47 protein-coding genes, 3 tRNA genes and 1 pseudogene are annotated in these 57671 nt (G+C 57.7%); 27 read left to right on the plus strand and 24 right to left on the minus strand.

Annotated elements, in window-relative coordinates; all coding sequences use genetic code 11:
* Positions 1-7: 7 nt before the first annotated feature.
* Together KHU33_RS03530 and KHU33_RS03535 are read left to right on the plus strand one after the other, a co-directional pair.
* On the plus strand, positions 8-994 hold the full coding sequence (locus KHU33_RS03530; protein ID WP_211461195.1) for a FecCD family ABC transporter permease: 987 nt from the start codon (positions 8-10) through the stop codon (positions 992-994).
* A gap of 10 nt (positions 995-1004) precedes the next feature.
* Positions 1005-1784: an ABC transporter ATP-binding protein gene (locus KHU33_RS03535; protein WP_211461135.1), complete on the plus strand. Its 780-nt coding sequence runs from the start codon at positions 1005-1007 to the stop codon at positions 1782-1784.
* Here KHU33_RS03535 and KHU33_RS03540 read toward each other — a convergent pair.
* From KHU33_RS03540 to KHU33_RS03555, 4 genes are all read right to left on the minus strand, one after another.
* On the minus strand, positions 1781-2701 hold the full coding sequence (locus tag KHU33_RS03540; protein WP_329956017.1) for a cobalamin-binding protein: 921 nt from the start codon (positions 2699-2701) through the stop codon (positions 1781-1783). The two genes, KHU33_RS03535 and KHU33_RS03540, sit on opposite strands and share 4 nt — an antisense overlap.
* Before the next feature lie 14 nt (positions 2702-2715).
* Entirely contained in the window at positions 2716-3555 is an 840-nt protein-coding gene (gene panC, locus KHU33_RS03545; RefSeq protein WP_211461136.1) for a pantoate--beta-alanine ligase, read from the minus strand.
* Positions 3556-3626: 71 nt separating this feature from the next.
* Complete coding sequence (locus tag KHU33_RS03550; RefSeq protein WP_211461137.1) at positions 3627-4490, minus strand: segregation and condensation protein A; 864 nt, start codon at positions 4488-4490, stop codon at positions 3627-3629.
* A gap of 21 nt (positions 4491-4511) precedes the next feature.
* Complete coding sequence (locus tag KHU33_RS03555; RefSeq protein WP_211461138.1) at positions 4512-4721, minus strand: DUF3460 family protein; 210 nt, start codon at positions 4719-4721, stop codon at positions 4512-4514.
* 245 nt (positions 4722-4966) lie between these two features.
* On the opposite strand from KHU33_RS03555, the gene bamE reads away from it, so the two are divergent.
* Positions 4967-5380: an outer membrane protein assembly factor BamE domain-containing protein gene (gene bamE, locus KHU33_RS03560; protein ID WP_329956018.1), complete on the plus strand. Its 414-nt coding sequence runs from the start codon at positions 4967-4969 to the stop codon at positions 5378-5380.
* 2 nt (positions 5381-5382) lie between these two features.
* Here the strand turns inward: bamE and KHU33_RS03565 are convergent, their stop codons facing one another.
* Positions 5383-5862 carry a GNAT family N-acetyltransferase gene (locus KHU33_RS03565; protein ID WP_211461140.1) on the minus strand — a complete coding sequence of 160 codons (480 nt, stop codon included), beginning with the start codon at positions 5860-5862 and terminating at the stop codon, positions 5383-5385.
* A gap of 11 nt (positions 5863-5873) precedes the next feature.
* On the minus strand, positions 5874-7982 hold the full coding sequence (metG, locus tag KHU33_RS03570) for a methionine--tRNA ligase (RefSeq protein WP_211461141.1): 2109 nt from the start codon (positions 7980-7982) through the stop codon (positions 5874-5876).
* Positions 7983-8228: 246 nt separating this feature from the next.
* On the opposite strand from metG, the gene apbC reads away from it, so the two are divergent.
* Positions 8229-9317: an iron-sulfur cluster carrier protein ApbC gene (apbC, locus tag KHU33_RS03575; RefSeq protein WP_211461142.1), complete on the plus strand. Its 1089-nt coding sequence runs from the start codon at positions 8229-8231 to the stop codon at positions 9315-9317.
* A 35-nt stretch (positions 9318-9352) separates the two neighbouring features.
* Here the strand turns inward: apbC and KHU33_RS03580 are convergent, their stop codons facing one another.
* The gene (locus KHU33_RS03580; protein WP_211461143.1) at positions 9353-9724 is read right to left on the minus strand and encodes a cupin domain-containing protein; all 372 of its coding nucleotides are present in this window, start codon (positions 9722-9724) and stop codon (positions 9353-9355) included.
* A 107-nt stretch (positions 9725-9831) separates the two neighbouring features.
* On the opposite strand from KHU33_RS03580, the gene KHU33_RS03585 reads away from it, so the two are divergent.
* The 5 genes from KHU33_RS03585 (at position 9832) to KHU33_RS03605 (ending at position 12458) form a co-directional block, all read left to right on the plus strand.
* Positions 9832-10239: a DUF4399 domain-containing protein gene (locus KHU33_RS03585; RefSeq protein ID WP_211461144.1), complete on the plus strand. Its 408-nt coding sequence runs from the start codon at positions 9832-9834 to the stop codon at positions 10237-10239.
* Positions 10240-10349: 110 nt separating this feature from the next.
* The gene (gene gltX, locus KHU33_RS03590) at positions 10350-11792 is read left to right on the plus strand and encodes a glutamate--tRNA ligase (protein WP_211461145.1); all 1443 of its coding nucleotides are present in this window, start codon (positions 10350-10352) and stop codon (positions 11790-11792) included.
* A gap of 233 nt (positions 11793-12025) precedes the next feature.
* A tRNA-Ala gene (locus KHU33_RS03595) sits at positions 12026-12101 on the plus strand.
* Between the two features lie 52 nt (positions 12102-12153).
* Positions 12154-12229: transfer RNA gene (locus KHU33_RS03600), tRNA-Glu, on the plus strand.
* Between the two features lie 153 nt (positions 12230-12382).
* A tRNA-Glu gene (locus KHU33_RS03605) sits at positions 12383-12458 on the plus strand.
* 197 nt (positions 12459-12655) lie between these two features.
* Here the strand turns inward: KHU33_RS03605 and KHU33_RS03610 are convergent.
* The 8 genes and pseudogenes from KHU33_RS03610 to KHU33_RS03645 form a co-directional block, all read right to left on the minus strand.
* On the minus strand, positions 12656-14104 hold the full coding sequence (locus tag KHU33_RS03610; protein WP_211461146.1) for a TolC family protein: 1449 nt from the start codon (positions 14102-14104) through the stop codon (positions 12656-12658).
* Positions 14101-16257: a peptidase domain-containing ABC transporter gene (locus KHU33_RS03615; RefSeq protein WP_211461197.1), complete on the minus strand. Its 2157-nt coding sequence runs from the start codon at positions 16255-16257 to the stop codon at positions 14101-14103. Before KHU33_RS03615 ends, KHU33_RS03610 begins: the two co-directional genes overlap by 4 nt.
* Positions 16254-17522: an HlyD family secretion protein gene (locus tag KHU33_RS03620; RefSeq protein WP_407928242.1), complete on the minus strand. Its 1269-nt coding sequence runs from the start codon at positions 17520-17522 to the stop codon at positions 16254-16256. Before KHU33_RS03620 ends, KHU33_RS03615 begins: the two co-directional genes overlap by 4 nt.
* Before the next feature lie 528 nt (positions 17523-18050).
* Positions 18051-18353 carry a hypothetical protein gene (locus KHU33_RS03625; protein WP_211461148.1) on the minus strand — a complete coding sequence of 101 codons (303 nt, stop codon included), beginning with the start codon at positions 18351-18353 and terminating at the stop codon, positions 18051-18053.
* Positions 18354-18489: 136 nt separating this feature from the next.
* Positions 18490-19011 carry a glycine zipper 2TM domain-containing protein gene (locus KHU33_RS03630; RefSeq protein WP_211461149.1) on the minus strand — a complete coding sequence of 174 codons (522 nt, stop codon included), beginning with the start codon at positions 19009-19011 and terminating at the stop codon, positions 18490-18492.
* 180 nt (positions 19012-19191) lie between these two features.
* A pseudogene (locus KHU33_RS26290) lies at positions 19192-19401 on the minus strand (LysR family transcriptional regulator); the annotation flags it as partial.
* A 524-nt stretch (positions 19402-19925) separates the two neighbouring features.
* Positions 19926-20513 carry an MchS3 family protein gene (gene mchS3 / locus KHU33_RS03640; RefSeq protein WP_211461150.1) on the minus strand — a complete coding sequence of 196 codons (588 nt, stop codon included), beginning with the start codon at positions 20511-20513 and terminating at the stop codon, positions 19926-19928.
* A 211-nt stretch (positions 20514-20724) separates the two neighbouring features.
* Complete coding sequence (locus KHU33_RS03645) at positions 20725-21633, minus strand: LysR family transcriptional regulator (protein WP_211461151.1); 909 nt, start codon at positions 21631-21633, stop codon at positions 20725-20727.
* A 253-nt stretch (positions 21634-21886) separates the two neighbouring features.
* Here KHU33_RS03645 and gcl point away from each other — a divergent pair, with 253 nt between their 5' ends.
* The 5 genes from gcl to pyk all read left to right on the plus strand — a co-directional run bounded on the left by gcl (position 21887) and on the right by pyk (position 28401).
* Complete coding sequence (gene gcl, locus KHU33_RS03650; RefSeq protein ID WP_211461152.1) at positions 21887-23662, plus strand: glyoxylate carboligase; 1776 nt, start codon at positions 21887-21889, stop codon at positions 23660-23662.
* A gap of 18 nt (positions 23663-23680) precedes the next feature.
* A complete protein-coding gene (gene hyi / locus KHU33_RS03655; RefSeq protein ID WP_211461153.1) occupies positions 23681-24460 on the plus strand; it encodes a hydroxypyruvate isomerase in 780 nt (259 codons plus the stop codon).
* A 36-nt stretch (positions 24461-24496) separates the two neighbouring features.
* The gene (locus KHU33_RS03660; RefSeq protein ID WP_211461154.1) at positions 24497-25384 is read left to right on the plus strand and encodes a 2-hydroxy-3-oxopropionate reductase; all 888 of its coding nucleotides are present in this window, start codon (positions 24497-24499) and stop codon (positions 25382-25384) included.
* 176 nt (positions 25385-25560) lie between these two features.
* A complete protein-coding gene (locus KHU33_RS03665) occupies positions 25561-26856 on the plus strand; it encodes a glycerate kinase type-2 family protein (protein ID WP_211461155.1) in 1296 nt (431 codons plus the stop codon).
* A gap of 123 nt (positions 26857-26979) precedes the next feature.
* On the plus strand, positions 26980-28401 hold the full coding sequence (pyk, locus tag KHU33_RS03670; RefSeq protein ID WP_211461156.1) for a pyruvate kinase: 1422 nt from the start codon (positions 26980-26982) through the stop codon (positions 28399-28401).
* A gap of 115 nt (positions 28402-28516) precedes the next feature.
* Here the strand turns inward: pyk and KHU33_RS03675 are convergent, their stop codons facing one another.
* The 4 genes from KHU33_RS03675 to KHU33_RS03690 form a co-directional block, all read right to left on the minus strand.
* On the minus strand, positions 28517-29878 hold the full coding sequence (locus tag KHU33_RS03675; RefSeq protein ID WP_211461157.1) for an 8-oxoguanine deaminase: 1362 nt from the start codon (positions 29876-29878) through the stop codon (positions 28517-28519).
* 24 nt (positions 29879-29902) lie between these two features.
* Complete coding sequence (locus KHU33_RS03680; protein ID WP_211461158.1) at positions 29903-31663, minus strand: allantoate amidohydrolase; 1761 nt, start codon at positions 31661-31663, stop codon at positions 29903-29905.
* Between the two features lie 102 nt (positions 31664-31765).
* Positions 31766-33163: a nucleobase:cation symporter-2 family protein gene (locus KHU33_RS03685; RefSeq protein ID WP_211461159.1), complete on the minus strand. Its 1398-nt coding sequence runs from the start codon at positions 33161-33163 to the stop codon at positions 31766-31768.
* Between the two features lie 261 nt (positions 33164-33424).
* Positions 33425-34363: a LysR substrate-binding domain-containing protein gene (locus tag KHU33_RS03690; protein WP_211461160.1), complete on the minus strand. Its 939-nt coding sequence runs from the start codon at positions 34361-34363 to the stop codon at positions 33425-33427.
* Between the two features lie 405 nt (positions 34364-34768).
* Between KHU33_RS03690 and KHU33_RS03695 the strand changes: the two genes are divergently transcribed.
* The gene (locus KHU33_RS03695) at positions 34769-36034 is read left to right on the plus strand and encodes a urate hydroxylase PuuD (RefSeq protein WP_211461161.1); all 1266 of its coding nucleotides are present in this window, start codon (positions 34769-34771) and stop codon (positions 36032-36034) included.
* Between the two features lie 115 nt (positions 36035-36149).
* A complete protein-coding gene (locus KHU33_RS03700; protein ID WP_211461162.1) occupies positions 36150-37778 on the plus strand; it encodes an HAL/PAL/TAL family ammonia-lyase in 1629 nt (542 codons plus the stop codon).
* Between the two features lie 72 nt (positions 37779-37850).
* Here KHU33_RS03700 and KHU33_RS03705 read toward each other — a convergent pair whose 3' ends face one another.
* The 4 genes from KHU33_RS03705 to puuE form a co-directional block, all read right to left on the minus strand.
* A complete protein-coding gene (locus KHU33_RS03705) occupies positions 37851-38033 on the minus strand; it encodes a 4-oxalocrotonate tautomerase (RefSeq protein WP_211461163.1) in 183 nt (60 codons plus the stop codon).
* Between the two features lie 20 nt (positions 38034-38053).
* Positions 38054-38815: a class II aldolase/adducin family protein gene (locus KHU33_RS03710; protein WP_211461164.1), complete on the minus strand. Its 762-nt coding sequence runs from the start codon at positions 38813-38815 to the stop codon at positions 38054-38056.
* Positions 38816-38923: 108 nt separating this feature from the next.
* Positions 38924-39724 (minus strand): outer envelope protein, encoded by an 801-nt coding sequence (locus tag KHU33_RS03715; RefSeq protein WP_211461199.1) that lies wholly within the window; start codon positions 39722-39724, stop codon positions 38924-38926.
* A gap of 173 nt (positions 39725-39897) precedes the next feature.
* A complete protein-coding gene (gene puuE, locus KHU33_RS03720) occupies positions 39898-40857 on the minus strand; it encodes an allantoinase PuuE (RefSeq protein WP_211461165.1) in 960 nt (319 codons plus the stop codon).
* A 146-nt stretch (positions 40858-41003) separates the two neighbouring features.
* Here puuE and uraH point away from each other — a divergent pair, with 146 nt between their 5' ends.
* The 9 genes from uraH to typA all read left to right on the plus strand — a co-directional run bounded on the left by uraH (position 41004) and on the right by typA (position 53711).
* On the plus strand, positions 41004-41357 hold the full coding sequence (gene uraH / locus KHU33_RS03725) for a hydroxyisourate hydrolase (protein WP_211461166.1): 354 nt from the start codon (positions 41004-41006) through the stop codon (positions 41355-41357).
* Between the two features lie 402 nt (positions 41358-41759).
* Positions 41760-42725 (plus strand): SMC-Scp complex subunit ScpB, encoded by a 966-nt coding sequence (gene scpB, locus KHU33_RS03730; RefSeq protein ID WP_211461167.1) that lies wholly within the window; start codon positions 41760-41762, stop codon positions 42723-42725.
* A complete protein-coding gene (gene rluB, locus KHU33_RS03735; protein WP_211461168.1) occupies positions 42712-44718 on the plus strand; it encodes a 23S rRNA pseudouridine(2605) synthase RluB in 2007 nt (668 codons plus the stop codon). Before scpB ends, rluB begins: the two co-directional genes overlap by 14 nt.
* 415 nt (positions 44719-45133) lie before the next feature.
* Positions 45134-45619 carry a ribosome maturation factor RimP gene (rimP, locus tag KHU33_RS03740; RefSeq protein WP_211461200.1) on the plus strand — a complete coding sequence of 162 codons (486 nt, stop codon included), beginning with the start codon at positions 45134-45136 and terminating at the stop codon, positions 45617-45619.
* Positions 45616-47175, plus strand: a complete 1560-nt coding sequence (gene nusA / locus KHU33_RS03745; RefSeq protein ID WP_211461169.1) for a transcription termination factor NusA — start codon at positions 45616-45618, stop codon at positions 47173-47175. Before rimP ends, nusA begins: the two co-directional genes overlap by 4 nt.
* A gap of 59 nt (positions 47176-47234) precedes the next feature.
* On the plus strand, positions 47235-50093 hold the full coding sequence (infB, locus tag KHU33_RS03750) for a translation initiation factor IF-2 (RefSeq protein ID WP_211461170.1): 2859 nt from the start codon (positions 47235-47237) through the stop codon (positions 50091-50093).
* A 161-nt stretch (positions 50094-50254) separates the two neighbouring features.
* Positions 50255-50644 carry a 30S ribosome-binding factor RbfA gene (rbfA, locus tag KHU33_RS03755; protein ID WP_211461171.1) on the plus strand — a complete coding sequence of 130 codons (390 nt, stop codon included), beginning with the start codon at positions 50255-50257 and terminating at the stop codon, positions 50642-50644.
* A 91-nt stretch (positions 50645-50735) separates the two neighbouring features.
* Positions 50736-51704: a tRNA pseudouridine(55) synthase TruB gene (gene truB / locus KHU33_RS03760; RefSeq protein ID WP_211461172.1), complete on the plus strand. Its 969-nt coding sequence runs from the start codon at positions 50736-50738 to the stop codon at positions 51702-51704.
* 171 nt (positions 51705-51875) lie between these two features.
* Positions 51876-53711: a translational GTPase TypA gene (gene typA, locus KHU33_RS03765; protein WP_211461173.1), complete on the plus strand. Its 1836-nt coding sequence runs from the start codon at positions 51876-51878 to the stop codon at positions 53709-53711.
* Positions 53712-53836: 125 nt separating this feature from the next.
* On the opposite strand, the gene KHU33_RS03770 is transcribed toward typA, so the two are convergent.
* Positions 53837-55189, minus strand: coding sequence for an aspartate aminotransferase family protein (locus KHU33_RS03770; RefSeq protein WP_211461174.1), 1353 nt, complete (start codon positions 55187-55189; stop codon positions 53837-53839).
* 87 nt (positions 55190-55276) lie between these two features.
* On the opposite strand from KHU33_RS03770, the gene KHU33_RS26295 reads away from it, so the two are divergent.
* Positions 55277-55516 (plus strand): aldo/keto reductase, encoded by a 240-nt coding sequence (locus KHU33_RS26295; RefSeq protein WP_329956019.1) that lies wholly within the window; start codon positions 55277-55279, stop codon positions 55514-55516.
* Positions 55517-55649: 133 nt separating this feature from the next.
* On the plus strand, positions 55650-56747 hold the full coding sequence (locus tag KHU33_RS03780) for a M35 family metallo-endopeptidase (RefSeq protein ID WP_211461176.1): 1098 nt from the start codon (positions 55650-55652) through the stop codon (positions 56745-56747).
* The last annotated feature ends 924 nt before the right edge of the window (positions 56748-57671 follow it).

The following is a 57671-nucleotide window of genomic DNA, read 5'->3' on the forward strand; positions in this document are numbered from 1 at the left end:
CAAACCATTGACTGGCATCACCACTTTACGCCGCGCCATCGCCATCCTGTGCTGCCTGGCAGTATTCGCAGCATTGGCGCTGGCGCTCGCGGTTTCTTGTGGCAGCAGTGGCTGCGGGCTGGCGGCCGATCAAATCTATTTGTCTTTGCGTTTGCCGCGTGCGCTGACGGCGTTCGTGGTTGGCGGTTTGCTGGCTCTGGCCGGGGCGTTGATGCAGGTCTTGCTGCGCAATCCCCTGGCCGATCCTTATGTGCTGGGTTTGTCAGGCGGTTCCGCCGCTGGCGCTTTATCGGCCTTGCTGGTGGCTAGTCACTTTGGAAGCATGGGTGACGTTGCTGCGGCGTTGGGCGCGGCGCTGGGGGCGGGGCTGGCGGTCGCGTTGCTGTTCGGCCTGGCGCGCCAGGCTTTGCGCCGTCTGCCCGATGTCGGCCAGCATAGCGGCCATCGCTTGATTCTGACCGGCGTGATGATCGCAGCCGGTTTTGGTGCGATCGTGACCCTGGTGCTGACGCTGGCGCCCGACGGCCAATTGCGCGGCATGCTGTTCTGGCTGATGGGCGATCTGGAAGACGGGCGTTTGTTGATGCCGGCGGCAGTGCTGCTGGTGTTGATTTTGGGTTGGAGCGGATTGAATGCGCGGCAGCTGAATCTGCTGGCGCGTGGCGAGGGTTTTGCGCAACTGCTGGGAGTGCCGGTATTGCGCTTGCGTTTGCTGACTCTATGTGCGGCTTCGTTGGCGACTGCAGCAGCTGTCACCGTGGCTGGCACGATCGGTTTTATCGGCCTGGTGGTGCCGCATGCGATCCGTCTGCTGGTCGGCAACGATCAGCGCATCCTGTTGCCTGCCAGCGTGCTGACCGGCGGCGCTACGCTGGCGCTGGCGGACCTGGCGGCGCGTACCGCAGTCGCGCCGACGCAATTGCCGGTAGGGGTGATCACCGCCCTGGTCGGGGTGCCGGTATTCCTGTGGCTGCTCTCGCGCAGCAAGGCATGAGGAGAGTGCCATGAGCGAATCCACAATTCCTTTGCTGTGCACCGAACAACTGAGCGTAAGCATTGGCCATAAAGTCTTGTGCCGCGGGCTGGACTGGCAAGTTGCGCCGGGCCAGTTCTGGTGCGTGCTGGGCCGTAACGGCATCGGTAAAACCACTCTATTGCATACATTGGCCGGGCTGAAGCGGCCGGCCGGCGGCCGCGTGCTGATCCAGGGGCGCGATATACAAACCACTTCGGCGCAGCAGCTGGCGCGTCTGCGCGGCTTGCTGGCGCAGCAACAGGCCGATGCATTTTCCAGCAGCGTGCTGGCGGCGGTGGTCGCCGGCCGTCATCCCTATCAGTTCGGTTTCGGCTGGGACATGGAAGATGATCGGGCGCTGGCGATGCAGGCGCTGGAGCAGGTCAGGATGGCCGCTTTCAGCAGCCACGATGTGATGCGCTTGTCAGGCGGCGAGCGGCAACGGGTGGGTTTGGCAACCTTGTTGACGCAAGACCCGCTGTTGTTCATGCTGGACGAGCCGACCGCGCATCAGGACGCCGCGGCGCAAATCGTGGTGATGGAATTGTTGCGCCGCCTGTCGCCGCAAAAAGCGGTGATCGCCGCTTGTCACGACATCAATCTGGTGGCGCGTTACGCCAGCCATGTGCTGTTGCTGGGAGATGGCCGGGCATGGCAAGGCGGTAGCGACAGCGTGTTGCAGCCGGAAATCTTGCAGGCCGCATTTGCTTGTTCGTTTGAAGTGGTGGAAAACGGCTCGCGGCGTTTGTTTATGCCGGTTGCGTCTTAAGGTTTGCGCCGGCTGCGCGCCAGATCCAGTTTCTGGCATAACTCGGCAGCGCCATCCAGTATGCGCGGCCCGGGGCGGCTCATCCAGTTCGGGGTTAAGGCAAACAGATTATTGGCGGCTACCGCGGCGAGTTGGGGAAAGCGCCGCCAGCCGGTGTTGGATGCAGCGCCGCCATCGGCGGCAAAAATCACTTCCGGATTGGCTTGCAACACCGCTTCGGTGCTGACCGTCGGCGCCAGTTGCGGCAGTTTGCCGAATACATTTTCACCGCCGCATAAAGTAATCACGCTCGACACCATATGGCTGTCGTTCAGCGTCATCAACGGTTTTTGCCAGATCTGATAGAACACCCGCACCGTGGGGCGTTGTCGATAAGTTGCGTCAAGTTGCGCCAGGCGAGTCTTGAAAGAGGCGGCCGCCGCAGCGCCACTCTGTTCGGTGCCGGCCAGTTGCGACAACCGTAGCAACGACGAGGCGATGGTTTCCAGCTGGCGCGGTTCGCTTTCGAATACAGGAATGCCTATAGCGCGCAGCCTGGCGATCTGGCTGGCTACATTGCCGCTGCCCCAGGCCACCACCAGATCCGGTTTGAGAGCGACAATCCGTTCGATATCCAGCGCACTGCTGCTGCCCATCGACGGTATTTGTCTGGCGGACGGCGGGTAGTCGCTATAGTCGCTGACACCGATTACATAAGGACCGGCGCCAGCGGCAAACAGCAGTTCGGTAGCGTGTGGCGCCAGGCTGACGATGCGATGCGCGGGGCGGGGCAGTACGACCGCATGTTGCGCATCATCTTGCACGGTGATGACTTGAGCGTTGATCGCAGCGGCGAGCGACAGCGTCAGGGCCGCTGCGGCGGCTCTGGCCACTATCAGCCAGATGCGTAGTTGCCTGTTGCGGATCAGCCGCTGCACGGTCGGAGCCAGCTTCAGATTTCCAGGTTATCGATTAGGCGCGTGCCGCCCAGCTTGGCGGCAGCCAGCACCACCAGCTTTTCGCCTTGCGCCAGATCGCCGGCGGCAGGTGCTTGCAGATCGCTGCGTCTGCGGATCGAGATGTAATCCGGTTGCCAGCCGCGGCCGGTGAGTTGCGCCATCGCCTGCTTTTCCAGTTCGAAGATATCGAGGTGGCCGGCGCGTACTTCTTCGGCCACCTGATTGAGCGTCTTGAACAGATTCGGCGCTTCCGCGCGCTCGTCGGCGGACAAATACATATTGCGCGAAGACAGCGCCAGACCATCGTCGGCGCGCCAGGTTTCGGCGGCGATGATTTCAGTCGGCAAGGCGAATTGCTTGGACATATTGCGCACGATCATCAATTGCTGGTAATCCTTCTTGCCGAACACCGCAACTCGTGGCTGGACGCAAGAAAACAACTTGAGTACGACAGTGGTGACGCCGGTAAAGAAGCCCGGGCGGAACTCGCCTTCCAGCGTGTTGCCAAGGCCATCGGGCGGGCGCACGCGGAATTCCTGGGGCTCCGGATACAAGTCTTTTTCGGTAGGCGCGAACAAGACGTAGACACCTTCCTTTTCCAGCTTGGCGACGTCAGCGGCAAAGGTGCGCGGATATTTGTCGAAATCCTCATTGGGGCCGAACTGCAGGCGATTGACGAAGATCGAGGCGACCACAGGGTCGCCATGTCTCTTCGCCAGCCGCATCAGCGACAGATGGCCTTCATGCAGATTGCCCATGGTCGGCACGAAGGCGGTACGCAGTTGGCCGCGCAGCTGGTCGCGTAGCTCTTCAATCGAGGAAATGATTTTCATGTCTAAATCGGAGGTAAGTTATTTTTATATCGGGATGCGGCGTTTCGCTGATGCAGAAACAAAGCTGACGATCATGCCGGCGCGTAAGTCGGCGAGTAGGCCAGCCGCACGTAGATCGGCGCGAACGGCTCGGCCTGGGTGATTTCAATCAGGGTTTCCTTGGCCAGCTCCAGCATCGCGATGAAATTCACCACCAGCACCGGCACACCGCGAGCCGGATCGAACAATTCGGCGAACTCGACAAAGCGCGACGATTGCAGACGCCGCAAAATCCCGGTCATGTGCTCGCGAACCGACAGCTCTTCGCGGCTGATGGTGTGGTGCGCGGTCAGCCTGGCGCGCTTGATGACGTCGGCCCAGGCCGCCTGCAGATCGTCCAGGTTGACTTCCGGCCAGCGCGTGACAATGCTTTGTTCGATGTAGATCTGGGTGCGGACATAATCGCGCCCAAGCTGCGGCAGGGCGTCGATCTCGCGCGCCGCCAGTTTCATCTGCTCGTATTCCAGCAGGCGCCGCACCAGTTCCGCGCGCGGATCTTCAGCTTCTTCGCTATCGGTTTTGCGGACCGGCAGCAGCATGCGCGATTTGATCTCGATCAGCATCGCCGCCATCAGCAGATATTCCGCCGCCAGCTCCAGATTGGTGATGCGGATCTGGTCGACGTATTCCAGATATTGCAAGGTGACTTGCGCCATCGGAATGTCGAGGATATTGAAATTCTGTTTGCGGATCAGGTACAGCAACAGATCGAGCGGGCCTTCGAATGCTTCCAGGAAGACTTCCAGCGCATCCGGCGGAATGTAGAGATCGGTCGGCATGCGGAACAGCGGCTCGCCGTACAGGCGCGCAAAAGCCACGCCGTCGATCACATTCGGTGTCGAATCGGGTTGGCCCTCCAGCGTCAGTTCAACGGCATCCGACAAATTCTGGCTCATCTGATCGATCCGCGGAGGAACTTAGTGGTTGTTCTGGTACACGTAGGGTTGTTGCTGAACGCGCGATTCCTGGGTGCGCAACTGGCTGTCCAGGTCGATCGGCGTTTTATCCCACAGCAGGGCGCGGCCGGCGAGTTGCTGCTCTTCCAGTTTTGGATTGTTTTGCTTGAGTTCTTCAACGAACTTTGTGATGTCCGATTGGTAGCCAGTGATTTGCTTGGAGAATTTCATGGTTGCTTTGATAATCCGATGGGAATAGGCGCTATTTTATGCTATTTCCCGGCCGCCCGACCGCTTTGTCGTTGGCCCCGATGTCCATCAGACAATTGAGGGGCGATATACTTGGACCATCGTCAGACAAAGGAAATGGCATGAAACCATGGGTACGCAGCATTTTGATATTGATTGCCCCGCTGATAACCTCGCTTTTTATCGCGGCTTGTGATCAGAACGGCAATTTCACACAGGAGCCTGGATTGGAAAAACTTAGCCGCGGGGTGTCGTCGGAAGCCGATGTGCGCAACGCCATGGGCCAGCCGGATACGGTCTGGGAAGCGGAAAGCGGCGAGCGTTCGCTGGAATATCCGAAAGGGCCGGCCGGTGCGCGTACCTGGATTTTCTATATCGGCAAGGATGGCAAGCTGAGCGATTACAAGCAAGTCCTGACCGAAGAGAATTTCGCCAGGATCAAAGTCGGCATGAATAAGGAAGAGGTGCGCAGGATGCTGGGCAGGCCGGGCAGCGTGATGCAGTTTGCACGCAAGAACGAAGAAGTGTGGGATTGGCGCTACGTTCCCAGTGACGCCAGCCAGGCTTTCTTCAATGTGCACATGGATATCGCCAGCGGACTGGTGACCGGCACTTCAAGATCGGATATTGGCGGGCACTAACACTAGCGTTTCAACCAGCGCCGCATCACTATCGGCGGCTCTTCCAGCGGATTGGCGCGGGTGTATTCAAGTTCCGGCGCCAGTTCGAATTCAAACACAGCATACAAGTCGACCACCCTGGTCTGATCGGCGCGTACTGCCAACCGCAATTCGTTGACGTCGGCGCTGCGGGCGCGATGGATTACCGCTTCCATCAAATGCTGCGACAGACCTTGGCCGCGATACGCCGGCAACACACCCATGCGCAGAATTTCCCAGACCTCGGTTTCGGTGTCTGACGGCAGCCAGCGCACCGAACCGATAGGCTGCTCATCCAGCGACAACACGAAGCCGCCGCCGCGTTGCAGATCCTGCAGCACCCGTTCTGTGTTTTCGCGATGACCGCTGGAGCTGGCGGCGACCCGCTCGGCCCAGCAGGCGCGCGTCAGGTCGGCGATCAGTACGGCATCGCCGGCGCTGGCTTCGCGGACTTGCAGACTCATCCTGTGCAGCCTTAGCTGACGCGCATGCCGGGTTCAGCGCCTGGCCACGGGTTGAGTACGTAGATGCCAGGATTGGTCTTGCCGTCGGCGGCCGAGGCGGCCAGGACCATGCCTTCCGAGATGCCAAATTTCATCTTGCGCGGCGCCAGGTTGGCTACCATCACCGTCAGCTTGCCGATCAACTCTTCCGGCTGGTAGGAAGATTTGATGCCGGAAAACACATTGCGCAAGCGGCCTTCGCCGACATCCAGGGTCAGCCGCAATAGTTTGTCGGAACCGTCGACATGCTCGCAATTGACGATTTTGGCGATACGCAAATCGACCTTTACGAAATCGTCGATCTTGATTTCGGCGGCCAGCGGTTCGATGGCGCCGGCGCTGCGGTCTTCTGCGTTTGCAACTTCGGTCGCCGCTGTCGTCGTCACTGTTGCTGCCGGTGCGTCGAACAAGGCATCCAGCATCTTCGGCTCGACCCGCGTCATCAGATGCGAGTAGGCGTTGATGCGATGACCGTCGGCCAGCGGCCGGGCGACGTCGGCCCATACCAGCGGCTGGATCTGCAGGAAACTTTCGACTTGGGCTACCAGCGCCGGCAACACCGGTTTCAGATAGATGGTCAAGATCCGGAACGCTTCCAGCAAGCGGCTGCAGACTTCATGCAGAGCCGCTTCCTTGCCTGGATCCTTGGCCAGTTCCCACGGCTTGTTGGCGTCGACATAAGCGTTGATGACATCGGCCTGTTCCATCACCGCACGCAACGCCTTGCCGTATTCGCGGCCGTCGTACAGCGCCTGGATATCACCGGCAACCGCACGCAGCTTGGCCAGGAACGGATCGCTCTCGGTGGCCCAGGCGGTGCTGAGCTTGCCGTCGAATTTCTTGGCGATGAAACCGGCGGCGCGGCTGGCGATGTTGATGTACTTGCCGATCAAGTCGGAGTTGACGCGGGCGACAAAATCTTCCGGATTGAAATCGATATCTTCTACCTTGGCGCTCAGCTTGGCCGCGATGTAATAGCGCATCCATTCCGGATTCATGCCGAGTTCCAGGTAGCGCAGCGGCGAAATGCCGGTGCCGCGCGATTTCGACATTTTTTCGCCGGAGACGGTCAGGAAGCCATGCACGAACACATTATTCGGCACCTTTTGACCGGAGAAATGCAGCATGGCCGGCCAGAACAGGGTGTGGAAATAAGTGATGTCCTTGCCGATGAAGTGATATTGCTCGGTCTTCGGATCGGCCATGAAGGCGTCGTAGTCGCGCCCGATTTTGCCGAAATAGTTTTTCAGCGAAGCCAGGTAGCCGACCGGGGCGTCCAGCCAGACATAGAAGTATTTGCCCGGCTCATCGGGAATCTCGATGCCGAAATAAGGCGCATCGCGGCTGATATCCCAATCGCCCATGCCGCCGTCGCTTTCCAGCCATTCCTTGGCCTTGTTGGCGACTTCCGATTGCAGCCGCGGCTTGCCGTCGGCATTGCCCAAGGCCCAGCCGCGCAGGAATTCCACGCATTGCGGATCGGACAGCTTGAAGAAAAAGTGTTCCGACGATTTCATCACCGGCGTCGCGCCGGTCAGCGTCGAGTAGGGATTTTTCAGGTCGGTAGGCGCATATACCGAGCTGCAGACTTCGCAGGAATCGCCGTACTGGTCCTTGGCGCCGCATTTCGGGCATTCGCCCTTGATGTAGCGGTCCGGCAGGAACATGTTCTTGACCGGGTCGAAGAATTGCTCGACGGTCCTGGTCGAAATGAAGCCGGCCGCTTTCAGCTTGCGATAGATATCGCGCGACAGCTCGTGGTTTTCCGGGCCGTCGGTCGAATGCCAGTTATCGAAGGCGATATGAAAGCCGTCCAGGTATTGCTTGCGGCCGGCGGCGATCTGCGCCACGAATTCCTGTGGCGTGATGCCGGCTTTTTCGGCGGCGATCATGATCGGCGCGCCGTGGGCGTCGTCGGCGCCGACGAAATTGACTTCATGGCCCTGCATTCGCTGGAACCGCACCCAGATGTCGGCCTGGATATATTCCATGATGTGGCCGATGTGAAACGCTGCGTTGGCGTAGGGCAGGGCGGTAGTGACGAATAATTGGCGGGGAGTTGAAGTCAAAGTGATGCTCATTTGGCAATGGTTAGCGCTGCTGGTTGGAATAAAAGAATGATTTTAGCAGTGCCGGGGCTGTCCTTGCTCTAATCCTTGCTCCAGCCCCGTTTTAGTCCGCAGCGATAGATGTATATAAGAGTCGCAATCAAGAGGCAGGTAAGAGGCAAGTTGAAATCCGTCTGTATCGCAGCATCAGCGAAAAGACGACGATTTGGTTTAGACTTGGCGCATCTTATTAATTAAAGACATGCATAGAGGAAAAGAATGAGCGTCACGATTGAAGCGGTCAAGGCAGCGTTGTCCAGTGTGATTGACCCGAATACCGGCAAGGATCTGATCAGCGGCAAGTCGGCCAGGAATATCCGGCTGGAGGGCGCCGACGTGCTGTTCGATGTCGAGCTGGATTATCCGGCCAAGAGCCAGTTTGCGCTGATCGGGGACGCCGCAGCCGCCGCTGTCGGCGCGCTGGACGGGATCGGCAAGGTCAGCCCCCATGTCTATTCGAAAATACAGTCGCACGCGGTGCAGCGCGGCATCAAGCTGATGTCCAACATCAAGAACATCATTGCGGTAGCGTCCGGCAAGGGCGGCGTCGGCAAATCGACTACCGCGGTCAACCTGGCGCTGGCGCTGGCGGCGGAAGGCGCCCAGGTCGGGATTCTCGACGCCGATATCTACGGCCCTTCGCAGCCGATGATGATGGGCATCAGCGGCCGTCCGGAAACCAAGGATGGCAAGACCATGGAGCCGCTGGAAAATCACGGCCTGCAAGTGTCCAGCATCGGCTTCATGGTCGATCCGGACGAGCCTATGGTGTGGCGCGGCCCGATCGTCACCCAGGCCCTGCAGCAGTTGCTGGACCAGACCAACTGGCGCGATCTCGATTACCTGATCGTCGACATGCCGCCGGGCACCGGCGATATTCAATTGACCTTGTCGCAAAAAGTGCCGGTGACCGGCGCCGTCATCGTGACTACGCCGCAGGACATTGCCTTGCTGGATGCGCGCAAGGGTTTGAAAATGTTCGAGAAGGTCGGCATTCCGATTCTTGGCGTGGTCGAAAACATGAGCACCCATATCTGCTCCAATTGCGGCCACGCCGAAGCCATCTTCGGCGAGGGCGGCGGCGCCAGGATGTGCGGCGAGTATGGGGTTGAATTCCTGGGCGCCCTGCCGCTGACCATGTCGATCCGCCAGCAAACCGATTCCGGCACGCCGACGGTGGTGGCTGAACCTGATGGCCCGGTGGCGCATATCTATAAAGAGATTGCGCGCAAAGTGGCCATCAAAGTGGCGGAAAAAGCCAAGGATATGAGCAGCAAATTTCCTGCGATTGTGATCAAGAACGACTAAGGCGGAAAATTCGGCGGAAACGTCAGCGGAAACGCCTATCCGCGGTGAAGCATCCGCGGTTCTTGAGGCGCGCTGCAAACTGCGTGATGTATCGCCAGCCAGATTGTCGGCTGCGTCGCATCGGTCCACTCTATGCGGTGGCGGCAATGTGAAGGGATATGGAGCCAGGCGCCGGGCTGCATGACATGTTCATCGGTCCTGCCTTCCAGCGTCAATCCGGCTTTGCCGCTGAGCAGCAGTACCCATTCTTCCTGCGGATTGTCGTACCAGAAGCCGGGCGGACTGGCCTGGCCATTGGAAATGATGCGTTCGATTTTCAGGCCGGCGTGTTCATGCAGAAGCTCGAACACTTCTGCCGAACCCTCAGGCGGCAGCTTGCTCAGTAAATTGCCGTAGGCAGCGTACATGGTGGTTTCCTTATGGCAGCGATGCTGCTGCAATGTATTATTGCACTCAGTACATTGCACGGGCTTGCTTAAGAATTATCTATTTCCCACATAAAAAGGACAAGACGATGAAGCCACGAATTTTTTCTGTGCTGTTTTCCGCAACCTTGCTAAGCGCCGGCCTGTTGCCGCAGATGGCGCATGCGGCCTCAGTGTCGTTCATCGAGCCGGCGGACGGCGCGGTGGTGAGCAGCCCGTTTGCCGTCAAGTTTGGCGTCAGCGGCATGGAAGTCAGGCCTGCTGGCGATATGACGCCGGGCGTCGGTCACCATCATCTGTTTATCAATGAAGACAGCATGGCTGCCGGACAGTTGATCCCGATGGACGACAAGCATTTGCATTTTGGTAAGGCGCAGACCGAAACCAGTGTGACGCTGCCGCCAGGCCAATATAAATTGACCATGCAATTTGCCGACGGCTCCCATCACTCTTATGGCCCCGAGCTGAGTAAAACCATCAACGTCACGGTCAAATAGGCGAGCGCCTGAGCCAATACCCGCCAGCGGTTCCATCCGCAGGTGCAACGCGGTAAAATGGGGTTTTCCTTGATAACGGCTTTGGCAATCCAAGGCCGTTTTTATTTACCATGACTGCCAGCACTCCAGCATCGACCTCAGTATCCACTTCAGCCTCCAAACCGGTGCGTACCCGCTTCGCACCTAGTCCGACCGGTTATCTGCACCTGGGCGGCGCCCGTACCGCACTGTTTTCCTGGGCGTATGCACGTCATTTCGGCGGCACTTTCGTGCTGCGGATTGAAGATACCGATCTGGAACGTTCGACACCCGAGGCAGTGCAAGCCATCGTCGACGGCATGCAGTGGCTGGGTTTGCAGCACGACGAAGGCCCGTTTTACCAAATGCGGCGCATGGACCGCTATCGGGAAGTGATCGCGCAAATGCTGAAACAGGGCACGGCCTATTATTGCTACTCGTCGCCGGCAGAAGTCGAAGCGATGCGCGAGCGCATGCGCGCCGCCGGCGAAAAGCCGCGCTACGACGGTACCTGGCGCCCGGAACCAGGCAAGATTTTGCCGCCGGTGCCGGCCGATCGCACGCCGGTAGTGCGCTTCAAGAATCCGCTCGATGGCGAGGTCAGCTGGGACGACGTGGTCAAGGGCAATATCACCATCTCGAATCGGGAAATGGACGATCTGGTGATCGCCCGCCCGGACGGTACGCCGACCTACAATTTCTGCGTGGTGGTGGACGATTGGGATATGCAGATTACCCATGTCATCCGCGGCGACGATCATGTCAACAACACGCCGCGTCAGATCAATATCTTGAAGGCGCTGGGCGCGGATCTGCCGCTGTACGGCCACGTGCCGATGATCCTGGGCGCGGATGGCGAAAAATTGTCGAAGCGTCACGGCGCGGTGAGTGTGATGGATTATCCGGCGCAGGGTTATCTGCCGGAAGCGATGCTGAACTATCTGGCGCGCCTGGGCTGGAGCCATGGCGACGAAGAGATTTTCAGCATGGAGCAGTTTTGCACATGGTTCGATCTCGATCATCTGTCGAAATCGCCGGCGCAATTCAATCCGGAAAAATTGGCGTGGATTAACAATCACTACATCAAGCTGGCCGACAATGAGCGTCTGGCGGCCATGGTCAAGCCTTTGATGGAGCAGGACGGCGCTGATTTCAGCAATGCCCCCGCATTGTCAAAAGTGATCGGCCTGTTGAAAGAGCGCGCCAATACCGTCAATGAAATCGCGGCGGCGGCCATGCTGTTCTATCGCCAGCCGGCGCCGGATGCCGCTTTGCTGGTACAACACTTTACCGATGCGATCAAACCGGCACTGGCCGATTTCGCGCAGCGTTGTGCAACGGTCGAGTGGAGCAAGGAAAGCCTGTCGCCGATGATCAAGGAAGTGCTGGCCGCGCACAAGCTGAAGATGCCGCAGATCGCGATGCCATTGCGTCTGATGTTGACTGGGCAATTGCAGACGCCGGCGATTGACGCAGTGCTCGAATTGCTGAGTCGCGAGACAGTGATCGGACGTTTGCAACCGTATTTAGTGTAGTGCTTCGCAGGCATTGAAATTTCATAAACGGCGCCTTTTCGCGGCAGGCGTCGTTGCAAATCCTCGCGATAGTCCCGCTATCACTCTGGTTTGCGCCTAGCCTGACACGAAAATCCACCATTTCTGAAATTCCACTGCCTACGAAACACTCCACTTGTGTAATTCTGCAATAAATCTGCAAATCGGGATTTACAAGCTCTAAATAAGCTTGCTATAATCTCGCTTCTGCAAACGGGGGTATAGCTCAGCTGGGAGAGCGCTTGCATGGCATGCAAGAGGTCAGCGGTTCGATCCCGCTTACCTCCACCAGCACACAGTAGTAAAAGTAGTAAGGCAGCAAACGTAGTACGGACAGATTAATGTCCCCATCGTCTAGAGGCCTAGGACATCACCCTTTCACGGTGAGTACGGGGGTTCGAATCCCCCTGGGGACGCCAGAATTATCTTGGTATCGACAGGCAAGCGATCAGAAAGTCGATCGCAGATTTTCGGTATCAGGCGTATTCGATACAATCAATAAGGCCGCCCAATGCGGCCTTTATTGTTTCTGTCAGTAGTATGAGCAAGGTCAGCAATACGGACAGATTACTGTCCCCATCGTCTAGAGGCCTAGGACATCACCCTTTCACGGTGAGTACGGGGGTTCGAATCCCCCTGGGGACGCCAGAATAAAAAAGCTCGCGCAAGCGGGCTTTTTTGTTTTGGCGGCCACAAGTAAGCCGCCTGCGCGGCTTACGCGGGGGATGAGAAGGGAATCGCTTGCAAGCGATTCCGCGGCCTGCGGCATGTAGGCGAATCCCCCTGGGGACGCCAGAATAAAAAAGCTCGCGCAAGCGGGCTTTTTGTTTTTGTATTCCGCACCATTAAATCTCATCCATCCGCAACCGTCCCAGGCTCGCCGCCAGTCTTAGTCTTGCAGTTTGCCAATTGCTCAGCGCAAGAATGCGCTGCTGCTGTGCAGAAGCCAGGTCGCTTTGCGCTTTCAGCAGTTCCAGGATAGTGCCGACCCCCGCCTTATAACGTCCTTGCGCCACATCGAAAGACTGTCTGGCGCTGTGCAGCAGGATGTCGGTGGTGTTGAGATTTTCCGCTTCGGTGCGCAGCGCCTGCGCGCTTTTCCATACTTCCAGCATCACCTGCTGTTCGACATCGGCCAGATCGGCTTGCTTCGCCTCGGCCTGGGCCTGCGCGCCGCGTACCTTGTATGTGCGGCTGAAACCGTCGAACAGGGGAATAGTGATCTGCACCCCGATGCTGCGGCTGCTGATGGACTGTCTGGACGAGACCTGGTTGATCGGCGTGTCGTTGCGGTCGCCGCTGGCAAACAGCGACAGCGTCGGCCGTCCTTCGGCGCGGGCGGCGTCGACTTGCGCTTGCGCCGATTTCCATTGCGCTTGCGCGGCCAGGATCTTCGGGTGGATGCGCACTGCGTCGGCGATCAGATCGTCGACCGCCTGCTGCAACAACGGCGCATCGTTGGCTTGCTGGCTCAGGTCGGCCAGGGTCAGCGGCGTGTTCGGCCGCCAGCCCATGGCGATGGCGAGGCTGCCGAGCGCGCTCTGCAGATCGCCGGCCGCTTGCGCCCGTTTCAGGCTCTCTTGGGCGTAGGAGGTCTGGGCTTGCAATTTATCGGCCAGGGTGCCGGCGCCGGCTTGGTATTTGGCTGCGCTGGCCTTGAAACTGCGTTCGGCCGCTTGTTCGGCATCCATGGTCGCCGTCAGCATGGCTTGCGCCGCCTGGGCCTGGTAGAAACCTTGCACGGTATTGAGAAACACCGTTTGCAGCGTATCGTCCTGGGTGGCGTTGGCGGCGTTGAGCAATTGCCGCGCACTTTCCAGGTTGGCGGCGCGCAGGCCGAAATCGTACAGCACCCAGCTCAAGCTCAGATTGGCGGTGCTGCTGTCGGTCTTGAGCGACGAATCGGCTTGCGGAAAGTCGGGATAGGTGGTGCGGCTATGGCCTTTGCTTCTGCTGCCGCTGGCGTTCAGACTGGGCAAATAGGCGGCGCGGCTGACACCCACCGCCGCGGCCTGCACCTTGACATTGGCCCAGGCCTGGCGCGTCTGCGGATTGCGGCATAGTGCGCGCTCGACGGCGTCGAGCAGGGTCAGCGGGCTAGGTAACTGCGCGCTGAAGCCACAGCTGGTGCTGCCGGCGACGGCGGCGCTTGCCGGCGTGCCGGAAATCTCATTCGCGGTGCGCAGAGGATCGGCCCAGATGGCGTCCGCATGGCTCGGCGCAGAGACCATCAACGTCAGCGCCAGCATTGACCCTAGCGCTGGATGCAAGGCGCGTTTTACCGAAACTGTCATGCCGTTGTTGCTTCTCTCTGCGCATCGGCATCCTGCGCCGGCAACAACCGATCATCGATCACCTTGCCGCCCGCCAGGACGATGGCGCGCTCGGCGCTGTTGATGGTCTCGGGGCGATGGGCGACGATCACACGGGTGATGTTGATGGATTGGATGGCGGCATTGACCAGGTGCTCGCGTTCGATGTCGAGATGGCTGGTGGCTTCATCGAGAAACAGAATGGTCGGTTTCTTGTAGAGTGCACGGGCCAGCAGCACCCGTTGCTTCTGGCCGCCCGAGAGGATGGTGCCCATGTCGCCGACCAGCGTGTTGTAGCCCATCGGCATGCGCGTAATATCCTGATGGATCGCCGCCAGCCGGGCGCATTCGGCGATCCAGGCGTGATCGGCCTGCGGATCGAAGAAACTGATGTTGTCGGCCAGCGAGCCGGCGAACAGCACATCGTCCTGCAGCACGGTGCCGACCATCCGGCGCAGGGTATCGAGACCGACCTGGCTGACGCTCTGGCCGCCGATCAGCACTTCGCCTTCCGTTGGCGGCAAGATCCCCAGCAGGATATTGATCAGCGTGGTCTTGCCGCAGCCGGACGGGCCGACGATGGCCACCGATGCGCCGGCGGCGATCTGGAAGGAGACATCGTCCAGCACATACGGCTCCTGCTCGGCGTAGCGGAAGCGCAAGCCGCGCACTTCCAGCGACGGCGTCAGCGCCGCATCGCGTTCATCCAGATTGCGGCCATGCGTGGTTTCCGGCGGCTGCAGCACGATATCGGCCAGCCGTTCGCCTTGCAATTGCAGCATCTTGAGTTCGACGAACTTGTCGATCAGGGAGCTGACGCGGCTGTCGAACTGCCCCTTGTAGGCATTGAAGGCCATCAAGACGCCGACCGTGAAATTGCCGTCCATGACCATCCTGGCGCCGAGCCAGATGACCAGGATATTTTCCAGGCCGAACAGCAAGCCGTTGAGCGCTTTGTAGAGCAGGCCCAGTTTCTGGGTGCGCAGATCGGCATTGATCTGGTCCACCAGCAAGCTCAGCCAGCTGGCGCGGCGCTCATCCTGGCGCTGGAACAGCTTGATGGTCTTGACGCCGCGGATGGTTTCCAGGAAATGGGATTGCTGCTTGGCGGCGTGGATGATCTGCTCTTCGGTGGCGTGCCGCAAGGGCGCAAACCAGGCCCAGCGTCCCAGCCCGTACAACAGCATGGCGCCGATGGCGATCCAGGCCAGCAGCGGGCTGTAGATGCACATCAATGCCAGCGTGACGATGGTCATCACGCCATCCAGGATCGCTTCCAGGAACGAGGTCGTCAGCGTGTGCTGGATGGTGCCGACCGAGCCGAAACGCGAGACCACGTCGCCCAGATGGCGCTTCTCAAAGTAGGCCACCGGCAGCCGTAGCAAGTGCGTAAAAACATTGGCCTGCCATTGCACATTCAAGGTCGTGCTCATATACATCAGGACCCAGCTGCGGACGATGTCCACCGCCTGTTGCATCAGCATCAGCAGGCCGAAGCCCAGGGCCAGCGTGGTCAGCAAGTCGCGGCTGGCGGAGACCAGCACATTGTCGATCACCCATTGCAGGAAGAACGGGCTGACCACCGCAAACACTTCCAGCGCCAGCGACAGCAGCAGGATCTGGCTGAAGGAGCGGTACAAGCCGGTGACGCGGCCCAGCAAGCCGCGCAGGCGCACCGTCTGTTTTTCTTCCGCTTTCTTGAAGCCGGGATGCGGCCACAGTTCGAGCGCCACGCCGGTGAAGGCTTTGGCGATTTCCTCCAGGGGCAGCTGGCGGATGCCGAAGGCCGGATCGTGGATCGTCACCGAACGCGTGCCGACTTCCTGCAGCACCACGAAGTGATTCAGATTCCAGTGCAGGATGCAGGGCAGCTTGAGCTGCGCCAGATCCTCCAGATCGAGTTTCAGCGGACGCGTCGCCAGTTCCAGTTGATCGGCAATCGCGATCAGGTCGCGCAGGGTGGAACCCTTGAGCGAGACCGGGAAGCGGCGTCGCAGCGTCGCCAGGTCGGTGCGGTAGCCGTAGTAGCCGGCCACCATGCCCAGGCAGGCGAGGCCGCATTCGGTGGCTTCGGTTTGCAGCATCAGCGGCAGGGTCGGCTGCAAGCCGAAGGAGAGTCGATTGCGCATGGTCAGAGCTTGCCGGTCAGGCTGTAGAGGGGGTCCAGCACCCATTCGTAGAGATGGAGTTTTTCTTGCTGGACATCGGCTTCCAGCAGCATGCCGGCTTGCAGCGCCTGCGGCTTGCCGTAGGCGGTGACTTGCTGCGACGCCAGCAGGACGTTGATGCGATACATCGGTTCGCTGTTGCTGCCGCCGGCCGGCGCGCCGATGGTGTTCAATTCATTGTTGGGCAGGGCGGTCTTTGCCACCGATTCCACCACGCCCTTGTGGTGGCCGAATTTCTGGTAGGGATAGGCTTGATAGCGGATCAGCACCTGGTCGCCGGGGCGGATAAAGCCGATCGCCCGGCTCGGCGCATACAGTTCGGCGCGCAAGGCGGCGCCGGCCGGCACGATGCTGACCAGCGGCCGGTTGCCGTCGACCGCCTGGCCGGCGTCGGCAATCACCGCAGTGGCGACGCCGGCTTCCGGGGCGGTGATGACGATGCGGCGCTTGGCTTCGCTTTCGGTCAGTTCCTGGCCGGTGCTGGAAAGGCTGCGGTCAATCTGCGCCAGCTGGTTCTGCTGCTTCAAGGACAGCCCGCTCAGCTCGCTCCGCTGCGCCGACAAGTCGCGGCCGACGCTGATGTGGTCGCGCTCCAGGCTTTGCTGGCGGTTCTTCTGATCGAGCAGGTCTTCCTGCTTTTGCTGGAATTGTTCTTTGGAGATGTAGTCCTGCTGCAGCAAGCCTTGATAACGCTGCAGGGTTTCCTGGGCCAGCTTGACGCGGTCCTGCTGGCCGGCAATCTGCTTATCCAGCTTGGCCAGTTCATTGCCGAGGCCGGCAATTTTATTGTGCAGGCCGCTGCGTTCTTCCTGTTGCAACAAGCGGGTCTTTTGCATTTCGTCGCGCAGGCTGGCCTGGCGTTGCTCGACCTGGCCGCTGATGGCCGCCTGGATAGCCCCTAAAGTGCTGCTCTGGCGTTCGCTGGACAATACATACAACTCCTCTCCAGCTTGCACCGGCTGGCCTTCCTTCACATGCTGCTCGACGACGACGCCGGCTTGCGGCGCATAGACCTTGATCAGGCCGGTATCGGGCAGCAGCTGGCCGCTGACGGTGCTGTGCTTGGTGTAGCTGCCCCAGGCCAGGAAGGCGCAGACGATCGCCGCCAGCGCCACGGCGAAGGTGGTCAGGAAGGTGAATGTAATCGGGCGGATCAGGATGATGTCGCCTAGCCATTTGGTTTGCTGCGCGGCGAGCGCTTGATCGCGGAATAAACTCATGTTTCTTTGCAATAAAAAACACGGCATATTCGTGCCGTGTTTTGAAAATTTACCCTTAGGAAATTTTGGGTGACTTAGCCGGGCATTGGCCCAGGTGGAGTTGGCTTAGGTGGGGTTGGCTTAGGTGGGGTTGGCACAGATGGGGTTGGTGACCTCGTATAACTGTTGGAATAACGGGTAAAACAGCACCATCGGAGCAGGCAACAAAAAAAGCCGCCGCTTACTTCCTCAGTTTCCTTCGTAGACAACTGTCTAATAGCCATGCTTACTCCTTTAGATTAAAAAATGCCACTAGTGGCGATGTCGCAATCCCATGGTGAGATTGAATGTGCAACAACATGGATTTATGATTTTTACATCTAAGTGTAAAAAAGGCAATTAATAAAAAAATAACAATTACCTAAATGAAATATTGAAATTCATCCCGGGGATGGCTGAGGGCATTGCAATTTGCCAGCGCGCATAAAAACCAAAAGGCCGCATGAGCGGCCTTTTGGTTTTTGTACATAGTCGACGCATTTTTATTGCGCTTGGTGATTGTTATCTACGCCCCGTCATCTCACGCGCAGCTTGCATGTCGCGCTCAAAATTTGCGCGGGCTTCCTTGCGGCAGTCGGCTGCTTCATGGCCGCGTATCGCGTGGCAATCCTTCATGGCTTGCGCATAGGCGTTGGTGTTTTCCTTCTTCATGGTTTGGAAACGCGCTTGCGATGTCTTGTCTTCGGTGTGCCAGCGTGGGGGGTCTTTGAGTTCTACGTTTTCTTCGGCTGCACTGGCATGCAGCGCAAAAGCATTGGCGGCGATAAAGAGTGATAGCCATAGCGGTTTAAGTTTTATGTTCATGATGCCTCCTTGTTTTTTTGCATCCGGCGAGATGCCGGATGCAAAACGGATTGCTCAAGTGCATAACTTCGCCTGGTCTGAACAGCAGCAAGATCGGCGCGGCCGCCAGGGTTCATCAGATAATCGCGCCGCGTTATCAGTAGCGCGAAATCTGACCGTTATCGACGCGTACCCGATCGCCAACCCGCAGATCGCCTGGATTGCTGACGCTGATGGTTTGGTAGGCGTTGTTATTCATGCGCACGCGGATGTTGTAGGAGGTGGCACCGGGGCTGTTGCGTGCCTCAAGCTGATTGCCAACCGCCGCACCGCCGACCGCGCCGGCAATAGTGGCCAGGGTATTGCCCGTGCCGTGACCGATCTGATGGCCGACTACGCCGCCCAGTACGCCGCCGACGATCGCACCGCCTATGCCTTGGCTAGGTGTGTTGACCACATCGATGGCGTCAACCACGCCGTAGTTGCTGCTATTGTTTTGTTGGTAACCTTGCTGGTAACTAGGGTAAGTTTGCGGAGGTGGATTGCTATAACCTTGGTTGTTATAGCCCTGGTTGCCATAGCCTTGTCCGCCATACGGCGCTGCGCAGCCGCCGAGCAGCAGCGTGCCGCCGATGATTGCAGCCAGCATGGCTTGTTGAGATGTTTTGCGGATTGTCATAGCAGCCTCATGGTGTCGGTTGGTGTATTTAGTGTAGTACTTCACGGTTATTACATATATGCGATTCACCCCACTAAAACGATCTGGATTCCTGCCCGGTTGACCGGCCCGCCATGAGCAAGGCGAGATTGTTACGAAACTTACACTTCAGCAATCAGTCCTGTTTGCCGGCATGAATTGTCAGCCCTTGCTCCAGTAATCCGGCTGCGCATAAATCGATTTCAAGCGATCGATAAAGAAGCGGACCTTGGCCGGCAAATGGCGTTGCTGCGGATAGACTGCCATGATGTCGTAATGCGGCAGCGCAAATTCGTCCAGCACCGTCAGCAGTTCACCGTCATTGCAATCCAGATTGCCGGCTTGCTGGAAATACCAGCCGTGCTGCTGGCCGCTGACGGTGCTGTGGTTGGTGTAGCTGCCCCAGGCCAGAAAGGCGCAGATGATCGTCGCCAGCGCCAGCGCCACCGCGAATGTGATTAGGAAGGTGAAGGAAAGCGGGCGGATCAGGACAATGTCGCCAAGCCATTTTACCCGTTGCGAGATCAGTGCTTGTTCGCGAAATAACCCTCATATTATTTTTTTAGTTAGGAACTTGCCATGCCAGGAGGACGGGATCTCTATTTGCGTGCAGTACCAAATTTCACGAAAAGCTGGGGGGCTTTGAGGGGACTGAAAAACTAGTGTCCGGGTTTTAGATTTACCAGGACACTTTATGCCTACTACAAAAGGTACTTTGAATAGCACATTCCAGAGTAGTCATCGTAAAGTTCTGGTCTTCTGTCAATCACGTTCCAAGACATTCGCCCCCCTTCCCATTTCATGGCCCCGCTCACCAAGGCAATTTCTTTTTCTGACAAGACTTGCATTTTTCCTTCTCCTGAAAAAAATCTCATTTTTATACCTCTTAGAAAGAATTAACATCCGAATTGATCGATAGATTCAATTATTTTAGAAACATCCTCCTTTCTCATGATGTCTGCCTTCATCGTAGTAACTTTTCCGTCTGAGGCCTTCATTTGCTTCTTTACCTCTTTAAACTTCGCGCTATTTAATTGTTTGAATGCGCAAGCTGAGTACAATTTTGCTGCTGTCGTGCTATCACCTTTGTCATAAATTCTCCAAAAGCGCGCCTCAGCATTATCTGAGCTCAATATTTTTTTATAGGCCGATTCACCTGTAGAAATATGGCCAACGAATCCAATATTACCCAATGCAAACATCTCGGTTTTTGCTAATGTCGTGTCATCGCTAGTTGATACGTCCGTTACAGTCTGCTCTGCAGCTTGTCCAGTGCAAAAGAAAGACGGCAAAATAGAAAGAGCCGAGAAAAGAAAAAACGATATTATTTTTTTTAAAGATAGATGCGCTGTTGCAACTTGGCATGGACTTTGAAAAATTATTTGCATAAGTTTCACTCGCAGAGAATTTATATTGATATTTTTGTTTTTGAGAAAATAAATATCTTTTGTTTTTTTATAATGTATTGCTTCGTAAGGCTCCATCCACCAATGTCGCCAGAGCTTCTTGAATGTTGCAAACATTGTATTATTTGAGTAGTTCTTGCAAGCTCAACTACGACAATTTCTTAACTTTAAGAAAATGCTGACTTATCCGCTGGCTGGCGGTGAGCTTTCCAGCATCGATCTCAATTTCGCGTATCAGCTGTCGTTCTGAGCGTCCCCGAATCAGTCCTGTTTGCCGGCATGAATTGTCTCAGCCCTTGCTCCAGTAATCCGGCTGCGCATAAATCGATTTCAAGCGATCGATAAAGAAGCGGACCTTGGCCGGCAAATGGCGTTGCTGCGGATAGACTGCCATGATGTCGTAATGCGGCAGCGCAAATTCGTCCAGCACCGTCAGCAGTTCACCCGAGGCCAGCTGCGATTCGATTTCCCAGGTCGAGCGCCAGCCCAGACCCAGGCCCTCGCTGACCCAGCGGTGCAGCAATTCGCCGTCATTGCAATCCAGATTGCCGGCGGTCTTGATGATCACCGGCTTGCCGCCTTGCTGGAAATACCAGCCGCGCTGCTGGCCGCCTTGCAAATTAAAGGAAAGGCAATTGTGGCTGGCGATATCTTCCAGCGTCTTGGGGATGCCGTGGCGATGAAAATATTCCGGCGTGCCGCACACCACGCGGCGGTTGCCGGCCAGTTTGACCGCGACGAAATTCGGATCGATGGCGCCGCCGATACGGATGCTGATGTCGTAGCCTTCACGCACCAGGTCGACCACGCGGTCGGTCAGGTTGAATGAGATCTGTACTTCCGGATTGCTGGCGATGAAAGCCGGCGCATGCGGCGCCACATGCTTGCGGCCGAATGCGGCTGGCGCCGATACCACCAAGTGGCCGGTGGCCTTGTGCCGGCCTTCCGAGATAATCTTCTCGGCGATATCGAGCTCGCTCAGCAGCTTGCGGCAATGATCGAGGAATACCGTGCCTTGTTCGGTCAATGTCAGATGACGGGTGGTGCGGTGCATCAGCTTGGTGCCCAGCCGTTTCTCCAGCGCATCTATGCGTCGTCCCAGCATCACGGGGGTGATGTTCTGCTCCAGCGCCGCGCTTGCCAGGCTGCCTTTCTCCACCACGCTGACGAAGGCTTCAATCTGTTTGAGCTTGTCCATGTCTTCTCCTGCTTAGCTATTCATCCTACGTATTTTTACTAGTATTCCATACTTGGTGTATCGAATAAAGCGATTGTTTGTTGTCTTATCAAACAATATGTTTGGTTATAGCATGTGCTTCATCCACTCGGCAGTCTTCAGACCATTTCCCATCCCTAGCGCGTGATACGGAAAATGAGACCAGGCGAGGGCGGGCCGCTGGCAGTGGCAATGACTCATTGGCAATAATTTTATTCAGTAATCCGGAGGCAACATGGCAAAGATGAAGGCAGTGGACGCAGTAATGCACGTATTGGCGAAAGAAGGCTGTTCACAAGCCTTTGGCGTGCCGGGCGCGGCAATCAATCCGTTTTACTCTGCGATGAAACGGCATGGCGGGATCCAGCACACGCTGGCGCGCCACGTTGAAGGCGCCTCCCACATGGCGGAGGGTTACACCCGCGCCAATCCGGGCAATATCGGCATCTGTATCGGCACTTCCGGCCCGGCCGGCACCGACATGATCACCGGCCTGTATTCGGCGCAGGCCGATTCGATTCCAATCCTGTGCATTACCGGCCAGGCGCCGCGTGCTCGTTTGTACAAGGAAGATTTCCAGGCGGTCGATATCGAAGCTATCGCCAAGCCGGTCACCAAATGGGCAGTCACGGTACGCGAGCCGGCCTTGCTGCCGCGTGTGTTCCAGCAAGCGTTCCACATCATGCGCTCGGGCCGTCCAGGCCCGGTGTTGATCGACATGCCGTTCGACGTGCAAATGGCTGAAATCGAATTCGATCCGGATACCTACGAGCCATTGTCGGTGTATAAGCCGAAGGCGTCGCGGGCGCAGATCGAAAAAGCCCTGACTATGTTGAACGAAGCAGAGCGCCCATTGCTGACGATCGGCGGCGGTGTGATCAATGCTGACGCAGCAGACCTGGCGGTCGAGTTTGCCGAATTGACCGGCGTGCCGGTGATTCCGACCCTGATGGCCTGGGGCGCGATCCCTGACGATCATCCGCAAATGGCGGGCATGGTCGGTTTGCAAACCAGCCATCGCTACGGCAACGCCACCATGCTGGCGTCCGACTTCGTGCTCGGCATCGGCAATCGCTGGGCTAACCGTCATACCGGTTCGGTCGAAGTGTTTACCAAAGGCCGCAAGTTTGTCCACGTCGATATCGAACCGACCCAGATCGGCCGCGTGTTCGGTCCGGACTACGGCATCGTCTCGGACGCCAAGGCTGCACTGACCTTGTTCGTCGAAGTTGCGAAAGAATTGAAAGCCGCCGGCAAATTGCCTGACCGTTCGGCCTGGTTGGGCGAGTGCCAGGAGCGCAAGCGCACCATGCAGCGCCGCACCCATTTCGACAACGTGCCGGTCAAGCCGCAGCGCGTGTACGAAGAAATGAACCGCGCTTTCGGCCGCGATACCTGCTACGTCAGCACCATCGGCTTGTCGCAGATCGCTGCCGCACAATTCCTGCACGTGTATCACGCTCGGCACTGGATCAACTGCGGCCAGGCCGGCCCCTTGGGTTGGACTATTCCGGCGGCGCTGGGTGTTTGCGTCGCCGATCCGAAGCGTGAGGTGGTAGCGATTTCCGGCGATTACGACTTCCAGTTCATGATCGAAGAATTAGCGGTAGGCGCCCAGTTCAACCTGCCTTATCTGCACGTCGTGGTGAATAATTCCTACCTCGGCCTGATCCGCCAGGCGCAACGCGGCTTCGAGATGGACTACTGCGTGCAACTAGCGTTTGAGAACGTCAACGCGCCGGAACTCAACGGCTACGGTGTTGATCACGTCGCCGTGGTTGAAGGCCTGGGTTGCAAGGCGATCCGCGTGACCGATCCGAACGGCATCCAGGATGCATTCGCAGAAGCCAAGCGCTTGATGAAGGAATTCCGCGTGCCGGTAGTGGTGGAAATCATCCTGGAACGTGTCACCAACGTTTCCATGGGTACCGAGATCGACAACATCAACGAGTTCGAAGAACTGGCGACCAGCCGCAGCCATGCGCCGACTGCCGTGTCCTTGCTGGACTGATTTTTCAGGAGAGACGATATGACAAAACTAGCCGCCAACCTGACCATGCTGTTCACCGAGCTGCCCTTCCTGGAGCGCTTCGATGCGGCAGCCAAGGCCGGGTTCAAGGGAGTCGAATTCCTGTTCCCGTATGCGTTCCGCGCCGAGCAGATCGCCGACAAGCTGGCCACCAACGGCCTGGAACTGGTCTTGCATAATCTGCTTGCGGGCAACTGGGAAGCCGGCGAACGCGGTATCGCTTGCCATCCGGACCGCGTCAGCGAATTCCAGCAAGGCGTCGACGACGCGATCCGTTATGCCAAAGTGCTCGGCGTCAAACAGCTGAACTGCCTGGTCGGCATCGTTCCTAACGGTGTCAGCACCGAACTGGCGCGCGCCACCGTGATCAGCAATCTGAAATTTGCTGCGGACAAGTTGCAGGCGGAGGAAATCCGTTTGCTGATCGAACCGATCAATAGTTTCGACATCCCCGGTTTCTTCCTGACCGGCACGCATCAGGCGCTGGATTTGATCAAGGCCACCGGTTCCAGCAATCTGTTCGTGCAATACGACATCTATCACATGCAGCGGATGGAAGGCGAACTGGCCAACACCATCAAAGCCAATCTGCCGCAGATCAAGCATGTGCAGCTGGCGGACAATCCGGGCCGTTTCGAACCCGGCACCGGCGAAATCAATTATCGCTATCTGTTCAAGTTCCTCGATGAATGCGGCTACGACGGCTGGATAGGCTGCGAATACAAGCCGAAGGCTGGCACCGTCGATGGCTTGGGCTGGCGCGCTGCGCACGGCGTCTGACAGATGTAAGTATTTTTAAAATTACGGAGAAATATCATGGCAAAAGTTGGCTTTATCGGACTCGGCATCATGGGCGCGCCCATGGCGGAAAACCTGCAGCGCGGCGGCCACAAGCTGTATCTGCATGACCAGAAGAATCCACCGGCAGCGCTGATCGACGGCGGTGCAACCGTGTGTACTTCCGGCGCCGAAGTCGCCAAGCGCGCCGACATCATCATCGTCATGGTGCCGGATACGCCGCACGTGGAAGCCGTTTTGTTCGCCGAAAAGGGCGTGGCCGAAGGCCTGTCCGCCGGCAAGGTCGTGATCGACATGAGTTCGATCTCGCCTATCGCGACCAAGGGTTTCGCCAAGAAGATCAATGCACTGGGTTGTGAATACCTGGATGCGCCGGTGTCCGGCGGCGAAGTCGGCGCCAAGGCGGCGTCGCTGACCATCATGGTCGGCGGCTCGGAAGGCGCCTTCAACGACGCCAAGCCATTGTTCGAACTGATGGGCAAGAACATCACCCTGGTCGGCGGCAATGGCGACGGTCAAACCACCAAAGTGGCAAACCAGATCATCGTTGCGCTGAACATCCAGGCGGTGGCTGAAGCCTTGCTGTTTGCGTCCAAGGCCGGCGCCGATCCGGCCCGTGTACGGCAAGCGCTGATGGGCGGTTTCGCCGCATCGCGGATTCTGGAAGTGCATGGCGAACGCATGGTAAAGCGCACTTTCAATCCAGGCTTCCGCATCGAGCTGCATCAGAAGGATTTGAACCTTGCCTTGCAAGGTGCCAAGGCGCTCGGCGTCTCGCTGCCGAACACTGCAGTAGCGCAAGAACTGATGAATTCCTGCGCCGCCAACGGCTTGAGCGGCCTCGATCATTCGGCGCTGTGCCGGGCGATTGAAATCATGTCTAACCATGAAATCGCCAAGGCGTAAAATATCGTCTTGAACCGGTCAGGCGGGCCGGCAAGCAGCCATCTCCGGCCCGCGATATCTGTTATTGTCTTACACGAATAAATGCAGCCGATTCAAGCTGCTGCGGCAGCGCCATAAAAAGAGCAAGACAGAATAATTTTCGAGACACTTCGCTTCATTGATCAAGGTATAACAGCATGACTACCGTGAACAGCAATTCAAGCCTCACACCCCGCCAGCTTCTCCTCGATATGTACCGGGCCGCGGTCGACGCCGTCAGCGCCGCCAAATGCCTGCCCGAATATCTGGCCAAGATCCCGGCGCCGTCAGGCAAGGGGCGGACCTTGGTGATCGGCGCCGGCAAAGGCGCGGCAGCGATGGCCAAGGCAGTGGAAGAGCACTGGCAGGGCGATATCTCAGGGTTGGTGGTGACACGTTACGCCCACGGCGCAGACTGCAAACGGATCGAAGTGGTAGAAGCCTCGCATCCGGTGCCGGATGAAGCCGGGCGCAAGGCAGCGGCGCGCATGCTGGAACTGGTCCAGGGTTTGACTGCCGACGACCTGGTGCTGTGCCTGATTTCCGGCGGCGGCTCGGCTTTGCTGGCGTTGCCGGCCGACGGCATCACACTCGAACAGAAACAGGCAATCAACAAAGCCCTGCTGAAAAGCGGCGCCAATATTTTTGAAATGAACTGCGTGCGCAAGCACCTGTCCGCCATCAAGGGCGGCCGGCTGGCGCTGGCTTGCGCCCCGGCGCGGGTAGTGACGCTGATGATTTCCGATATCCCGGGCGACGATCCCGGCATCATCGCCAGCGGCCCGACCTTACCCGATCCGACTACCTGCGCCGACGCTTTGGCAGTGCTGCGCAAATACGATATCGAAACGCCAGAGGCGATCCGCAAGCATCTCGAATCCGGCGCCGGCGAAACCGCCAAGCCCGGCGATCCGCGCCTGGAGCGCAATCAGCATTACGTGATCGCCACCGCGCAAGACGCCTTGGAAGCAGCAGCGGCGACGGTTGCCGCTGCCGGCTTGACGCCTTATATCCTGTCCGATGAAATGGAAGGCGAGGCACGCGATATCGGCTTGGCGCATGCTGCGCTGGCAAGGCAGATTGCGCGGCGCGGCCAGCCGTTCAGTAAGCCGTGCGTCGTCATTTCCGGTGGCGAAACCACGGTCACCGTGCGCGGCAACGGTCGCGGCGGCCGCAATGCCGAATTTTTGCTAAGCCTGGCGACGGCGCTGGACGGTTTTCCCGATATTTACGCGATTGCCTGCGACACCGACGGCATCGACGGTTCCGAAGACAACGCCGGCGCCATCTACCAGCCGGACTCGATGCGCAAGGCCGCGGAGCTGGGGCTGCGGCCACGCGCCATGCTCGACAATAACGACGGCTACGGCTTTTTCAGTGCGCTGGGCGACCTCGTCGTCAGCGGGCCGACGCGCACCAATGTCAACGATTTCCGCGCCATCCTGATTCTCTGATACAGCAGCACTCCGCAGCACTCTCTTTCCATAATAAAAAGACCGCGTCGGCCGCACATCCAGGCCGGCGCGGTGAGCGCCTTATCGCCTTGCAACTAGCCGATCATCCAAAGAAAGCACATCATGCGCCGTCAACGTAAAGCAAAAATCGTCGCCACGCTCGGTCCCGCCAGCGCGGAGCAGAACACCATCCTGGCGTTGTTTGAAGCCGGCGCCGACGTTTTCCGTTTCAACTTCAGCCACGGCAGCCACGCCGATCACCAGCAACGCTATGACATCGTGCGCGCAGTGGAAAAAGCCGTCGGCCGCCCGATTGCGATCCTGGCTGACTTGCAGGGGCCTAAGCTGCGGATCGGCACTTTCGCCGACGGCAAGATAATGTTGCAAGCCGGCCAGGAATTCACGCTTGACCGCGATGCCACGCCGGGCAATAACCAGCGCGTCTGCCTGCCGCATGCGGAATTGTTCGAAGTGATCGCCGGCGGCCAGTCTTTGCTGCTGGATGACGGCAAGGTAAGGCTGGAAGTATTGGCGTGCGATGGTCAATCCATCCGCACCCGCGTGGTCAACAGCGGTTCGTTGTCGGACCGTAAAGGCGTCAATGTGCCGGATGCGGTATTGCCGATTCCAGCCTTGACTGAAAAGGACAAGCGCGATTTGAAATTCGCCCTGGAGCTGGGCGTCGACTGGATTGCGCTGTCTTTTGTGCAGCGGCCGGAGGATGTGCTGGAAGCGCGCGCCTTGATCGGCGATCGCGCCAGCATCTTGTCGAAACTGGAAAAGCCGGCGGCGCTGGAACAGCTGGATGCGATTGTCCAGGTGTCCGACGCCATCATGGTGGCGCGTGGCGATCTCGGCGTGGAGTTGCCGCCGGAACGCGTGCCTGGCGTGCAAAAGCGTATCCTGCGCATCTGCCGCCAGCACGGCAAGCCGATCGTGATTGCGACCCAGATGCTGGAATCGATGATCACCTCGCCGGTGCCGACCCGGGCTGAAGCCTCCGACGTCGCCAGCGCCATCTACGACGGCGCCGATGCTGTGATGCTGTCGGCCGAATCGGCCAGCGGCGCGTATCCGGTTCCGGCAGTGGCGATGATGGAGCGCATCATCACCGAAGTCGAGCGCGACCCCTTGTACCAGAACCTGCTGGACGCGCAACACGAGTCGCCATTGCCGACGCGTGGCGACGCCATCTGCTCAGCCCTGCGCGATGTCACTCGCATCGTCGGCGCCAAGGCCACCGTGACCTATACCAGTTCCGGCCACACCAGTTTGCGCGCAGCGCGCGAGCGGCCGATGGCGCCGATTCTCAGCATCACGCCCAAGCTGGCGACGGCGCGCCGGCTGGCGCTGGTGTGGGGCGTGCATTCGACCATCAGCGATCAGGTGCACAACGAAAGCGAGATGGTGGCCGCGGCCTGCCAGACTGCTTTCAAGGAAGGTTTTGCCAAGGTCGGCGACCAGATCGCCATCACCGCCGGCGTGCCGTTCGGCCAGCCGGGCAGCACCAATTTGCTGCGCCTGGCTGAAATCTGGCCGCAGTAACGCAATCCGCGTTTGCGGACAAGGCCTGATCGGCTCCCGATAAACCGTTCCGCAAAAGAAAAATGGCCGCTTGCTTGCTGCAGGCGGCCATTTTTTGTGTTGCCGGGAATGCGTGTCAGCGCGCAGCTTCAGCCAGCGACAGCGCCAGCTTATTGTGACGCTCAAGCACGTTGCCGAGATCGACCGTGGTGAATTGGCCGTTGCGCACCACGATGCGGCCGTTGATGACGCTGTAGGTAACATCCGACGGCGTGCAGAATACCAGCGCCGCCACCGGATCGTGCCAACCGCCGGCGAACTTGACCTGGTTCAGGTCGAACAGCACCAGATCGGCCGACATGCCTGGCTTCAAGGCGCCGATGTCGTCGCGATTGAGTACCTTGGCGCCGCCCAGCGTTGCCAGTTCCAGCGCCTGTCGCGCGGTCATGGCGTCCGGTCCGAAGCCGACCCGTTGCAGCAACATTGCTTGCCTGACTTCGCCCAGCATGTGGGCGCCGTCGTTGGATGCCGAACCGTCGACGCCGATACCCACCGCGACCCCGGCGTCGACCATTTTCCGGATCGGTGCGATGCCGGAGGCCAGCCGCATGTTGGAGCAAGGGCAGTGGGCGATGCCGGTGCCGGTACGCGCGAACATGGTGATGCCTTCATCGTCGAGCTGGACGCAGTGAGCGTGCCAGACGTCGTGGCCGACCCAGCCGCAATCTTCCGCGTACTCGGCCGGCGTCATGTTGAATTTCTCGCGGCTGTAGGCGATGTCGTTGATATTTTCCGCCAGATGCGTATGCAGCGAGACGCCGTGATGACGCGCCAGGCTGGCCGACTCGCGCATCAGGTCGCGCGATACCGAAAACGGCGAGCAGGGCGCGACCACGATGCGTTGCATCGCATGGCGGCCGCTGTCGTGATAGGTTTCGATCAGGCGTTGCGTATCTTGCAGGATCGCCTTTTCATCTTCCACCACGCGATCCGGCGGCAAACCGCCTTTCGACTGGCCGACGCTCATGGAGCCGCGCGCCGCGTGGAAACGCATGCCGATCTGCTGCGCCGCTTCGATACTGTCGTCGAGCTTGCAGCCGTTCGGATAAATGTACAAATGGTCGCTGCTGGTGGTGCAGCCGGACATGATCAGTTCCGCCATCGCGGTCAAGGTCGAGACTTGGATCATCTCCGGCGTCAGGTTGGCCCAGATCGGATACAGATTGGTCAGCCAGTTGAACAGCTCGCCGTTTTGCGCTGCCGGAATCACACGCGTCAGGCTTTGATACATATGGTGATGGGTGTTCACCAGGCCTGGAATCACCACATGATTGCTGGCGTCGATCACCTCGTCGGCAGTTTGCGGCAGATCGGCGCTATTGCCGACCTGTTCGATTACATTGTCGCGGATGAAGACCGCACCGCCGGCAATTTCGCGGCGCGTGTCATCCATGGTGAGCACGACACGCGCATTTTTTATTAATAAAGTTTTAGACATTGCGTTAAATCCAAAGACGCTGGTTCAAGGCTTTGGTGTAAAGCGGCGTAGGAAATCCAGCAAGATTTGCGCCGATACTTCGGCATCGTCCGCAGTCATTGTTTCCAATGGGTTGTGGCTGATACCGCCGTTGCCGCAACGCGTAAACAGCATCGCGACAGCAGTTATTTTGGCGATGGTCATGGCGTCATGGCCAGCGCCGGAAGCGAGTCTGAACGGCTTTACGCCGGCCCGTTCGGTGGCGGCGGATAGTTGCTCCATCAGCCACGAGGCACACGGCGCGGCTGGCGCCGATACCATTTTCTCGACATTGGCTTCGACGCAACGGCGGTCGCACACCGCCTCGATATGGCGCAGCACATCGGCTACCGCGGCGTCGCGAATAGTGTCGTCGGCGGCGCGGATATCCAGCGAGAATACGCAGGCTCCGGGGATCACATTGGTTGAACCGTTCGGCACTTGCAGCTGGCCGACGGTGCCGACCAGCGATGCATGCTGGTCCTGGGCGCAGCGTTGTTCCACATACAGCAAGATTTCAGCGGCGGCGGTGGCGGCGTCCTTGCGCATCGACATCGGCGTGGTGCCGGAGTGGCTGGCAACGCCTTTTAGCTGCACCATATAGCGGCAGCTGCCGGCAATCGAGGTGACGATGCCGACCGGCAGATCGTGCTGCAGCAGCACCGGGCCTTGCTCGATGTGCACTTCGACGTAGCCCAGCAAATCCGCCGGATTGCGGGCGATGGCAGGAATCGTCGCCGGATCGTGTCCGGCTTGCAGCAAGGCGTCGCGCATGCTGACGCCGTCGCGGTCGAGATTGTTCAACAACTCCAGGTTGAACTGGCCGATGATCGCATTGCTGCCGAGGAAAGTGCTCTTGAAACGTACCCCTTCTTCCTCGGAAAAGCCGACGATTTCGAAATGGAAGGGCAGTTTTTCGCCACGCTCATGCAAGTGCTTGACGATGGCGATCGGCAGCAGGATGCCTTCGCGGCCATCGTATTTGCCGCCGTTGCGCACGGTGTCGTAATGGGAGCCGGTCATCAATGTCTTGGCCGCCGGATTGTCGGACAGGTAGCGGCCGACCACGTTGCCGACCGCATCGATCTCGGCCTGCATGCCGGCTTCGCGCATCCAGCCGGCGATCTGTGCCGCGGTGCGCCGATGCGCATCGGTCATGTAGGCACAGGTGAGGCCGCCGTCGTCATCGCTCCAGGCGCCGATCTGTTCGGCCCATTGCATGATGGTTTTACCCAGATGCGGCGTATAGCCGAGCAGGTCGTTAGTCCGCATTTCTGCGATGCGGCCGATCTGGCGCAGGGCTTCTCCCAGTTCGTCGTCGAACTGGTTCTTCAGGCGTCGGCTGAAAGTGGCGATGATGGCCTGGCGCGACAGGCCCTGGCCATCGGCGCCCTTGACCGCAAGAATGAAGGGGAAGCCGAATTTCCGGTTGTAATCGGCGTTCAGCTTTTGCAGCGTGGCGAATTCTTCAGGGCTGCAATTGTTGAGACCGGCCTTGGCTTGTTCGCCGGTCGATTCGACAGTCAACTCGCCGGAAATGGCTGCCTTGCCGGCCAACTCCGGGTGGGCGCGGATCAGACCGAGTTGCTCGTCCCTGGTCGCAGAGCTGACGACCGCCTGCATGGCCAGTTTCAGCGCCGTGATGTTGGCAAACGGCCGTTGCGCGGCGGCTCGTTCCGGGATCCATGGCGAATGCTCGTAAATGCCATGCAGCGTTGCAACGAAGGCGGTTACATCGCCGTTATTCAGTTGTTCTAGTGTTGTCATTTGTATCGTCGGCGGGTCCGACCCGCTTCATCCTCAGTTAAATCGCTTCTATTTCCAAATACGGGTTGGACCCAGGTTCTTTAATTTACTTCAAAAACAGTTTTAGTGATCAGAGCTTTGTGCAGCCGCCAAGGCATGCGAACGGCTGTCTTCGCTGGAACCTTTGCCGTTGAAAAACAGATTCAACAGGACCGCCATGCTGGACGCCAGCAAAATGCCGCTGTGCAGGATGGTCGACAGAAAAACCGGCATCTTGTCGAAAAAACTCGGCGCCACGATAGGAATCATGCCGGCGCCGAAGCTGACGGCGACGATGAACAGATTATGGCGGTTGTGCTGGAAATCGACATTCGACAAGATCTTGATGCCGGTTGCCGCCACCATGCCGAACATGACGATGCCGGCGCCGCCCAGCACGAATTGCGGAATCGAGGCCGCCACGTGCGCCATTTTGGGGAACAGGCCGAATAGCATCAGGATGACGCCGGCGGCAGCGCAGACGTAACGGCTGCGCACGCCGGTGACGCCGACCAGGCCGACGTTCTGCGAGAACGAGGTGTAGGGGAAGGTATTGAAGACGCCGCCGATCACGCTACCCAGGCCGTCGACGCGCAAACCGCGCGCCAGGGTCTTGTCATCGACTTTTTTGCCGACGATTTCACCCAGGGCAATGAACATCCCGGTCGATTCGATCATGGTCACGATCATCACCAGGCACATGCTGATAATCGAGCCCAGGTCGAATTTCGGCCAGCCGTAGTGGAACGGGCGGATAAAGGAAAACCATTCGGCATCGCCCAGGCCGTAGAAACTGATTTTTCCCATCGCCATGGCAATCACGAAACCAATGATCATGCCGCTCAGCACCGAGATATTGGCGATAAAACCTTTGACGTATTTGGTGATCAGCAGAATCGACACCAGCACCACCAGCGCGATGCCGAGGCTGGTCGGCGAACCGTAGTCCGGATTAGGAATTTTTTTGAAGACACCGTCGACCAGGGTGCCGATCACCGGTTGGCCGCCGGCCGCCCAGTTGATGCCGACCCCCATCAGTGAAATACCGATGACGCTGATCACCGTGCCGGTCACGACCGGCGGGAAGAAACGCATCAGGCGGCTCATGTAAGGGGCTGCAAAGACACAGAAGATACCGGCCACAATCACTGCGCCGTAGATATGGACGATAGTGAGTTGCGGGTTGCCGGCCATCGCCACCATCGGACCGACGGCGGCAAAGGTAACGCCCATCATTACCGGCATCTTGATGCCGAATTTCCAGATGCCCAGGCTTTGGATCAAGGTCACCAGGCCGCAGCAAAACAAGTCGGCGCTGATCAGAAATGCAATGTCGCTTTTTGCCAGGTTGAGGGCGCCGCCGATGATCAGCGGCACAGCTATTGCGCCGGCATACATCACCAGCACGTGCTGCATGCCGAGTGCAGTGAGTTTGCCTACAGGGAGTTTTTCATCTACCGGATCTGTGCTGCTGGTGTTCATCGTGTGTCTCCTAGGTACTAGTTATGATTTTAGTGCTTGCAGCGACATCAACCCGGCGTTTCTTCGGTGTTTCTTAATTCCTGCCCAGCCGGAATGATGCGCAACAGCCTCACAAATCACCTGCAATACGGACAGGGCTTGTGCTGTCCGATACTACTTTGCCCGGCGCTTCACGATATATATGCTGACTGATAGTTGATTTATGTATTTGGATATATGACAGGCGGCGCTTAATTTAAAGTAATAACGTTGTTTTTATGATTATTTTGCAAGCATCGATTTTGCTGCTATGCCGATCTGCTCGCGCAGCCATTTGTGCTCGGTGGCCTGATGCACGCGTTCATGCCATAGCTGGTAAAAGCGCATGGGCGGGAACTTGATCGGCAAGGTGAAACTTTTCAGCGCCAGGGTCTTTTCGTAAAAACGGGCGAACTGGCGGCCGGTGGTCAGCACCAGGTCGGTTTGCGCCACCATATAGGGCAGCATGCCGAAGTAGGCGGATTCAACCACCACGTTGCGGTTCAGGTTCTGGCTGTCGAGAAAGGAATCGATGATGCCGTGATAGCCGGGCAGAACCTGCCATGGCGCCACGTGCGGCAGCGACAGATAATCTTCCACCGTCATCTGGTCCGGCCCGGTACGTTTGGCGTAGGCGCTGTCGGCCCGCATCAGGCAGACGATAGGATCGTCGAACAGTTTCGACAAATGCAGATGCGGCGGCGGCTCGTCCCAGTTGGCGATGACCAAGTCCAGATCGCCGTCGGACAGCAGCCGGACATAGTCGGTTTCCGGTCCCAGCGCATGGATCACGATGCGGCTCTTCGGCGATTCGCGGCGCAAGCGCGCCACCACTTCCAGGAAGAACGGCGTATTCATGTAATCTGGTGCAGCGATATGAAAGGTGCGTGCTTCGGCTTGGGGCACGAAGGCGGTTTTTTGTACAAACAGCCGTTCGGTTTCTTCCAGGATCCGCTTGGCCGGTTTCAACAGGCTTTCGCCGTGCTGGGTCGGCACCATGCCACGTGCGCCGCGCACCAGCAGGGGGTCGCCGGTCAGTTCGCGCAGCTTGCGCAGCGAGGCCGAGATCGACGGTTGCGGCTGGTTGAGTTTGAGGGCTACGCGCGATACGTTCTTTTCGCATAGCAACAGATACAGGATACGTATCAGATGGATATCCAGGTGGTCCGGCAGCTTGGCCATATTGTCTCCGACTATTATTTATAGGTATGATGAAGTTCATTTTGTTATATGGATATGGGTATGTCAAATATATCTGGATATCCATGTTTTAGAACCTCAATACGTATATCTTGCGTGAATCTGGAGGCGTTTGTGTACTTGAGCGCAGGAAGAGGAAAATGAAGGATGGGCAGGCAAGTATCTTGCTTTATCCGATCATGTTGGTCGTAGCGGAGCTGATATAAAACAAGGTTTAAAAACAGGGTTTATAAAAAGTTCGCGGCCGTATTCGGGGAATCATTTCGATTTTTATTTGGAGCGAGAACAAGGCGAAGCAACGCTGTTATCGTTTCAAATAAGAATCGAAAAACCCCTATCGTTTGCAGAGCCCGCGGTGGCAAACGAGTGACAATCGTTGGGGAAGACATGGATGCATTATTAGTTTCGTATGGGGTCGAATGGCTCAATTTGCTGGTCCGCTGGTTGCATCTGATCACGGGCATTGCCTGGATCGGCGCATCCTTCTATTTCGTCTGGCTGGATAATTCGATCCGGCCGCCGAAGCCGGGTTCAGATCTGGCTAAGCGCGGCGTTTCCGGAGAACTGTGGGCGGTGCATGGCGGCGGCTTCTACAATCCGCAAAAATATCTGGTGGCTCCGGCTGAACTGCCGGAAGAACTGCATTGGTTCAAATGGGAAGCTTACGCCACCTGGCTGACGGGTTTTGCGATGTTGTTCATCGTTTATTATTTCAACGCTTCGGCGATGATGATCAACAAGGATGTAGCCGATCTGAATACCTGGCAAGCGATCGGCGTCGGCCTCGGCACGCTGGTGGTGGGCTGGACCGTCTACGACGTGCTGTGCCGTTCGCCGCTGGGAAAACGCGAAGGCTTGCTCGGCATCGTCATGTATCTGTTCATCGTTGCTGCAGCCTATGTGCTGACGCATCTGCTGAGCGGCCGCGCTGCCTATATCCATGTCGGCGCCATGATCGGCACCATGATGGTGGGTAATGTGCTGATGGTGATCATCCCGGGGCAACGCAAGCTGGTGGAAGCGATGCGCGTCGGTAAATCGCCGGATCCTATCTACGGCAAGAAGGCCAAGCAGCGCAGCGTGCATAACAACTACTTCACCTTGCCGGTGCTGTTCATCATGATCAGCAACCACTACGGCATGACGTATAACCATCCGTACAGCTGGCTGGTCCTGGCCGCGATTATTGCCGCCGGCGCGTTGATCCGCCACTTCTTCAATCTGCGTCACGCCGGCCGTGTTTCGCTCGGCTATCCGATTGCCGGCGTTGCCTTGCTAATGGCAGTGGCGATTGCGATTGCGCCGCGTCCAATCCAGCCGGTTGCGCCAGTTACGCCAGTTGCCAAGGCTGACTCAGCAGCAGGTACGACAGCTGCTGCTACAGCAGCCGCGCCGGCTGCGGATATTGCGCATATCCAGGAAATCATCAGCCAGCGTTGCGCCAGCTGCCACTCGGCGCAGCCGACCCAGCCGGGATTTGCCACGGCGCCGGCCGGCATGATACTGCAGACATCCGACCAGATCCGTCAGCACGCCGACAAGATCTATCAGCAGGCGGTGCAACTGAAGGCGATGCCGCTGGCGAACATGACCCACATCACTGATGAAGAGCGGGCTCTGATCGGCACTTGGTACGCTGCTGGCGCCAAGTAAGTCCGGCGCAGCAGATCTCTCTCATCATCCTCAAAGCCGGAAGCTGATTGAGCCGTGTTGCCACGCTCAATCGGTTTCTGCGCTTGCCATCAATTAAGAAATATTTGGAGTTCTCATGTCCCAAACCATCACCGTCGACGGTTTCAACCTGACCGCGCAGCAAGTAGTCGACGTCGCCCGCGCCCCGCATCTGCCGGTGGCCCTGGCCGATTCTTCACGCGCCGCCTTGAAGGAAAGCCGCGACTATATCGAGTCCACCTGGATGCACGACGAAGCGCCGATGATGTACAGCTTCAACACCGGCGTCGGCCTGTTGAAAGACACTCGCATCAAGGTCGAGCACATCGAGCTGTTCCAGACCCAGCTGATCAAGGCCCATTGCGCCGGCATCGGCGAACCGTTCTCGGAAGAAGTCAGCCGCGCCACCATGCTGTTGCGCGCCAACGCCTTCGCCAGCAATTATTCGGCGCCGCGGGTGGAAGTGGTGGATCGTCTGCTGGCCTTCCTGAATGCCGGCATCCATCCGATCATGCCGCAAAAGGGGTCGGTCGGTGCTTCCGGCGACTTGGCGCCGCTGTCTTATCTGGCCGCTGCGATTGCCGGTTTCGACGAAGCCGAAGTGATGTATCAGGGCCAGCGCATGAGCGCGCCGCAAGCGATTGCCAAGGCGGGTGTCGGCCCGGTCAAGTTCGATCTGAAGGCCAAGGATGCCTCGGCGCTGATCAACGGCTGTACCGCTTCGCTGGCGGTAGCGGTGCTGGTGGCGCATGATGCGCGCAATCTGCTGAGCGATGCTTGTCTGTCGCTGGGCCTGACGCTGGAGGCGATGCGCGCCGAAATGGCGGCTTTCGATCATCGCATCCAGCAAGCGCGTCCGCATGCCGGCCAGATCAAGACGGCCGCCATCATCCGTAAGCTGCTGTCGGGCTCGACCCGCACCACGCATGCAGCGCGCGCCGTGCAATTTCCGGAAGAAACCCGCCGCACCGATATTCCCTACACCGCCCGCATCCAGGATGTGTACTCGCTGCGCTGCTCGCCGCAAGTCTACGGCCCGGTGTTCGATGCGCTCGACTATATCGACAACATCGTCGACAAGGAAATCAACTCGGCCACCGACAATCCGCTGATTTTCGACAAGGAAGGCGGCGGCTTTGAAATCATTTCCGGCGGTAATTTCCACGGCCAGTACCTGGCGCAAGCGATGGATCTGCTGGCGATGGCGATCACCGATCTGGGCAGCATCTGCGAACGCCGCGTGGCGCGTCTGATCGATCCGACCTTGTCCTGGGGCTTGCCGCGCAACCTGATGAGCGGCGTGCGCGGCGTCAATACCGGCTATCCGGTGGTGCAATGCTCGCTGAGTTCGCTGGTGATGGAAAACCGCACCCTGTGCATGCCGGGCAGCGTCGACAGCATTCCGGCCAAGGGCAACAGCGAAGACCACGTCTCGAATTCGACCTGGTGTGCGCGCAAGGCGGCGACGGTGGTGGCGAATACGCAATACATCATCGGCGTGGAGATGCTGCTGGCGGCGCAGGCCTTGACCATGACTGAAGATCTGCTGCCGGGTTTTGTGTTGGGCCAGGGTACGCAGGCGGCGTATCAGGAAATCCGCCGTCAGATTCCGGCTTGCCTGGAAGGCGATCGCTGGTTCCACAACGATATCGCGGTGGCGCAATCGTTTGTGGTCAGCGGTTCGGTGCGTGATGCGGTGATCAATAAGATCGGTGAATTTGCCTGATTCAAGCATCCGGAAGTAAAAAAGGAGCCACAAATTGCGGCTCCTTTTTTTATGCGGCAGCGCTTTACAAACTCAGTCTGACCACAGCTTGCCGGCGGTAGCCCAGTCTTCGCGTTTGACTTCCTGAATGATGATATCCACCGATTCCGGTCCGCATTCCAATGTCTTGCAGGTGACTTCGGTGATGGCTTTGACGAAAGCGCGCTTTTGCTCGACGCTGCGGCCTTCAAACAGTTGTACGTTAAAAGTCGGCATGAAAGTCCTTTCGGGGGGGATCAGTGCTGGTAGCCGGGATCGATGGCATCCAGTTTGCGCAGCAGGGCAGGCCATTCCAGCACACCCTCCGGACTGCCGTCGCCCAGTAGCTGGTCGCGGGTTTTACGGCAGATTGCCTGCGACGGCAAAGTCAGCCGGCCGCCGCCGGAGTTGAGCTTGAGTTGTATCTCGCAAGCTTTGTCCAGGGTATCCATCAACACGTAGGCTTCGGCGACGGTGCGGCCGCAGATCAGGCTGCCATGATTACGCAACAGCATGGCGGGCAGTTGCCCGAGTTTTTCGACCATGCGGTTTTGCTCGTTGACGCTGAGAGCCAACCCCTCATAGTCATGGTAGGCAATCTGTTCATAGAAACGCAGCGCGTGCTGCGAAATCGGCAGCAAGCCGTCAGCTTGAATGCCGATCGCCACGGCATGGGTATTGTGCAAGTGCATGACGCACACCGCGTCCGCTCTTGCCGCATGGATCGCGCCATGGATGGCAAAACCGCTGACGTTCACTTGATAAGGAGAATCGCCGACGATACGTCCCTGGCCATCGATCTTGACCAGGTTGGATGCGCAGACTTCATCGAAACGATAGCCAAACGGGTTCAGTAGAAAATGCCCTGGCTCATCGGGTACCGAGGCGGAGATGTGGGTGTATATCAGGTCATCCCAGTGCTTCAAGGCACACAAGCGATAGCAGGCCGCCAGATCCTGGCGGACCTGCCATTCGGCCTGGCTGATTGCGGCCGGGCGGCCGCTAGAGGATAAGCTCATGATGTCTGCGTCAAAGCTGCGGTTGCAAATATCGGATGATACAGGAGCGTGTCGGCGGTGCGCTCCTGTATTGCAGCGTTTGTTTCGCAGTATTTGCTGCTGCTTAGCCTAGAAGTGGTATTCGGCGCGGATCATCGGCGTCTTGGCCAGGGAACCTGGGACATTATGCGGATTGCCGAACTTGTTTCTCCAGTATTGATATTCCAGGCCGACTTTGAAAGTGTTTTTACCCATGCCCAGCTGCGTGCCGAGGTCGTACATGACCTGTCCGTCGAAATTGACTTCCGGCGAAGTGGGGCCGCCGAATTCATTTTTGCCCTTGGCGCCGATCCAGTTCACATAACCCTCGAATGAAAAAGCGGAAGAGGCGATCGGGATGCCCCATGCCATGTTCAGCATCGGATGCGTATCGTAGCGATAGCGGCTGCTGACGCCTATCGGCTCATTGCTTTCAAATAGTGCAAACAGACTGATGTTGAGGAAGCCCGGTACGTCCATCATCAGCGTCGGGCCTACTACCAGCATGCGTTTTTTCGATGCGTAGCTTTTGTCGTTCTTTGTGTTCCAGTCGAAACCGCCAGTGAAGCCGAAGCCTCGGATGGGGCCGTATTTAAAATCCTTTCCCGCGATCTTGCCGATGTCGAGCGTGTGGCGATAGACGACATACGCTTCTTGCGCATCATCGTCCTTGTGATCGGACATCAGCAGGTCGACGTTCAGGTAGTTGCTGCCGTACTTGTAACCGCTGGCATGGGTGAAATTGATGATGTTTTTGGTGAGGTCCTGATTGTTGTACGGCTCGGCGAACTTGGTGCCATAGCGGTAGCCGATGGAATTGTCGCTCCAGTCGGCAGCCTTTGCCGGTTGCATGGCAGTCAGCGCAGACAGCGCAAGCAGGCTGCCAGACATGCCTGCGACTATTGCCTTTTTACGAATGTGGTTTGCGGTTGCGGCCGCGGATGATTTGCGGGAAGTCTGGCGGGTTTGCTGCATGGTGTCGTCTCCGTTTTATGCGTAATTCCATCTTTTTTATATGATGGATGGTGAATCCGTGGAACCGCCACGGCGGTAAAAAAAACGTTTTATGCCGGGAATGGATGCGTGGCGCGCCAGTGATCGGCGATATCGATGCGGCGGGTTATCCACACTTGGCCGTGGCTCTGCACATAATCCAGGAAGCGGGCCAGTGCGGCAGCCCGTCCGGGACGGCCGACCAGGCGGCAATGCAAGCCGATCGACAACATTTTCGGTTGGTTCAGGCCATGCGGATCGCCTTCGCGATACAGCACATCGAAAGCGTCTTTCAGGTAATCGAAGAATTGGGTGCCTGAATTGAAGCCTTGCATGGCGGCGAAGCGCATGTCGTTGGTATCCAGCGTGTAAGGCACGATCAGCTGTGGCTTGACCAGTGTCTCGCCATTGCTGCCGCTGACTTTGACCTGTTCCCAGAACGGCAGGTCATCGCCGTAATGGTCGGCGTCGTAGCTGAAGCCGCCATGCTCCAGCACCAGCCTGCGCGTATTCGGCGAATCGCGGCCGGTATACCAGCCGAGCGGGGCGCTGCCGGTCAGTTGTTTGATGATGGCGACGGCTTCGGCGATATGCGCCCGTTCGGTGGCTTCGTCGATATTCTGGTAGCTGATCCAGCGCAAGCCGTGGCAGGCGATTTCGTGTCCAAGTTCTTGAAAAGCAGCGGTCGCTTCCGGGTTGCGTTGTAGCGCTCGCGCAACGCCGAACACGGTCAGAGGCAGGCGGCGCTCTTCAAACATGCGCAGCAAACGCCAGACGCCGGCACGCGAACCGTATTCGTACAATGACTCCATGCTCATGTGCCGCGCAGGAAAGCTCTGGGCGCCGATGATCTCGGACAAGAAGGTTTCCGAGCCGGCGTCGCCGTCCAGCACGCAGTTTTCGCTGCCTTCTTCATAATTGAGGACGAACTGCAGGGCAATCCGGGCCCGGTTCGGCCATTGCGGGTGCGGCGGAGTGCGGCCGTAGCCGGTCAGGTCGCGTGGATAGTTGGGATCGGTATTGATTGTCATTGCTTGGCCTGGAGAGTTGGTTTGGTTTTTTGGATTATGTGCGCTGCAGCCATGATTAATATATGCCGGATAGTATATTGAGCTAGACCCTGCGGTATATCATTTGATCGATACTGGTTTTCAACTAATCGATATAGGGAAATGTCATGGGAAAGTTAAGTACGCATGTTCTGGATATCACCCAGGGTAAGCCGGGTGTTGATGTCAAAATTGCACTGTACGCAATCAGCGCCACTGGCCGCAAGCTGTTAAAGAACGCAACGACCAATCAGGATGGCCGGGTTGACGTGCCTTTGCTGCAGGGCGAAGAAATGCAGGTTGGACAATATGAGCTGGTGTTTTCGGCCGGCGACTATTTCGCTGCGCAAGGAATTGATCTGCCAAGTCCGCGTTTTGTTGATCGCGTCACGCTGGCTTTCGGCATTGCCCATGCCGATCAAAACTATCACGTGCCGCTGGTGGTGTCGCCCTGGTCCTACTCGACCTATCGCGGCAGTTAAGCAACTTTCTTGCCAGTGGGCGGCATGCGCGGTTCCGGCAGCCGGCTGGCGTCGACGATAGCGGATCGGCAAACTCTCTCCTTTGCCGGCTATCGTCAAATAACCACATCCGCAAGATCGATACGCCTTCCCATCCTGTTTGTGCTAAACTATATCTCAACATTTTTTGATCGGTAGCAGGATCGGCTCCAGTAGTTGTAGCGCCGGTCAGATTAAAATTGAAGAACAAGCGGCACAGCGTCACCCGTCTTATTCAAGCCTTATTGTCCCCGCCCTCATTAATCCTCCTCTAACGGGCGCTGGACAGCAGTATCAACAGCTTTCTCTTTGACCAGGCCCAGCCTGCCGTTGAACATAAGCTCTGCGAAATTTTTAATAAAATTTAAATAAACTACGTCGTACATGAATATTATTGAGGCCAAGAAAGTCCTCGAAACTGCATTGCTCTGTGCTCACGAGCCGTTGTCGCTTAACGACTTGAAAAAGCTGTATGCGGTGGGTGGTGAAGACGACGGCGAAATCAATGCAGATACGATCAAGTCTATGCTGGAGGAGTTGCGTAGCGACTGGGCCGACAAGGGTATTGAGGTAGTTGCCCTGTCGACCGGATGGCGCTTCCAAAGCCGTCCCGAGATGAAGATTTATCTGGAACGCCTGAATCCGGAAAAACCGCCGAAATACTCGCGTGCAACGATGGAAACGTTGGCAATTATTGCTTACCGTCAACCGGTGACCCGTGGCGACATCGAGGAAATTCGTGGCGTAACAGTCAATTCGCAAACCGTAAAAATGCTTGAAGAGCGCGGCTGGATCGAGGCCATCGGGCATCGCGACGTGCCAGGACGCCCGGCATTGTTTGCCACCACCAAGCAGTTTCTGGATGATCTCGGCCTGACATCGCTGGATCAACTGCCGCCGCTGCAGCAAGTTGCTAGAAACGACATGCAGGAAGGCAATTTGCTTGAATTGCAGGCATTGGAAGCGGATCTGGAGGCAAGTATCGAAGCCAGGGCGGTATTGGAAGCTGCCGCGGTGCAGGAAGCGCACGCAGTGATCGTCGAGCAGCAATCGGAGCCGCTTGGTCAAAACGAGCAAGATCACGTTGAGCCGGATCACATTGAGCGGGATCACGTCGCCGTCGATGTGGAACAGATAGCAGAAGCAGAGCCAGTTGCAGAAGATGCACTTGATCATGCATCAGAAATTACGAAGGAAAATGCGATGGAAGCGAATGAGGAAGTAGTTGCTCATTCGCAAGTAGAGCCAGTTGCATCGAATGAAACCCACACCAACGACCACGCGTCCGAATCGGATGATGAAGCTACGCCAGGTCGGCATAACCAACACCTGAATAATGAACCCACCTAGTTCCAATGATGCACCGGTCGTCGACCTGACCGCCACAACTGAACCGAAGCCAGCTAAAAAGCCTAGAGCGCGCAAGGTTGCGACGGTCGCGGCTGATGCGCCTGCCGTGGCAGATACTCATGCAACGGAAGCTGCTGCTGAACCAGTCAAACCTGTCCGTCGCGCGCCGCGCAAGAAAGTAGTTGCTGCGGCCGATGAAAATGCTACTGCTGCGGAAGTCGTCAATGTCGCCGCAGAAGCGGTGGCGCCGGCCAAGCCCAAGGCTGGGCCAAGAAAGAAGATTCAGGCAGCGGTTGAGCCGATTGTTCCTGCTGTCGTCGAGTTTGTTGCAGACGTGGCGCCGGCAGCGGCGGCCCCAGTTGTGAATATTGCGAACCAGGATAATGTGAATCAAGAAGCGCCGGCCAGAGAGCGGCCGGCCAAACGCGGCGTACGCGGTCCGCGTGCATTACGCAGCAATCGCGCCGCGCAACGCGCGCAAGAGTCGTCGGCTGCGGCCGGCTCCGCTGCTGAAGCGAGTAACGCCATGGTTGCAGCAGCAGGTCTGCCAGCCGCGGCGCAAGATGCTGAGAATCAGGCTGGCGCCATTGCCGCAGGCGAACAGCGCCAGCCGCGCGGCGATCGTAATAATGGCAACAATAGTAACAATCGCAACGGCGAGCGCAATTCGCGCGATCGCCAGCAAAAAGGCAAGAAGCCGCAAACGCAGAATGGCAAGCCGGCGCAGCGCGGCGGCAAACCGGGTTCGCGTGCCGGTGACGCCGATGAAGTGTTCTCGTTCGTCACCTCCGAATCGTTCGACGCCCTGGTCACGGCGGAAGATGCCGGCGGTCGGCAGGCGCAAAAAAATGTGCGGCGCGATCTCACTGCTGAAGACGATGCACCAAAATTGCACAAGGTGTTGGCGGATGTCGGCCTCGGTTCGCGCCGCGATATGGAAGAGCTGATTATCGCCGGCCGGGTTTCGGTCAACGGCGAGCCGGCCCACATCGGCCAGCGTATCTTGCCAACCGATCAAGTTCGCATTAACGGCAAGCTGCTGCAACGTAAAGTCAGCAAGCGTCCGCCACGCGTATTGGTTTATCACAAGCCTGCCGGCGAAATCGTCAGCCACAATGACCCGGACGGTCGGCCATCGGTGTTTGACCGTTTGCCGAATATGAAGGCGGCCAAATGGCTGGCGGTCGGGCGTCTCGATTTCAACACCGAAGGCTTGTTGTTGTTTACCACCTCCGGCGACCTGGCTAACCGCCTGATGCATCCGCGCTACGGCATCGACCGCGAGTACGCAGTGCGTACCTTGGGCGAGCTGGAGCAGGGCATGCGCCAGAAATTGCTGGCCGGCGTCGAGCTGGAAGACGGCGTTGCGCAATTCTCTAAAATTGCCGACGGCGGCGGCGAAGGTATCAATAAGTGGTATCGCGTTACCATCGGCGAAGGCCGTAATCGTGAAGTGCGCCGTATGTTCGAAGCCATCGGCCTGACCGTATCGCGCCTGATTCGTACCCGTTACGGCGCCATGACGCTGCCGCGCGGTTTGAAGCGCGGTCGTTGGGAAGAGCTGGATGAAAATGCCGTGCGCGACATGATGGCGGCGCATGGCCTGGAAAAACCTGTTGGCCAGAACGCCGGCGGCGGTAAAGGGCAGGGGCGTCCTGAATTCAACAAGGATCGCCAGCCGAACGGCAACCGCGCCACCAGTTTCCCGCAGGGGCCAGGCGTTTATCGTGATCCTGGATTCGGCCAGTCGCGCGGCAATCAAGGGCGTGGCGGCCAAGGCCGGCCGCAAGGCGGAGGCAATGCTCCGGCGCGTAGCCGCCAACCCGATCCTTTGCAAACGGCGCTGGGTTTTCCTGATGCTGGACAGCAACGGCGAAATGGCGGCGGCAACGGCTTCGCCCGTCCGGCACGGCCCAACAAGTCGGCGGCTGGTGGTCAACATGGCGGCCAGCACGGCGGGCAGGGAATGCCGCGCCGTCGTCCGCGCGGCTAAATAGATGTTAACCATGGCGCCGTAGGGTGCTATGGATCGCGGCATGGCAGCAACCGCCGCGAATAGATGTGGATGTATAGCCTGGAGAGTGTTGCAATATTGATCAATTCGCGGTCGCGGGACAGTGAATTGTCAGGAAATGCAAATTTCCTGCATTGCGATACATAGCCTAATCGTTTATAATTTACAAGTTAACAGAAGTCATTAATCGGATTTAACTTCGACGGATTTAATTTCGAGAATTAAATTGAACAAAATAAATTCAATTTAATTCGCAGCCGATCTCGTGGAAACTGCTTGAAATGACAAACGATAAGAAGATGGGCAGATGCCCATTTTTTTTTTGCTTTTCGTTTTCAACCGGTTTTAAATTGCGAGATGCGTGGGACGTGCAGATATTTATTGGGGAGTTGCTTTGCAGTTGCTGGAGCTAATTGAAACAACCGTGGTTGGCATGGGCTACGAGCTGGTCGAATTCGAAAAGGCCGCGCGTGGTTTGTTGCGCGTATACATCGACTTCACGCCTGAAAATGCCGAGCAAGGCCAGATCACGGTAGAAGATTGCGAAAAAGTGACGCATCAACTGCTGCATGTGCTGACGGTGGAAAATGTCGTGTACGAACGTCTGGAAGTGTCGTCGCCGGGCCTGGACCGGCCGTTGAAGAAACTGGCTGACTATGTGCGTTTTGCCGGCAAGGAGGCAATTGTCAAATTGCGTATCCCGATGCCTGGCGCCGCGCATCGCAAGACATTTCAAGGCGTGCTGGGCGAACCGGACGGCGATAATCTGAAAATTGAATTTGAAACAAACGATGGGTCGGCAGTGTTGGATTTTACGCTCGCTGATGTAGACAAGGCACACTTGGTGCCGCAAGTGGATTTTAGGAGTCGCAAAGCATGAGTCGCGAAATTTTATTGTTGGTCGATGCGCTCGCGCATGAAAAAAACGTCGATCGAGATGTGGTGTTCGGTGCGCTCGAACACGCACTTGCACAGGCAACCAAGAAACGCTACGAAGGTGACGTCGATATCCGCGTCACGATCGATCGTGAAACCGGCGAGTTCGAATCCTTCCGCCGCTGGCACGTCGTGCCGGATGAAGCCGGCCTGCAATTGCCGGACCAGGAAATCCTGTTGTTCGAAGCCAAGGAACAGATTGACGACGTCGAAGTCGACGACCACATTGAAGAGCCGATCGAATCGGTAGAATTCGGCCGCCGCTTTGCGCAGGACACCAAACAAGTCGTGCTGCAACGCATCCGCGATGCTGAACGCGAACAGATCCTGGCGGACTTCCTGGAACGCGGCGATTCGCTGGTTACCGGCACCATCAAACGGATGGAACGCGGTGATGCGATCGTTGAGTCAGGCAAGATCGAAGCCCGTTTGCCGCGCGACCAGACGATCCCGAAGGAAAACCTGCGTATCGGCGACCGCGTCCGCGCCTTCATCCTGCGTATCGATCGCAATGCACGCGGCCCGCAAGTGATTCTGTCGCGTACCGCGCCGGAATTCATCATGAAGCTGTTCGAGCTGGAAGTGCCGGAAATCGAGCAAGGCTCGCTGGAAATCAAGTCGGCAGCGCGCGATCCTGGCGTGCGCGCCAAGATTGCTGTATTCACTGCCGACAAGCGCATCGATCCTATCGGCACTTGCGTCGGCATGCGTGGTTCACGCGTGCAAGCCGTGACCGGCGAGCTGGGCGGCGAACGTGTCGATATCGTGTTGTGGTCGGAAGATCCGGCGCAATTCGTCATCGGCGCACTGGCTCCTGCCAACGTTTCTTCGATCATGGTTGACGAAGAAAAACACGCAATGGACGTCGTGGTAGATGAGGAAAATCTGGCTATCGCAATTGGTCGCGGCGGTCAGAATGTGCGCCTGGCGGCGGAACTGACCGGCTGGCAGATCAACATCATGACAGCGGAAGAGTCGGCGGATAAATCGGCGGTGGAAACTGCTGCGATCCGTGCCCTGTTCATGGAAAAACTGGATGTCGACCAGGAAGTCGCCGACATTCTGGTCGAAGAAGGTTTTGCCAGCCTGGAAGAAATCGCCTACGTGCCGATTACCGAAATGCTGGAAATCGATTCGTTTGACGAAGATACCGTCAACGAACTGCGTAACCGGGCTCGTGACGCACTGGTGACAGAAGCGATTGCCTCGGAAGAAGGACTGGAAGGCATGGAAGATGCCCTGGTCAATTTCGACGGCATGGACCGGGTTACCGCCGGCAAGCTGGGTTTGGCGGGAGTCAAGACATTGACTGCATTTGCCGGACTGGCTTATGACGAATTTGGTGCGATCCTGGCTTTGCCAGCCGACCGTGCCCGTCATTTGATTGAAGAAGAGTTTAAAGATGTGACCGACGATGAGATGAAACTCATCGATGCCAAGTACGATGATCATGCCAAAGCCCTGCAGGCCAAGGCATGGAATATAGCGGAAGCCAAGTGATCCAGTGATCCGAGAGGTTCCGATATCGTCTGCCGCGCCACATAGAAAAAGAGGACTGAATGGCGAGTAACAATGTAGCCCAATTTGCCACCGAGCTGAAAATGCCAGCGGATCTGCTGCTGACACAACTGCAATCGGCTGGCGTCCAGAAAAATTCGACTGACGACGCCTTGTCGAAAGAAGACAAGGATCGCCTGCTGGAACACCTGCGCCGTTCGCACGGCGCGGTTCCTGATAGCGAAAAGAAGAAAATCACGCTGACTCGCAAGGAAACCACCGAGATCAAGCAGGCTGACGCCACCGGCAAGTCGCGCACGATCCAGGTTGAGGTGCGCAAGAAGCGTACTTTCGTCAAGCGTGACGAGCCTGTTGCCGAAACACCGGCAGCAGCGGTTGCGCCTGCCGCACCGGTCATCGACGAAGCCGAACAGGCACGCCGGATTGAAGAAGCACGTCGTCAAGCCGAATTGATCGCTCGCCAGGAAGCCGAATTGATCGAGAAGCAAGAGCGCCTGGCCAAGCTGGAAGCTGAGAAAGAAGCGCAAGCCAAGGCTGCGCAAAAAGCTGAGAGCGACGCTAAGAAAGCTGAAAGCGAAGCTAAAAAAGCCGCTGCTGAAGCGACGGCGCGGGTTACTACTGATTCGGCTGCTGATTCTGCCGTCAAGAAGCAGGAAGATCCTGCCGCTGAAGAAAAGAAGCGCCTGGCGAATGAAGAAGCCAAGCAAAAAATTGCGCAAGCCGCCAAGGAAGCCGCTGAAAAATCTGCGGCTACCGAACGTGCACGCAAGGCCGTGCAAGATGAAGTTGCGCAGATCAAGGCGATGATGAATGCGCCGCGCAGGGTTATCAAGGCGCCTGAACCGGTAGCACCTGCAGCAGCAGCGCCGGCCAAGACGGCCGAAGGCACTTTGCACAAGCCAGCGGATAAAAAACCGGGCGAGAAGAAAGACGACAAAAAAGTGGTGGTCGACAAGAAGTCGATCAAGTCCGCCAACGTCTCTTCCACCTGGCAAGACGATGCGGCCAAGAAGCGCGGCCTCGGCATCAAGACCCGTGGCAATACCGGCGGCGGCCGCGATGGCTGGCGTGGCGGTCCGAAGGGCCGTCGCAGTTCGCACAATGACGATCACGAAAGTAATTTCCAGGTGCCGACAGAAGCGGTGGTCAAGGACGTTTATGTTCCGGAAACCATTACTGTCGCCGAGCTGGCGCACAAGATGTCGGTCAAGGCTTCCGAAGTCATCAAGCATTTGATGAAACTGGGCCAGATGGTCACCATCAACCAGGTGCTGGATCAGGAAACTTCGATGATTCTGGTCGAAGAAATGGGCCATACCGCACATGCTGCCAAACTCGACGATCCGGAAGCGTTGCTGGTCGACGGCGAAGCGCATACCGATGCTGAATTGCTGCCGCGTGCACCGGTGGTCACGGTCATGGGCCACGTTGACCATGGCAAGACCTCGTTGCTGGATTACATCCGCCGCGCCAAAGTGGCTTCCGGCGAAGCCGGCGGCATTACCCAGCACATCGGTGCATATCACGTGGAAACCCCGCGCGGCATGATCACCTTCCTCGACACCCCGGGCCATGAAGCGTTTACCGCGATGCGTGCCCGTGGCGCCAAGGCGACCGATATCGTGATTCTGGTGGTCGCTGCCGACGACGGCGTGATGCCGCAAACCAAGGAAGCGATTGCCCATGCGAAAGCAGCCGGCGTACCGCTGGTGGTGGCGATCAACAAGATCGACAAACCGGGCAGCAACCTGGATCGCGTCAAGCAGGAACTGATCGCTGAACAAGTCGTGCCGGAAGAGTATGGCGGTGAATCGCCATTCGTACCGGTATCGGCCAAGACTGGCGAAGGCATCGATAACTTGCTGGAACAGGTTCTGTTGCAAGCCGAAGTGCTGGAACTGACCGCAGCGGTTGCATCGCCGGCCCGTGGCCTGGTGGTGGAAGCCAAGCTCGACAAGGGCCGTGGTCCGGTGGCAACGATTCTGGTGCAATCCGGCACCTTGAAGCGCGGCGACGTGGTGTTGGCCGGTTCGGCTTATGGCCGTGTGCGTGCAATGCTGGATGAAAACGGCAAGGCGATTACCGAAGCCGGTCCATCGATTCCGGTCGAAATCCAGGGCCTGACGGAAGTGCCGGTTGCCGGTGAAGAAGTCATGGTCATGGCCGACGAGCGCAAGGCGCGTGAAATCGGTCAGTTCCGTCAAGGTAAATACCGTGACGTCAAGCTGGCCAAGCAGCAAGCCGCGAAGCTGGAAAACATGTTCGACCAGATGGCCGAAGGCGAGGTCAAGAACCTGCCGATGATCATCAAGACCGATGTCCAGGGTTCGCAAGAAGCGCTGGTTCAATCGCTGCAGAAGCTGTCGACCAGCGAAGTCCGGGTACAAGTGGTGCACGCCGGCGTCGGCGGCATCAGCGAGAACGACGTCAACCTGGCGGTAGCCTCGAAAGCGGTCATTATCGGCTTCAACACCCGCGCCGATGCATCGGCGCGCAAGCTGGCGGAAGCCCACGGCGTCGATATCCGTTACTACAACATCATTTATGATGCGGTGGATGAGGTCAAGGCGGCGATGTCCGGCATGTTGTCACCAGAGAAGCGCGAACAGGCCCTGGGCCTGGTCGAGATTCGCCAGGTGCTGCTGGTCAGCAAAGTCGGCGCGATTGCCGGTTGCTACGTGCTCGAAGGCTTGGTCAAGCGTGGCGCTTCGGTCCGCCTGCTGCGCGACAACGTGGTCTTGTGGACTGGCGAGCTGGATTCGCTGAAACGCTTCAAGGATGACGTCAAGGAAGTCAGATCCGGTTTCGAATGCGGTCTGACCCTGAAGAACTTCAACGATATCAAAGAAGGCGATCACCTCGAAATCTTTGAAGTCGAAGAAGTCGCACGGACTCTGTAATCGCTCAAGTGCATGAACTTTGGTTTGTGCCGAGTTGGTCGATAAAGCAGGAAAATCGGGCCTAACAGCCCGATTTTCGTTTGGTAATATCATGCAGTGCTGGTCAGTTGTTGGTAGTTCATTTGTGAAAGATATAGCGTGGAAACGCGCTGAATAAAAGTATGGCTAAACATAGTAAATCCATCCCCGGTCGCGGTTTGCGGGTGGCAGACCAGATCCAGAAGGACTTGTCCGAGATCATCGTCTTCGAGCTGAAAGACCCGCGGGTCGGCATGATTACGATTACCGAAGTGCAAGTCACGCCGGATTACGCCCATGCCAAGGTGTTTTTCACGATGCTTAACGACGACCCGGAAGCGATTGCGAATACCGTCAAGGGCCTGACCCAGGCTGCCGGTTTCCTGCGCAATCAACTGGGACGGCGTTTGACCATCCACACCTTGCCAGCCTTGCATTTCATCCATGACAACTCCACCGCGCGCGGCGTCGAGATGTCGCGCCTGATCGATCTGGCGAATGCGACACGTTCCAAAGACGACGATCAGGATTAAACAAGTTTAATCAACCGTCATTGTTATGAATTCGATGCGGCTTGCTGGTGACGGCAAGCCGTTTCCGCTTTTCCCTTTTTGTCTCGCTACCATGGCATCACGCCCTCCCAAAAGAATCCGTATTCCGCTCAATGGCGTTTTGCTGCTGGACAAACCTGTCGGCTTCTCCAGCAATGACGCATTGATCAAGGCAAAAGGCTTGCTGAACGCGCAAAAGGCAGGTCACACCGGCACCCTCGATCCGTTCGCTACCGGCGTGCTGCCGTTGTGCTTCGGCGAAGCCACCAAGTTCGCCCAGGATCTGCTGGATGCCGACAAGACCTATGAGACCTTGATCCATCTGGGAGTGAGCACTACCACCGGCGATACCGAAGGCGAGATACTGGAGCGCAAAGAGGTTAATCTCAGCCGCGCGCAGATCGATGCCGTGCTGGCGCAGTTCCGCGGCCCGATCCAGCAGGTGCCGCCCATGTATTCCGCACTCAAGCGCGACGGCAAGCCGCTGTACGAATATGCCCGCGCCGGCATCACCCTGGAACGCGCAGCACGCGATGTGACTATCCATGCGCTGGAATTCCTGGATTATCAGGCGCCGTTTTTACGCTTGCGGGTAGCTTGCAGCAAAGGCACTTACATTCGGGTGTTAGGCGAGGACATCGGCGCGGCGCTAGGCTGCGGTGCGCATTTGCAGGAATTGCGACGGATTCAGGTCGGTCATCTGACCTTGGCCGGCTGCGTCACGCTGGAGCAGTTGACGGCGACCGAGGAGGGCGCACGGGCCGCTCTGCTGGCGCCGGTAGACAGCTTGCTATCCTCTTTCCCCGAAGTGTTGTTATCTGAACCATTGGCGATGCGTTTTTTGCAAGGCCAACGGCTGACGCTGGCGAAAGAAGGCGTATTGCTGCCGGAACATGCCGGACGGGTGCGGGTCTATCGGCAAGGGCAGGAGCCGGATGCAAGCGGCGCGCCATCTTGCCGCCAGCTGCTGGGCACCGCGCAACTGCACGAATACGGGGTGCTGGCGCCGGAACGTCTGATTGCCACAGCGCAACCCGCATAAAATCCGATTTAAAGCCTATTTGCAGGCTGGTTGAGGCAGCAACTCTTTGAAATTACAAGGCTTTTCATAAAGTAGTGCAGCGCATCATGCTATAATGCGCGGCCTCCCAAATTCCGCTACATCTGCCGTACTTCTGTGCAGTGCCTTAGCGAGCATTTTTACAAACTGACCATGTCAAACACACCTCGCGCCATTCGCAACATTGCCATCATTGCCCACGTTGACCACGGCAAGACCACACTGGTTGACCAATTACTGCGTCAATCCGGCACTTTCCGTGACAACCAGCACGTCGATGCACGCGTGATGGATTCGAACGATATTGAAAAAGAACGCGGCATCACGATTCTGTCGAAGAACTGCGCAGTCGAATACAAGGGTACGCACATCAACATCGTTGATACCCCAGGCCATGCCGACTTCGGTGGTGAAGTCGAGCGCGTATTGTCGATGGTCGATAGTGTTTTGCTGTTGGTCGATGCGCAAGAAGGCCCGATGCCGCAAACGCGTTTCGTGACGCGTAAGGCACTGGCGCTGGGCTTGAAGCCTATCGTTGTCGTCAACAAGATCGACCGCGAAAATGCCGATCCGCAAAAGGCTGTGAACGCGACTTTTGAATTGTTCGACAAACTCGGCGCAACCGATGAGCAACTGGATTTCCCGATCATCTATGCATCGGGCTTCAAAGGTTACGCAGGCTTGGAAGATACCGTCCGCGACGGCAACATGGAGCCGTTGTTTGACGCCATCCTGAAGCACGTTCCCGCGCGTGAAGATGATCCTAACGGCCCGCTGCAACTGCAGATCACGTCGTTGGAATATTCTTCCTACGTCGGCAAGATCGGCGTTGGCCGTATCCTGCGCGGCCGTATCAAAGCCTTGCAAGACGTGGTCTGGATGAACGGTCCGGACGACAAGCCGACCAAGGCCCGCATCAACCAGGTGCTGACTTTCCGCGGCCTGGACCGCGTGCTGACAGACGAAGCGCTGGCTGGCGACATCGTGCTGATCAACGGTATCGAGGAAATCAGTATCGGCTCCACCATCTGTGCGCCGGACTCGCCGGAAGGCTTGCCGATGCTGAAGGTCGATGAGCCGACCCTGACCATGAACTTCATGGTCAACAATTCGCCGCTGGCTGGCCGCGAAGGCAAGTTCGTCACCACCCGTCAGATCAAGGACCGCCTGGACCGCGAACTGAAAGCCAACATGGCGTTGCGCGTGGTGCAGGCCGAGAACGACGATTCGACCTACGAAGTGTCGGGCCGCGGTGAATTGCACCTGACCATCCTGATCGAAAACATGCGTCGCGAAGGCTACGAGCTGGCCGTTTCGCGTCCACGCGTGGTGTTCAAGATGGTGGATGGCGTGCGCCACGAGCCGTACGAAAACCTGACTGTCGACGTCGAAGAAGCCAACCAGGGCGGCGTCATGGAAGAATTGGGGCGTCGTCGCGGCGATCTGCAAAACATGGAACCGGACGGCAAGGGACGCGTGCGTCTCGAATACCGCATTCCAGCGCGCGGCCTGATCGGCTTCCAGGGCGAATTCATGACACTGACCCGTGGTACCGGCTTGATGAGCCACGTGTTCGATGAATATGCACCGGTCGACGCCTCCAAGGGTGAACTGGGCGGCCGTCGCAACGGCGTGCTGATCTCGCAAGACGACGGCGCAGCAGTTGCCTACGCTATCTGGAAACTGCAAGATCGCGGCCGTATGTTCGTCAGCCACAATGACCCGGTCTACGAAGGCATGATCATCGGCATCCACTCGCGTGACAACGATCTGGTGGTCAACCCGATCAAGGGCAAGCAATTGACCAACGTCCGTTCCTCGGGTACCGACGAAGCGGTGCGCCTGGTGCCGCCAATCGAAATGTCGCTGGAATATGCGGTTGAATTCATCGACGACGACGAACTGGTGGAAGTCACACCGAAGAGCATTCGTCTGCGCAAGCGTTACCTGAAGGAACACGAGCGTAAAAAGGCATCGCGCGACGCGTAAGCTGTCTGGTGAACCGGGGCGTTTGCTGCGGACACTAAAAACCCGTCGATTTGTGAGGCAGGCAAGCTCACGGATCGACGGGTTTTTTATTTTCCGGCGCGGCTCCGGAGCCGCCGGAAAACTCTTTAAGCGACAGCCGAACTGCTGCCAGCCGAGGCATGCTGGGCCTTCAACACGTCGCCGATTGCCGCAAACAGTTGATCGATCTGCGGCTGCTCGATAATCAGCGGCGGCGACAGCGCGATGATGTCGCCGGTGGTGCGGATCAGCACGCCTTTGTCCCAGAAACATTTCAAGAAAACGTCGAAGGCGCGCGCCCCAGGTTTGCCGGCAATCGTCTCCAGTTCAATTCCGCACACCAGCCCTAGATTGCGTACGTCTTTGACATACGGCAAGCCCTTCAGGCTGTGCGCCGCCTGTTCGAAATACGGCGCCATGCCGGCCGCCCGGTCGAACAGGTTTTCACTCTTGTAGACATCGATTGTCGCTACCGCTGCCGCAGCCGCCAGAGGATGGCCGGTGTAGGTATAACCGTGGAAAAATTCGATGGCGTCTTCGCCGGCGGCGCTCATGAAGGCGTCATGGATATCCTGCCGCACAATCACCGCACCCATCGGCACCGTGGCGTTGGTCAAGCCTTTGGCGCAACAGATCATGTCTGGCATCACGCCGAAATAATCCGCAGCGAAGGAGGCGCCGAGGCGGCCGAAGCCGGTGATCACCTCATCGAAAATCAGCAAGATGCCGTACTTGTCGCAGATAGCGCGCAGCTTTTGCAGATAACCCTTGGGCGGCAGGATCACACCGGTCGAGCCCTGGATCGGTTCGACGATCAACGCCGCTACGGTCGCCGGATCATGCAGCGCCAGCAAGCGTTGCTCGAACTCGTCGGCGATCTCCGCGCCATGTTGCGGCAAGCCGTGTGAAAACGCATTGCGCGCGATATCCAGCGGATGGCGCAGATGATCGACACCGGCTAACGTCGGCCCGAAATGTTTACGATTGCCGGCGATGCCGCCCACTGCAATGCCACCGAAGCCGACCCAGTGATAACCGCGCTCGCGGCCGATCAGGCGAGTGCGCAAGCCATCGCCACGCACGCGGTGATACGCCAGTGCGATCTTCAACGCGGTATCGACCGATTCTGAGCCGTCGTTGCAAAAGAACACCCGGTTCAAACCTTCCGGCGTAATCGACGCCAATGCGCTGGCGGCTTCGAACGCCAATGGATGGCCCATCTGGAACACTGGCGCGAAGTCCATCTTTGCAGCTTGCTGCTGAATCGCTTCGACGATCTTCGGATGGCAGTGACCGGCATTGCTGCACCACAGACCGGCGGTGCCGTCGAGTATCTGGCGGCCGTCATCCGTCGTGTAATACATGCCGGAAGCAGAGACCAGCAAACGCGGCTTGCTCTTGAACTGGCGATTGGCGGTAAACGGCATCCAGAAATGATCGGTATTCAGAACGGTCGACATGGCGTCTCCTTGGCGGTGGTTGGCGGATTTCAGGCTCCTGTTGATGATGGTAGTACGTTTGTCGCGGTTCTGGTAGAGCCACTTCATATGGAACAGAGCGGCAAAGTGGCGGGGTCGGATGACGCGCTGGATCAGGTTGCAGCAGCGCACGACGCCAATCCTGCGCAAGTAGCGCTGGCGTGGCTGATCGCACGTCCCAGCATCGCCGCACCGATCGCCAACGCCACTACATTGGCGCAGCTGGATGACCTGATCGCCGCCACCAGATTGAAACTGGAGCCGGCAGCGATTGCCCAACTCGACCGGGCCAGCGATCCGGTTAGCTAAGTTTAAGTAGCGTCGTAACATCCCCTGGTCCTGTCAAGGTTGACAGGACGCCGTGCAAAATCCCCGTGCTAGCATAAATTTCACCCGCGCCCACAAGGCGCGGGTCAATTTAACTCTACAAGAGGAGGAACCCATGCACAGTTTCCGAAAATGGCTGGCAGGGCTCGCATGTGTGGCGGCAATCGTTGTCAGCGGCCCGGTGTACGCAGCGCGTGCCGATATCGTGGTGACTTTGCAAGAGGCCAGTGCAAAAGGGGAGGCGGGCGCCGGCAAGGTGCTGTACACCATCACCAACACCAGCGCCGCACCTTTGCACATACTGAATTGGGAGACGCCGTTGAATGGCGTCAGCGGCGATTTGTTCAGTGTTGCATTGGGCGGTCAGCCGGTGCGTTATGTCGGCCGGCTGGTGAAACGCAAGCCAGCCACGGACAAGGATTACTTCACGCTGAAGCCGAACGAAAGCCGTGCGATTGAGGTCGATCTCAGCGCCTATTACGAGATGTATCGCGGCGGCCAATACGTCGTCAAGTACAAGCGCAGCGCCGACACACTGGTGCGCGAAGCCGGCAACGCGATCACCGCCAAGGCCAGCGGTATTGCCGCGCCCGCCATCACACTTGAGACCAACGCGATTCCGCTATCGGTTGACGGCGGCCCGCCGCCACCGTCGTCCAAGCAGGTTTCTTCCGATCTGCTGGGCTCGATCAACGCTGCTGCATCCACCAGTTTCGCCAGTTGCAGCAACAGCCAGAAAACCGCGCTGACGACGGCCCGTACCGACGCCGCCACGATCGCCAATAACGCCAAGAGCTATCTGAACGCCAACAGGGCCGGCAGCCGATACACCTGGTGGTTCGGCGCTGTCGCCAGCGGCCGTTATGCGACCGCCGCCAGCCACTACGCCAACATCAGCAGCGCGCTGGGCGGCCAGCCGTATACATTCGACTGCAGCTGCACCGAATCCGGTACTTACGCCTATGTTTATCCGGATCAGCCGTACACCGTCTACCTGTGCGGCGCCTACTGGCAAGCACCGGCCAACGGCACCGATTCCAAGGCCGGGACGCTGGTGCACGAAACCAGCCATTTCACAGTAGTGGCCGGCACCGGCGATCATGTATATGGCCAGAGCGGCGCGCACAGCCTGGCTGGCAGCGATCCGGCGTCGGCAATCGACAATGCCGACAATCACGAATACTTCGCTGAAAATACCCCGGCACGTCAGTAGTCAGAACGATAAGCTGACCAGACATGCGGATGCCATATCGCGCATCCTGGTCGGCCAAATCGATCAGAGCCGCTTTGGTTGCCGCATAGTTGGTTTGTCCGAAATTGCCGGCCACCCCGCTGATAGACGACAGGCAAACGATGCGGGCGTCATCGCGCAAGATTGGCGTTCAGCACGCCGTGATACGCGAGCGACGCCGGTGCAGCAATCATGGCCGGATACGGCCTTTAAAACGCAGCCCCCCCACGCCTGCCGGCTCCGTTAAATGCACTGCTTTTAACGCAGTTCGCAAAACCGCCAAGCCTCCAAGCTGCGCGGGGTTCGCGGGGAAATCGCTTGCAACGGGTTGACGCAAAATAACGCATTTTTGGACTGAATCCCTGCGACTGGATCAAGGCAGGGATTCAGATCATTTGTTCGATAGCATCAACTTTTTCTATGTAATACGTAGATCACAATTGATCTTGAGGGTAGCGGTCAAAAAATAACAATATCAAAGTGGATATCGCGGATAGAAAATTGGTTATCGGATTTATATATCCGGTTCTCTAAATACTCACCAAATGATATTTCATGAGACTTAGCGGCCAATTTTGAGCGAACAAATTTTGGCCAAAACTGAAAATACTGACAAATTTTGTTAGCGCTAACGCCAATTGCTATCTTTGAATTAGCTACTCGTTATTGGTACAGTATTTGCAAAGGAAGATCACACGATTGAGTGTCGTGTCGAAAAATATTTCGACGTCATTGCAATCAAAACCGAAGGTCCGGTTTGTCGTGCCTGACAGAAAACGAGCCGCGAAACTACAACAGATTACATATCGCGGCCAGATAGACATTCAATTTCCAATGTGATTTCCAAGATATATTAAAAGGTCAGAGTGTGAATAAACCAGAGATCGATGACAGCGACAAATTTCC

This window comes from Collimonas silvisoli (assembly GCF_018305005.1).
In the GTDB taxonomy this organism is placed as follows: Bacteria; Pseudomonadota; Gammaproteobacteria; order Burkholderiales; family Burkholderiaceae_D; genus Collimonas; species Collimonas silvisoli.

Coding starts and splice junctions, on each gene's coding strand:
- KHU33_RS03535 (WP_211461135.1), top strand. CDS start 1,005: ATGAGCGAATCCACAATTCCTTTGCTGTGCACCGAACAACTGAGCGTA.
- panC (WP_211461136.1), bottom strand. CDS start 3,555: ATGAAAATCATTTCCTCGATTGAAGAGCTACGCGACCAGCTGCGCGGC.
- KHU33_RS03550 (WP_211461137.1), bottom strand. CDS start 4,490: ATGAGCCAGAATTTGTCGGATGCCGTTGAACTGACGCTGGAGGGCCAA.
- KHU33_RS03555 (WP_211461138.1), bottom strand. CDS start 4,721: ATGAAATTCTCCAAGCAAATCACTGGCTACCAATCGGACATCACAAAG.
- KHU33_RS03565 (WP_211461140.1), bottom strand. CDS start 5,862: ATGAGTCTGCAAGTCCGCGAAGCCAGCGCCGGCGATGCCGTACTGATC.
- metG (WP_211461141.1), bottom strand. CDS start 7,982: ATGAGCATCACTTTGACTTCAACTCCCCGCCAATTATTCGTCACTACC.
- apbC (WP_211461142.1), top strand. CDS start 8,229: ATGAGCGTCACGATTGAAGCGGTCAAGGCAGCGTTGTCCAGTGTGATT.
- KHU33_RS03580 (WP_211461143.1), bottom strand. CDS start 9,724: ATGTACGCTGCCTACGGCAATTTACTGAGCAAGCTGCCGCCTGAGGGT.
- KHU33_RS03585 (WP_211461144.1), top strand. CDS start 9,832: ATGAAGCCACGAATTTTTTCTGTGCTGTTTTCCGCAACCTTGCTAAGC.
- gltX (WP_211461145.1), top strand. CDS start 10,350: ATGACTGCCAGCACTCCAGCATCGACCTCAGTATCCACTTCAGCCTCC.
- KHU33_RS03610 (WP_211461146.1), bottom strand. CDS start 14,104: ATGACAGTTTCGGTAAAACGCGCCTTGCATCCAGCGCTAGGGTCAATG.
- KHU33_RS03625 (WP_211461148.1), bottom strand. CDS start 18,353: ATGAACATAAAACTTAAACCGCTATGGCTATCACTCTTTATCGCCGCC.
- KHU33_RS03630 (WP_211461149.1), bottom strand. CDS start 19,011: ATGACAATCCGCAAAACATCTCAACAAGCCATGCTGGCTGCAATCATC.
- mchS3 (WP_211461150.1), bottom strand. CDS start 20,513: ATGGAGCCTTACGAAGCAATACATTATAAAAAAACAAAAGATATTTAT.
- KHU33_RS03645 (WP_211461151.1), bottom strand. CDS start 21,633: ATGGACAAGCTCAAACAGATTGAAGCCTTCGTCAGCGTGGTGGAGAAA.
- gcl (WP_211461152.1), top strand. CDS start 21,887: ATGGCAAAGATGAAGGCAGTGGACGCAGTAATGCACGTATTGGCGAAA.
- hyi (WP_211461153.1), top strand. CDS start 23,681: ATGACAAAACTAGCCGCCAACCTGACCATGCTGTTCACCGAGCTGCCC.
- KHU33_RS03660 (WP_211461154.1), top strand. CDS start 24,497: ATGGCAAAAGTTGGCTTTATCGGACTCGGCATCATGGGCGCGCCCATG.
- KHU33_RS03665 (WP_211461155.1), top strand. CDS start 25,561: ATGACTACCGTGAACAGCAATTCAAGCCTCACACCCCGCCAGCTTCTC.
- pyk (WP_211461156.1), top strand. CDS start 26,980: ATGCGCCGTCAACGTAAAGCAAAAATCGTCGCCACGCTCGGTCCCGCC.
- KHU33_RS03675 (WP_211461157.1), bottom strand. CDS start 29,878: ATGTCTAAAACTTTATTAATAAAAAATGCGCGTGTCGTGCTCACCATG.
- KHU33_RS03680 (WP_211461158.1), bottom strand. CDS start 31,663: ATGACAACACTAGAACAACTGAATAACGGCGATGTAACCGCCTTCGTT.
- KHU33_RS03685 (WP_211461159.1), bottom strand. CDS start 33,163: ATGAACACCAGCAGCACAGATCCGGTAGATGAAAAACTCCCTGTAGGC.
- KHU33_RS03690 (WP_211461160.1), bottom strand. CDS start 34,363: ATGGCCAAGCTGCCGGACCACCTGGATATCCATCTGATACGTATCCTG.
- KHU33_RS03695 (WP_211461161.1), top strand. CDS start 34,769: ATGGATGCATTATTAGTTTCGTATGGGGTCGAATGGCTCAATTTGCTG.
- KHU33_RS03700 (WP_211461162.1), top strand. CDS start 36,150: ATGTCCCAAACCATCACCGTCGACGGTTTCAACCTGACCGCGCAGCAA.
- KHU33_RS03705 (WP_211461163.1), bottom strand. CDS start 38,033: ATGCCGACTTTTAACGTACAACTGTTTGAAGGCCGCAGCGTCGAGCAA.
- KHU33_RS03710 (WP_211461164.1), bottom strand. CDS start 38,815: ATGAGCTTATCCTCTAGCGGCCGCCCGGCCGCAATCAGCCAGGCCGAA.
- KHU33_RS03715 (WP_211461199.1), bottom strand. CDS start 39,724: ATGTCTGGCAGCCTGCTTGCGCTGTCTGCGCTGACTGCCATGCAACCG.
- puuE (WP_211461165.1), bottom strand. CDS start 40,857: ATGACAATCAATACCGATCCCAACTATCCACGCGACCTGACCGGCTAC.
- uraH (WP_211461166.1), top strand. CDS start 41,004: ATGGGAAAGTTAAGTACGCATGTTCTGGATATCACCCAGGGTAAGCCG.
- scpB (WP_211461167.1), top strand. CDS start 41,760: ATGAATATTATTGAGGCCAAGAAAGTCCTCGAAACTGCATTGCTCTGT.
- rluB (WP_211461168.1), top strand. CDS start 42,712: ATGAACCCACCTAGTTCCAATGATGCACCGGTCGTCGACCTGACCGCC.
- nusA (WP_211461169.1), top strand. CDS start 45,616: ATGAGTCGCGAAATTTTATTGTTGGTCGATGCGCTCGCGCATGAAAAA.
- infB (WP_211461170.1), top strand. CDS start 47,235: ATGGCGAGTAACAATGTAGCCCAATTTGCCACCGAGCTGAAAATGCCA.
- rbfA (WP_211461171.1), top strand. CDS start 50,255: ATGGCTAAACATAGTAAATCCATCCCCGGTCGCGGTTTGCGGGTGGCA.
- truB (WP_211461172.1), top strand. CDS start 50,736: ATGGCATCACGCCCTCCCAAAAGAATCCGTATTCCGCTCAATGGCGTT.
- typA (WP_211461173.1), top strand. CDS start 51,876: ATGTCAAACACACCTCGCGCCATTCGCAACATTGCCATCATTGCCCAC.
- KHU33_RS03770 (WP_211461174.1), bottom strand. CDS start 55,189: ATGTCGACCGTTCTGAATACCGATCATTTCTGGATGCCGTTTACCGCC.
- KHU33_RS26295 (WP_329956019.1), top strand. CDS start 55,277: ATGGAACAGAGCGGCAAAGTGGCGGGGTCGGATGACGCGCTGGATCAG.
- KHU33_RS03780 (WP_211461176.1), top strand. CDS start 55,650: ATGCACAGTTTCCGAAAATGGCTGGCAGGGCTCGCATGTGTGGCGGCA.